Below are 57,671 nucleotides of genomic sequence, written 5' to 3'. Positions count from 1 at the left end.
AATATCGAGCTGGCTGTAGTCGCGCTGAATCTCGGTGGCTAGCTCCCGTACATTAGCGATGAGCGATAGATCGAAGAGCCGAACATCGAGCTGGGCTTCCGGTACGGCAAACTGAATGGCAGCGCGGGCGCGTTCGGCTTTTTCGGGGTTGCGGGCTACGAGCACCACGCGGGCGCCGCGGCGGGCCAACTCGCGGGCCGTAACTAGCCCAATGCCACTGCTGGCGCCGGTAACCAACGCGGTTTTACCCCGGAGAGAAGGAATAGAAGATGCGGCCATGCGCGGCAGAAACGGGAAAGCGGAGAGAGGGTAGAAGCTAAAAGAAGAGCTTCCGCTATAAACGGAAAACCACCGCCCGTAAGTTTTAGAAACTGTAATCTAATGGCTAGAAATCTAGCAGCTAATTAGCCTCCCAGTAAAAATGCCGCTTCCGTGATGGAAGCGGCATTTTAGAGCAGTGGCAAAACGAGCCCTTAGAAAGGCAGGTCGTTGTCGTCGTCCGAGGCAATCGGGGCGGCCGAAGCGCGCAGGTTCGGGTTCTGGTTTTGGGCCGGAGCGGCCGCGCGAGGAGCAGCCTGCTGCTGGTAGCCCCCGCCAGCCGGAGCCGCCGTGGCACCGGTAGCCGCTTCCAAACGCCAGGCCTCTAGGTTGGTGAAGTAGAGCATCTGGCCATTCTTGTTGAAGCCGCGGCCCCGTAGATTGAACGTCACCTTCACTTCGTCGCCTACTTTATACTGGTCGATGAGGGCGGTTTTATCCTGCACCAGTTGGAACTTGATATGCTCAGGGTACTGGCCATCTACAACTTCCAGCACGAACTCGCGCTTGCGGAATTTCTCGCTCACCTGCTGTTCATCGAAGATTTCGTGCAGGCGGCCGGTAGCATCGTAAGCCATAAGGAAAATATTTTGGAGGAGTGAAAACAGTAAACCAAACGTACGAAAAAAAACGGGTTTGGGCTGCCTGCATTGGCACGGTCCAGGTACAGCTGCCTGCGTACCTTTGCCTTACGTTTTCACTTTTCTTCTCTCCCCGCCACCCATGAGTTTACCCTTCGCGCTGGCCATTCACGGCGGTGCCGGCACTATTTCGCGCCAGCTGATGACGCCCGAAAAAGAACACGCCTACCAGGCGGCCCTGCGCCAGAGCCTGGAGGCAGGCCAGGCCGTACTGCGCCAGGGCGGCTCCGCCCTCGACGCCGTGGAAACCGCCGTCCGCAGCCTCGAAGACTGTCCTTTGTTTAATGCCGGCCGGGGCGCGGTCTTCACCCACGAAGGCCACCACGAAATGGACGCCGCCATCATGGACGGCCGCAACCGCGCCGCCGGTGCCGTAACCGGTGTTCGGGCGGTGCAGAATCCTATCCGGGCCGCCCGCCTCGTTATGGAGCGCACCGACCATGTACTGCTGGCCTTCCCCGGCGCCGATGAACTGGCCCGCGAGCATGGCTTGCCTATGCAGCCCGCCGAATACTTCTTCACCCAGCAGCGCTACGACCAACTCCAGGAAGCCTTGCTCGAAGGCCGCATGCGCCTCGACCATTCGGCCGCCATCCATCAGCCCGCCAGCCACCACCCAACCACCACCGCCCCAATCGACGAGCCGGCCGCTTTCCCCGCGGGCAGCGAAGACCCAAAAAAGAAGATGGGCACCGTGGGGGCCGTGGCGCGGGACCAGCACGGCAACCTGGCCGCCGCCACCAGCACCGGTGGGATGACCAACAAGCGCTACTCTCGCATCGGCGATTCGCCCATTATCGGCGCGGGCACTTTCGCCGACAACCGGACCTGCGCCATCAGCTGCACTGGGCACGGCGAGTTTTTCCTGCGCGCCGTAGTAGCCCACGACATCAGCTGCCTCATGGAGTACCGGGGCCTGAGCCTGGCCGAGGCCTGCCGCATTGTGGTGCACGATAAGCTGGCGCCCATCGGTGGGGAGGGTGGTTTGATAGCCGTGGACGGGGCCGGCAACCTTGCGTTGCCGTTCAACTCCGAAGGCATGTACCGGGGCAGTATCGCCTCCAATTCCGAGCTTTACATCGGGATTTATAAAGACTGACTAGAACCACCTTTTTTGCGCCTATATATATATAAGGAGTAGCCAGCCATTTTTTCACTGAACAAAAAACGCCGCGTATCTAACCAGATACGCGGCGTTTTCGTCTGAATATTAATAGGTTAAGCAGCTGGAGTAGGAGCTGGCGCGTTGGCGTCTTTGCCGGCCGTCATCAAGACGGACTCCGTGGCTTGCTGGCGTAGTTTTAGGTCGGGGTAGAATTCGCGTTGCGTCACGTCGTAGAGGTTGCCTTTGACCAACGCGTGCAGCAGCATGTTTTCGATGGAGATGGCCTCGCCTTTTTTGGCGGACGCCGCGTTGTTGTGCTCTAGCTTGTGGCCGTCCATGATGATAACCAGGTTGGAGCCGATGGCTTCCAACTGGCTACCTTCGGTGATGAGCACGCCCGTATCTTCGCCTAGCCCAATGCCGATGAGCTTGGGGTGCAGAGCCACGGCCTCGATGAGGCGCCCGAACCGGCCGCGCTTCACGAAGTGCGAGTCAATGACCACGTTGTTGAGCAGCCCCAGACCGTGGCCCATCTTCACGGCGCCCTTCATCAGAGCATCCGGCACGCTGCCGCCCTTGATCATGGTCTGCGACATGGCCATAGCTCCGGCCGAGGTGCCGGCAATGATGAAGTTGGGCTGCTCGTAGTAGCGCTGCTTGAGCACCTGCAAAAACTCCGAGCCGCCGAACATTTCCGTCAGCCGCGACTGGTTGCCGCCGCTCATCATCACTACATCGGCTTGGCGCAGACGCTCCAGGTACTCGGGCTGGCGGGCTTCCTCCGGCGTGCGGATGTCCATAATGTTCACGTTGTTGCAATTCAGCATCGTGAACGAGGAAATGTAGATGCGGCCCACTTCTTCGGGAATCATGGAGGCCGTCGTGATGACCTCGATGCGCGGGTCTTCCTTGCCGGATTCAAGAATGACCCGTTTCAGAATTCCTAGCTCGAAAAAGTTGAGGTAGTATTTCTTCTTGGTGCGAGGGTTCGGATAAGTACCCTTGTCTTCATTGCCGCCGATGGCAATGAGCTTACCTAGAGGTTTGGAAGTCTTCAACGCGAAAAATCAACTAAAGGAAAACGAAATGTAAAGTCACTACCGTTGAGATACAAGCTTCCGAGCCTGCCCAAGCAATTTTTTAAGCTCTGCCCACCAGCACATCAAAAGTGCTGGTCGCAACGGAGTGGTAATTGGGTCGGGCCTCGGCGTAGAGCAGCCGGGCCCGCGCCGGGCCGCCGGGCGTAGCCAGCAAAGCCTTGTAGAGCGGAGTTAGAAATTTGCGCCGGCCCACATGGGTCACAAACCGATGCAGAGCTTTGTCGGCGGGAGCGTAGCCAGCGGCTATAGTACGGGGAAACCACGCCGCCAGGATTTCGGCGTTGCCGGATTGGGTGAAGCTAAAGGCTGCGTCCAGCTCAGACAATTCTTCGGCCGATATAGTTTGGGGCAGGCCGTGCAGAAAGTGCACCCACTCGTGGCTGCTCCACTGCCCGGTGTTCAGTTCGCTGGCCGGCGTGCCCTGCCGCCAGCTGAGCAGCGCATCGTCCACGGCCTCGAAGAGGGCGGAGCTAACGGGTGGGGCCACGGCCGGGATGCCCGGCCCGTGTACCCAGGCATCGAGTTGCAACTTGTCTTCCAGCCCCGGGTGTTGGTCCAGAAGCTCGCGGCGCAGGTAGTCAACGAAGGTGGCCGTGTCCATGCTCTGAAAACTGTGCCGCGCGAAGTACTCCTTAATAAAGGTGTCCAGCGCTTCACGGCCTACCAGGTGCTCCAGCGTGAGCAGGAGGTAGTCGCCCTTTTCGTAAGCAATTTCAGTCAGGCCTTCGTCGGGGTCCCGGCCCGCGAGGTCGAGGTGCAGGTGGGTATCGGGGCTGCTGGTGCCAAGCTCCGTCAGGGTATGGAGTAGGGCTGAGTGTCCTAGCACCTGAAGCATGTCGGCGTAGGGGCGGCCGTAGAGCTTCTCCATGATGCGCCGCTCGAAGTACACCGTGAAGCCTTCGTTCAGCCAGAAGTCGTTCCAGGTGGCATTCGTGACGAGGTTGCCGCTCCAGGAGTGGGCCAGCTCGTGGGCGACCAAGCTGGTCAGGCTTTGGTCGCCGGTCAGAATGGTAGGTGTTACAAATGTTAAACGTGGATTTTCCATGCCACCAAACGGAAAGGAGGGAGGTAGCACCAGCAAATCATATCGGTCCCAGCGGTAAGGACCGTACAATTCCTCGGCCGCGGCCACCATGTTTTCCAAATCCTGAAACTCGCTCGTGGCCAGGGGCAGCGTAGCCGGCTCGGCATAAATGCCAGTGCGGCCGCTAAGCGGCGTAAACGCTAGGTCGCCGACGGCCAGCGCCATGAGGTAAGCTGGAATGGGCTGGCTCATATGGAAGTGATACTCGCCAGAGTCGCTCCGCTCTTGCGGGTTTTCGGCGCTCATCAAAGCCAGCAATTCCGACGGGGCCTGCACGCGGGCCTCGTACGTGAATCGGATGCCGGGCGAGTCTTGGCAGGGAATCCAGGTGCGCGCCAGAATTGCTTGCGACTGCGTAAAAAGGAAAGGCTGCTCCCGGCCGGCGGTTTGCTCCGGGTTCAGCCATTGGAGGGCCGCCGCACCGGGTGCAGTCTTATACAAAACAGTAACCGCCGTCGTGTCAGGTTGCAGCGCAATGCGGAGCGCCTGGCCCAGCACCGCGTCAGCCGCGCCCAGTTCGAAGTTGGTTGCTTCTCCGGTAGTGCCGCCGAGCAGCACCGCCTCAATGTGCAGGTCGCGGGTGTCGAGGTAAAGAGCCGGAGCCCCGCCGTGATTTTGCAGCTGCCAGGTAGCCGAGCCGTGCAGGGTGCGGGCCTCGAAATCAACGGTGAGGTCGAGGGTCAGGTGCTGCACGCGTACTTCGGCTGGTTGGGCGTAACTGTGCGGATCGGGGGTGAAGTGCGGGGTGGGAGCAGAAGCGGACATACGGATAAGCACAAGCGCAACAGCCAGCCGGCCGCGCGACGAAGACGAGGAAGAAGCGGCAAAGATAGCCAAAACTGCCCGCGTCACCGGAGCTCAACTACACCTTGAAGCTGAGCTGGCGCGGCCCAGGCAGCCATAAACGGGAGCCGTACAAAAGGGATTTTGATTGGCTGCGGATAACAAGTCTATCGGTAAAACTGCTAACTTGCCGGCTGTGGCAGAAGCTGTACCATCGACAACTAATAGTCCGGGAAAGCAGTAGAATGCGCAGTTGGTTGCCAGCCAGTTTTATTCTGGTTGTTGCCAGCTTCCTGTTCTTCCTCCCTACGCCACCTATCTGCATGAATTCGCCCTTTCGTCCGGCTTTTTTATCTACCCTGCTGTTTTGGCTGCTGAGCCTAACGATGTTGGCCTCTGCCTCCTCGTGCAGCCAGGAGCAGAAAGCCAAAATAAAGGAGGCTCTGCCAACGCTCAGCCTCAAAGGAACCGGTACTCAACCTAAGCTCGACAGCGTGTACGTTGTCCGTTACATGAGTGCCGAGCCCAAGTTCAAAGACCAAGTGGACTGGGCCAAAAAGTTCTATCGAGCCCGCGACTTCCGCCTCGGCTGGTTCCGCAATCATGAGCTGGTGCCCCAGGCTAAGACCATGCTTGGGGTCATCAACAAGGCCGCTGATGAAGGACTTGACCCAACTGACTACAAAACCAAGGACTTCGATAAGCTTTTTGCCGATCTGGAAGCCGCACAGGAAGACACTACAAAACGCAACACTCTAGAAAAGGAAATTGATGTAGCCCTGTCGGGTACCTACTTCAACTGGGCTTCCGATTTTTACCGGGGCACCGTCGACCCGCGGACTGTCAAGGCTATTGACTGGCAGGTGAAGCGCAACAAAATCAAGTTGCACAAAGCCTTAATGACCATTCTGCAGGAGCGAGAAAGCACCTATCCCTACTACGAGTTCGAGCCCCTGCACTCGGAATACGACCGACTAAAGAAGGCCCTGGCTGACTGCCGTGCCCTGCAACGCAACGGCGGCTGGCCCACTATTCCGGCCGCCACCAAACTCAAACCCGGACAAGCATCGCCGGCTGTAACTCTGTTGCGGCAGCGGCTGCTAGGCGCCCAAGCCCCGCCCACTGTTGATGCACCAGTGGCTGATGCTTCCACTACCACTCCCGCTCGTACGGTGGCCAATAACCCAACCGCTGCCGCCTCCACGGCCAAGGCTCCGGCCGAGAAATACGACGCGGAGTTGGTGCAGGCCGTGAAGGATTTTCAGACCCAGAATGGGTTGAAGCCGGATGGCATAGTGGCCGGTGAAACGTTGCGTTTGCTGAATGTCCCGTTGTCCCAGCGCATCGACCAGTTGATCCTGAACATGGAGCGTTGGCGCTGGATTCCGAAACGGTTCGAGCCCAATTACCTCCTCGTCAATATCCCCGACTACAAGCTGCACATGATTGAAGACAACAAGGAAGTCTTCGATATGCGCGTTATCGTGGGCAAGGCGATGAATGCCACGCCCGTCTTCAGCGACAAAATGGAGTACGTGGTGTTGGCTCCCTACTGGAACGTCCCCTACAGCATCATCGACAAAGAGCTGCGCTACAACTTAGCCGCCGACCCACAAGGCACCCTCGACCGCCTCGACATGGAAGTGGTGAAAGGCTCGGGGGCAAAAGCTACACCCGTCGACCCGAATTCCGTCGACTGGGCCAACCTAACTCCGAAGACGTGGAAGTACACCCTTCGCAAAAGGCCGGGCCCAAAGAATGACCTAGGAGATGTGAAGTTCATCTTCCCCAACTCCAACGATATCTACCTGCACGATACTCCAAACGATCAGCTGTTCGGCCAAACTAAACGTGGCTTCAGTCATGGTTGCGTACGGGTAGAAGAGCCAATGAAGCTAGCCGAATACCTGCTGCGCAGCAAGCCCGGCTGGGACATGGCTAAAATCGAAGAAACCATTGCGGGTGGGAAGGAGATGTACGTCAGTCTGCCTGAACATCTGCCGGTCTACCTAGTCTATTTCACGGCCTGGGTCGACGAAGCTGGCAACGTGAACTTCCGCGACGACATCTACGGCCACGATAAGTCACTCGCAAAAGAGTACTTCAACTAAAAGAGTACTTCAACTAACGTTACGCGGGCGAATTAGTCAGTCGTTCAAACAAAGCCAGAAGGCCCTGCCTGCTACTATAGCAAGGCAGGGCCTTCTGGCTTTATGGTGCAATCAGAATAATAAGATTTGTTGCTGGAGGATAAACGCAGGCGACACCGCCAATTTACAATTGTATTACATATGTAAACAAGCAGGATAGCATTTTGAATACTGGTTACATTATTAAACACAAAAACCTCCCTATGTTTACATTTGATACGCATGGGATTGTGATGGATTCTGCTTGTGATGAGTGTACATTTGTTATCTAATAGGGTTTTTGCAATGGTAGAACGGATTCGGGAGATCATACAACAGAATCAGCTTACGCCAACGCAGTTCGCGGACAGCATAGGCGTGGCACGGCCAATTGTTAGCCACATTTTGAGCGGGCGTAATAAGCCTAGCTTGGATGTAGTACAGAAAATCTCAGAGGCATTTCCGGCCATCTCGCTTTCGTGGTTGATAAAAGGCGAGGGCAGCATGGTTGCGGCGGCTATAGTTACTAATACTCCTGTAACCACCACCGGCAACCCTATTTCTGCTGCCTCATCTGCTGGCCCACCAGTCGCAACCCCTCAAGACAAACAAAAAGCTTCTAAAACGCCTCGTCCTGCCCTTCAGGATAACCAAGCGCTCGTCAGCACTGCCAGGCCCGCATCCGGTTCGTCAGCAGGCCTATTTGACGCGTTGGATAGCTCCGGCTCGCCAAACCCAGCTCTACCCCGCACCGAACCTGCGCAGCGGATTGAAAGTGCAAGCTTGAAACAACAGGGGCCTGCTCTCAAGCGGTTCGTTGTGGGGACTGTACCAGAGCCGGTACCCGCTCCGTCTCAGGAGAGTTCTGAAGCCCCTTCAGATACTGCCGTTTCCCGTCCAGAGGAAGCATCGTCAACTTCACTCGCGCGGGCTCTTGCTGAGCCTGGCAAAATCATTCGCCGCATCGTCATCTTTTACCAAGACGGAACGTTTACAGACTATCAGCCAGAAGAAAAAGCATAGTCCGATTGGTGTTGTTCATTGGTTTGAGAGGATGAGCAAATATAGCTCGGGGTGAGAGCAAGAAGTGCAATTTGTCAGTAGGGCGATGTGCTCTCTGATATCATCTTGATTGCAGCTCTAGGAGGGGCAGATAGGCAAGAGGCTTTGCCACGGTTTCGCATGAGATTAGTTTTAAAATGACTATAGATAATATTCCTTACTATATAAACGATTTTTAAGAAATAAAATGCTTTATATCATATAGTTGTAAATAAGATATATATTTTAAGTTTAAGCGATAAAGGGCATTTTAGGCAGGCCTTTCGAAATGAAATAATTCAATTTAATTCCTGCTCCACGCTGCTCATGCATCTGTAGGTGTATTGCTAAACTGTTTGCCATTCCGTTTTGCTTGGTATAGTCTCATTTACAGCAGCGCGACAGTGAGCTAACCTTCTTAGAGTTGCTAATCCGAGTAACACAGTATAATGGGGTTTTCTCGGCTGCACAAGCGCTTATGGTTTTTCTATAGCTGCTATCTGATGAACCGTTTTTCTGATGGATTCTGCAAGCAATTGAAGGAAATAATGGCAGTGAAAAACCTGGAGACCAACCATGGATAGCAAGACAATAGCCTCTGTTTACTTATGTAAGCAAACCAATTGGCTGCCCTGTTTTCCCTCGAAAAGAAACTAGCAACAAAAGAAAGCGTTGTAGAGACATGCCCTGCCGTTGGCTTGGCGATTTTCGGATGGGTGCTTACCTTTGAGTCATGAAAAAACTACGTCTGCTTTTCCTGCCTACCGCATGCGCGTTGCTGTTGCTCTCCTCTTGCTCGCAACCCCCAGACGCCGAGAAAGACCCCAACGCTGATGCTGAGTACAAGCGCAGTCACCGCACCGAAGGATACCGGGAGGCTCAGCGTAGCAATACGAACTACTAAGGCTCTGTATGATGGTCTCATGCTACTCTGGCTTCTGCGGATAGCATTGCTGCCAAAGGACTTCTACAAACAGAGAGTAATTAGCCTAATAAACGACGAAAGCCCCATCTGCTCGTGCAGATGGGGCTTTCGTCGTTTGATGAACTAGATGCTATACTAGAAAGGGGACACCAGCTACGCTGGCACGCTCACCCTAGCGGGCAGCAGGTGCGGCAACTGAATGTTTTCCAGCAACTGGTTTTCCAACAGGTCGGCCCAGGTGCGCAGGTAGAGCACCACGTCGTCGCGGTGGTTGTGGCGGAGGGCGTTGCGACGCTCGAACGGAATGGCCGCCCGAACAGTAGGATCGGAGAGGCGCTCTAAGTGCGTGAGGTCGGCGCGGGTGAAGCCGGCGGCTAGCATTTCATCAATGGTCTGGTCGATGGGCAGGCCGCTGGTAGGGCAGTAGTCAATGAGCTGCCGCTCCCAGTCGCCGTAGCGCTGCATGGCGCGGGTATGGATTTCGGCTTTGGAGAGACGAGTAATGGTTTGGGCCAAGTGCCCGCAGTTGCAACTGCCCATGTGGCCCCACTGGTAAGGAGCCTGCGTAACTAGCCGCTGAGCCGTGTCACGGAGCGCTTGAATGACGGCAAGAGTGCGTTGAGCCATGAGACGAAGATAGTTAGGATGCACAGCAGTGGCTATGATGCCACTCCCTATAAAATGCCTGATCAAGGTTTTTGTTTCAACTGAAGCCAGAAGACTTTGTCAGTTGCTATAAGCGCCAGGGCTAGCAACTCGTCGTAAAAATCTGTTTCGCTACGAGTCGCTAGCGAGTAGGTGATACCGCGCCACTTGCCTCAACGCATAGGAAACCGCTTCGCGCGTTGCGAAATAAGCTATTGCGCCAATGTGCCAATGAGCCCGATACCGCCAAAAAAACGGCCCTGACTATCGCCAAGGCCGTTTTAAAATCAAGTAGGATGCAGCTTACTGTGGGCGTCCGCCGCCACTGTTGCCGCCGCGGTACCGGCGCCGCTGGCCGGAACCTTGGCCGCCTGCCTGTCGCTCGCCCGCTGGCCGGGCCGTAGGAGCGGCTTGTCGTTGGTGGTTGCTGCGTTCTTGGCCGCCCCGAGGAGCGCCGGCTGCTTGGCCCTGACGCGGTGCGCGGGGAGTGTTGCCTTCGCGGCCGGGGCGGGGTGGGCGCCCAGCCGGGCCCTTGGGCCGCTTGATGGGTGCGCCGCCGTGCAACGGCACGGGCGCCACTAGGTGCGTGGTATACGGGTGGTCTTCCACCAGATCAATCTGGCGGCGGATGAGCTTCTGAATATCCTGGAGATAGGCTCGCTCTTCGTCTTCCACAAACGTGAAAGCCGTACCGAAGGCGCCCGCGCGGCCCGTGCGGCCAATGCGGTGCACGTAGGTTTCGGGCTCGTTGGGCACTTCGTAGTTGATAACGTGCGTCAGCTCATCCACGTCGATGCCGCGGGCCGCAATATCGGTAGCTACCAGTACGCGGGTGGTGCCGGCTTTGAAGCTGCTCAGCGCGCGCTGCCGGTGGTTCTGCGACTTGTTGCCGTGAATAGCTTCGGCCGGGATATTCGCCTTCTCCAGGGTCTTTACCACCTTATCGGCGCCGTGCTTGGTGCGCGTGAATACCAGCACTCGGCGGATGTCGCGGTCCTGCAGCACGTGTTCTAGCAGCGCCGGCTTATCGCCTTTATCGACCAGATACACGGCCTGCGTGACGGTATCGGCGGTGCTCGATACGGGCGTGACGGCCACTTTCACGGGGTTGGGACGCAGAATGCTGGCCGCCAACTCCTGAATCTGGCCGGGCATGGTGGCCGAGAAGAACAGCGTTTGGCGCGAAGCCGGCAGCTTGGGCAGAATCCGCTTGATATCGTGGATGAAGCCCATGTCGAGCATGCGGTCTGCTTCGTCGAGCACGAACACCTCAATGTGGCGCAGGTCGATGAAACCCTGGCCCATGAGGTCGAGGAGGCGGCCGGGAGTGGCAATGAGCACTTCTACGCCCCGCTTGAGGGCTTGTACCTGGCTGTGCTGGCTCACGCCTCCGAAAATGACGGTGGTGCGCAGCTTCGGCAGGTGCCGGCCGTAGGCATTGAAGCTTTCGCCGATCTGGATGGCGAGCTCGCGGGTGGGCGTGAGCACAAGGCAACGAATGCGGCCCGGCGCGTGGCGCTCTACCTGGGCGGTTTGATGCAGGATCTGTAGAATCGGGACAGTGAAAGCGGCGGTTTTGCCGGTACCCGTTTGCGCTACGCCTAGCAAGTCATGCCCTTCCAGCACGTGCGGAATGGCTTGTTGTTGAATAGGAGTGGGCGTGGTGTAGCCTTCCTCGTGCAGGGCACGCAGGATAGGATCAATAAGATTAAGGTCGTCGAAGGACATCAAGCAGAAAAGAAAAAACGAGGCTGCCCGCACGGGCAGCGGAAGTATCAGGGTACGGTTGAGCCCGTAAAGGTCGTTGGTTTTGCGGCGACTTAGCGGGGCGGGACAATTTTGCGAAGCCGTAGCGCTGGCCGATGCGCCAGAATAGCCTGAACCAGGAAGGGCAGAAAGTCCTGGCTTGAAGACTACTACCGCGGGTTAGGAAAGAAGAAAAGCAGGGGCAAGATTACGGTAAATATTTGACTATTAAGAAACGAGGCTGATGTCTGAACCTTATTGGTAAGATCATAATCTCTAGATAGCTATGGGTATAACTCTTATTGGGGCATTTTCCGTTTACTTTTCGAAAAATAACCTTGATTTCTGCTGCAGATTATGAAAGTAACCGACCGCAAGACCGCCTACGATGGCCATTTTAAGCTGCGCCTACTCACGCTACAGGACGGCGACGACCAACTGAAGCGGGAGCGTTTTGAGCCGGGCCGGGCCGTAGCGGCATTGGTTTGGGACACCAAGAAGGAGCAGTACGTGCTGGCTCGCCAGTTTCGAGTAGGACCGGAAGCCGAGCTTCTGGAACTAGCCGCCGGCATGATAGACGGCGACGAAGAACCAGAAACCGCCATTCGCCGCGAACTGCAAGAGGAACTGGGCTACGACGTGGACCGGTTGGAGCAAATTGCCCGCATCTATCCGTCGCCCGGTACTAGCTCAGAGATTATCACCGTCTTTTTCGCGGAGGTCAGCAATCAGTCGGGGCAGGGAGGCGGACTAGCCGAGGAAAGTGAGAAAATAGAAGCCGTGGCACTGTCGCGCGAGGAACTAGTGCGTCAGGAGTTCGAAGATGCCAAGACCATTATTGCCGTGCAGTGGGCCCAGCTGCATCACAAACAATAATCCTGCTGCTTAGGTGAAAGAGACCTGCTTTATACAAATGGTATAACAACAAAGAAGCCTCTGATCCAGAGGCTTCTTTGTTGTTATACTTCTGATAAACAGGCTACTGAGTTTTTACAATGTACTCGAAAGTCTGCTTGGTCTTGATGTCGTTGATGACCACCGTTACGTCTTGGGGAGTCTCAGTTTTAACAAATGGAATAGCGCGCTTGCTTACGTACAAGTCACGGTTCCAGAAGCGGCCTTGGCCTTCGGGTAGAGCCGGTACGTTGAATACTTCTTTGCCGTCCTTGTCTTTGGCTACTACGCTCAGGTAGGCTGGGTCGGCGTTGGCGCCACCCCGGCGGTACATCGTCACGACGAGCTGGCCGCCGGGAGGAATTTGGCTGAAACGGCGCTGGTAGGTGGTGTCGGCCCAGTTGTTCATCTTCTTCAAGGCGTCAATTTCCGTGAGCAATTCCGCGTAGGGACGGTAGGCTACGCGCGTAACGCAGGCATCTACCTCGGCATCCTCATCCGTGTTTTTCGTGACGTTGAGCACGTATTGGCATTCTTCGTCTTTCTTGGGGCGCAGGTATTTTTTGCGGGGCGTGCCGGGCATGTATTGCGCGGAAGCCACCAGCGTGAAAAGCAGGAGGGTGGCCAGGAGGGAAATCTTCTTCATAAGCAACTAAGCAAGGAATAGGACCGGGATTCAGTTTCCGATTCTTCAAAGGTACGCAAGCGCTGAAGCTGCACCACTGGCTTTCGACCAAAAACTCTGTCGGCCCGCTCAATGCCGTGTATGACCCTGCCGGTTTGCTGAGATAAGGGATATTTTGAAGTTGACATAACGATAATGCCCCCGTAACGCCCTGTTCATAGGACATGACGAACTTTGGGACGGGTCAAAACGGCTTCTCCTATGCACGCTTCCCTCTCTCTGCCCCTGTCGCGCCGCTTGGTGCGCGGGCTGGCTTACCTGGTGTTCCAGATGGCTTTGGTTGCAGCCTTCCTACTCCGCTCTCTAGGCGCGTTGCGGCTCCCCTTCTACTTCGGCAGCGCCGATGAAAGCTCGCAGGACGCGCGGCCCATCCGCCGCACGCTGCCGAGTGCCCGCCTCAAGCCCCGTCCCGCCCTCCGATGAGCAAACCCGCCAAGCGCCGCCGCGTGGAGGTGGCCGTTATCAGCGACGTGCACCTGGGCACCTACGGCTGCCACGCCACCGAGCTGCTGCGCTACCTGAAAAGCATCAAGCCCAAGGTGCTCGTGCTCAACGGCGACATCGTCGATATCTGGCAATTCAGCAAAAACTACTGGCCCGCCGCCCACATGCGAGTGGTGCGTCACTTGGCCGGCCTGGCCGCCAAGGGCACGCGCATTCACTATCTCACCGGCAACCACGACGAACTGCTGCGCAAGTTCGCGGGCACCCGGTTTGGAGCCTTCAGCATCGCCAACAAGCTGGTGCTCGACTTGCCCCACGGCAAAACCTGGCTGTTTCACGGCGATGTATTCGACGTGACCATGCGCCATTCGCGCTGGCTGGCCAAGCTGGGGGCCGAGGGCTATGACTTACTCATTCTACTCAACCGGCTCGTGAACTGGGCCTTGCAGAAGCTAGGCCGGCCCCGCGTGGCGCTGTCGAAAGCCGTGAAAGACCGCGTGAAAAGCGCCGTGAATCTGGTGAGCGACTTCGAGCAGACGGCCGCCACCATTGCCGCCGACCAAGGCTACAGCTACGTGGCCTGCGGGCACATTCACTACCCCGAAATTCGGCCCATAGTCACCGCGAAAGGCGAAGTCGTGTACCTCAACTCCGGCGACTGGGTGGAAAACCTGACCGCGCTGGAATACACGGCCGAAACCGGGTGGACCCTGTACCGCTACGCCGACGATGAACGGATGCAGCACCCCGCCACCGACGAAACCGAAGCCGACGAAGCAGACACCGCCGCCGATACCCCAGTTGACGCGCTACTCGCTGGCTTGCTAGCCGAGTTTCAGCTGCAAAAACCAGTAAATAATGAAGAATGAGGAAGGAAGAATGAGGAATTACTGAATGGCTACTAGAACCCCAACAGGGCACTACTGAAGGTCCAATTCCTCCTTCTCAATTCTTCATTCCTCATTCCCAATTCTTCATTAAACCAAATGCCGCGCATACTTTACGCTATTCAAGGTACCGGTAATGGCCACCTCAGCCGCGCCCTCGATATTGTTCCGCTCTTGCAGCAACGGGCCTCCCGGGTAGATGTGCTGGTGAGCGGCCCGCCGGCCGACATCACCCTGCCATTTCCGGTGCGCTACCGCTGCCACGGCATGGGCTTCATCTTCGGCAAAAAAGGCGGCGTCAACTTCGTCAAGACGTTCTGGCAGATGAATTCTGCGGCCTTTCTGCGCGAGGTACGCTTACTACCAGTGGAGAGCTACGATCTGGTGATCAGCGACTTCGAGCCGGTATCGGCGTGGGCTTGTCGGCGGCACGAGCGGCCGTGCATTGCGCTGAGCCACCAGAGCGCCGTGCTCAGTGAGTTCGCGCCCCGGCCCAAAAACGACGACCTCGTGGGGCGGGCCGTGCTGCGCCACTACGCGCCGGCTACGCAGCACTACGGGTTTCACTTCGAGGCCTACGAGCCTCACATCTATACGCCCGTTATCCGCCAGCAAGTGCGCGCCCTCACGCCCCAAAATGAAGGGCACTACACGGTCTATCTGCCGGCTTTCGACGAAGCAACGCTGGTGAGTCGGCTGCGCTACCTGAGCCGCTCGGTGCGCTGGGAGGTGTTCAGCAAGCACAGCCGGCAGGAGTCGGAGCACGGCAACGTGCTGGTGCGCCCGGTGAGCGGCGCGGCTTTCCTCGACAGCCTGGCTCGCAGTGCCGGCGTACTGTGCGGAGCCGGTTTCGAGACGCCCGCCGAGGCGCTGTACCTGGGCAAGAAGCTGCTGGTGATACCCATGAAGAATCAGTATGAGCAGGCTTGCAACGCCGCCGCGCTGGCTGCTATGGGCGTACCAGTAGTAAAAAGTCTTAAGGATAGGTTTCTCTCGACGATGGATGAGTGGTTGGTTAATGGCCAGCCAATTCCCGTCAACTACCCCGATAACACCGGGGCTATACTAGACAAGCTGTTAGCGGAAGTAGGCGTAGGAGCCGTGCATTAACCCACCCGCATCCTGGACCAAGCGAAGCGTTTTCCCACTGAACGTTCCTCAACGCAACGTTTTGTGGGAAAAATACTTCGTTCGGCCCGGGATGCCGTATTTATCACCTCATCACCTCATCACCTCATCACCTCATCACCTCATCACTTCGAATGCTGCCTGCTGCTTTCTTTCCCCCAACTACGCCCGAATTATTTTCTCGTCCGGACTTCGGGGCCGGTTTCCACTGGGGGGTATCGGCGGCAGCATACCAGATAGAGGGGGCGTGGAATCTGGATGGCAAGGGCCCGAGTATCTGGGACGAATTCGTGCGCCGGCCGAAACGCATTAAGCGCGGGGAAACTGCCGATGTGGCCACCGACTTCTACCACCGCTGGCCGCAGGATCTGGACTTGATGCACCAAATGGGTATTCCAAATTTCCGCTTCTCGTTGTCCTGGTCGAGGATTATGCCGGAAGGTAAAGGAGCAGTCAACCAAAAGGGCATAGACTTCTACGACCGGCTGGTGGATGGTTGTTTGGAACGCGGCATCACGCCCTGGCCCACGCTGTATCACTGGGATTTGCCGGCCGCTTTGCAACACCAAGGCGGCTGGACCAACCGGGCGGTAGTAGGCTGGTTCTGCGACTACTCCCAGCGCGTGGCCGCCCGCCTGGGCGACCGGGTGCAGCACTGGATGGTGCTCAACGAACCGATGGTGTTTACCGGCGCTGGGCATCTGTTGGGCATACATGCGCCGGGCCGCCGTAGTCTGGGCGCTTTTCTGGCTGCTACCCACCACGCCGCACTGGCGCAAGCCGAAGGCGGCCGGGCACTACGAGCCGTGCTGCCCGCTACGGCGCACATCGGCACCACGTTTTCCTGCTCCTACGTCACGCCCTGGCGCGAAAACCACATCCGCGACGCCCGTGCCACCCGCCGCGCCGATGCGTTGCTCAACCGCCTGTTCGTGGAGCCGGCACTGGGCTTAGGCTATCCGGTGGCCGATGCCCCCATATTAGGCTGGCTGGACCGCTACATGAAGCCCGGCGACGACGCACTGTTGCCATTCGACTTCGACTTCTTGGGCGTGCAGAACTACACGCGCGAGGTGGTGCGCCACGCGCCGTACGTGCCCCTGCTTTGGGCCGCGCTGGTTGGAGCCGCCCGCCGCGGTGTGCCGCACACCGATATGGGTTGGGAAGTGTACCCGGAAAGCCTGTATTATATGTTGAAGAAGTTTGGCGCCTACCCCAATGCGCCGCGGCTGCTGGTGACCGAAAACGGCTCGGCTTTTCCTGACCTGCGTCCCGCTGGCGGGCGCCTGCCCGACCACGGCCGCCGAGCATTTATGCAAGCCTGCATCGGACAAATGCTGCGCGCCCAGCGGGAAGGGGTGCCCGTGGATGGGTACTTCGCCTGGTCCTTTACGGACAATTTTGAGTGGGCCGAAGGCTACGGGCCGCGCTTCGGGCTGGTGCACGTGGAGTACGAAACCCAGCGCCGCACCGTGAAAGACTCCGGCCGCTGGTACAGCCGCCTACTAGCTGGCGAAAAAGTGGGGACGGCAGCTGAGCTTCATAATTCAGTAACCACCTCATAAAGTTGCCGTAACAGTGCTCGGGTAGCTTTGACGCATCTTTTTACCAAGCCTTTTTCGGATGCGTCAATCACTACTTTTGAAAGTTGGGGGGCCTGTGTTGCTGCTTGCCCTGAGCGTGGGCGCTGCTACGGCCCAAAATGTGCGCCAGGGTTTTGAAGGAGCCGCGACGGATACGTGGAGCTTCACGGCTACCCCGGCCACCTACAACGCTCCCGCCGACAACGACCAGTGGGCGGCCCTGCCCACGGTAGGTACTACCGGCTCGGCGGGCACCGCGGCTACGCCAGCAGCGGAAACGCAGCTTTGGGGCATGCGTGACCTAGAAGGTCCGCTCACCGGCAACGCCTCGGTATGGCATTTTCTGGATTTCGCGCCCGTTGCCATTCAGAGCGGCGCTACGGCCGCCAACACGGTATCGTTCCAGTATTTCAGTAATGCCTTCGACGCGGCCGATTCCCTAGCCTACGTGGTGGTGTTCGACAATGGCACCGCTTGGCCGGCCACCAAAACCTACACCCAGCTCAACAAGGATACCCGCGCCTACCAGACCGTGACGGTGCCCATTCCGGCCTCGGCTACGGCGGTGCGCCTGCGCCTGGCGGCCCGCCAGAACGGCAACGACGACTGGGCCGCCTGGGATGAGGTAATCCTAAGCCGCTCCAACACTCCCGTGGTGCCCACGCTCCGGCTGGTGGCGGCTACAGCCGTGGTGAATGAAAACGCGGGTACGGTCAGTATTCCCGTGAGCATCGTGAACCCCGGCGCGGCGGCTAGCACCGTGCAGGTGGCGCTGGTGGCTGGTCTTGGCACGGCTACAGCTGGGCAGGACTTCACGTACGCCGCCTCACAGACGCTGACTTTCCCGGCCGGCGTTACCACCGACCAAACGCTCACCTTCCCGCTGAGTGATGACGCGCTGGCCGAAGGGGCCGAGTACTTCACGCTTCGGCTGCAAAACCCCACCAATGCCACGTTGGAAAGCGGCAAAACCGAGGTGCTGGTCTACATCAAGGACAACGACAGCCAGGCCCCGGCGCAAGCGCGTAACCTCACGCTCAGCCGCCTCGGTTCCTACCAAAACGGTGCGGCCGGCACCAATTCGGCCGAAATTGTGGCGCATGACCCTACCACGCAGCGGCTGTACGTGGCTAACTCCGTGGGCCGCAAGCTCGACATCCTGAGCCTCGCTACCCCGGCTACCATCACGTCCGTGGCTTCCATTGACATTTCCAGTTACGGCAACATCAACTCGGTGGCGGTGCGCAATGGAGTGGTGGCCTGCGCCATCGAAAACACCGACCCGCAGCAGAACGGCAGCGTGGTGCTCTTCGACCAGAACGGCACCTTCCTGAAGCAGGTGACGGTAGGGGCCCTGCCCGATATGATTACCTTCTCGCCCAACGGTCAACTCATTCTCACGGCCAACGAGGGCGAGCCGAAGTCGGACTATAGCGTGGACCCCGAGGGCTCGGTTTCGGTAATTGACTTCAGCGGCGGCGTGGCCGGCCTCACCCAGGCCAGCGTAACCACCGTGGGCTTCACGAGCTATAACCCGCAGGCGGCGCAGCTGCGCGCGGCGGGCATTCGGATCTACGGTGGCACTGCTGCCGCGCCCAGCACCGTGGCCCAGGATCTGGAGCCGGAGTACGTGGCTGTATCGGCCGATTCGCGGCAGGCGTACATCACGTTGCAGGAAAACAATGCCATTGCGACGCTGGATCTGACTACCAAGCAGTTCACGGCCTTGCGGCCGGTGGGCTACCAAGACCACAGCCAGGCTGGTTTCTCGCTCGATGCTTCCGACCAAACCCCGGACGTGCTACTGGTCAACTGGCCTATCAAAGGCATGCGCCAGCCCGATGCCCTGGCTGCTTTTGAAGTGGCCGGCCAGCGCTACCTGATTACGGCCAACGAAGGCGACGCCCGCGAGTACAACGCGTTGGAAGAAGCCGTGCGCCTCGGCGACGCCGGCTATCGGCTCGATGCCACGGCCTTCCCCACGGCTTCGGTGCTGAAGAACGCCCAGGTGCTGGGCCGCCTCAACGTAACCAACAGACTCGGCGACACCGACGGCGACGGTGACTTCGACGAAATCTACGCCTTTGGGGGCCGCTCGTTCAGCATCTTCAATGCCAGCACCGGCGCCCTGGTTCACGACAGTGGCGACTTGCTGGAGCGCGTCACCAGCACCGACGCTACTTACGGCGCCATCTTCAACGCCAGCAACACCACCGGCAACCCCAGCCGCAAGAACCGCTCCGACGACAAAGGCCCCGAGCCCGAAGGCGTCACGACGGGCATGATCCGCGACACCACTTACGCCTTCGTTTCGCTGGAGCGCATTGGGGGCGTGGCCGTGTTCAACGTGAACAACCCCGCCCAGCCGCGCCTGGTGCAGTACGTCAACAACCGCTCCACCACCACTGGCACCGGCGACCAGGGCCCGGAAGGGGTGATATTCATCTCGGCCGCCAACAGCCCCACCAACCAGCCGCTACTGCTGCTAGCCAATGAAGTGAGCAGCTCGGTTTCTGTGTACGGCATCCAGACTCGCGGCGTGCTCAGCACCAAGGCGGGCCGCAATGCCGCGCCGCTGCACCTGTACCCCAACCCGAGCCAAGGCGGCCGCGTGCAGCTGAGCCGTGCTGTCAACGGCACCTTGCACGACGTGCTGGGCCGCCCCGTGCGGGAGCTGCGCAAAGCCAGCCAGCTGGAAACCGCCGGCCTCGCGCCGGGCGTGTACGTGCTGCGCGCCGACGATGGCGCCAGCTCGAAGCTGGTGGTGCGCTAAGCTACTGCCCCTTCGCTTCTTGAAATGCAAAAGTCCCGGCCGCTAAACGGCCGGGACTTTTCAGTAGCTAACCCAAGTTGCGGACTAGAGTTAGGAGCTAGTTCCCCTCCTTGGAAAGGAGGGGCTAGGGGTGGTTGATTTACGCTAGAACGGTTTTTAGAACTAGCTCTAGAACCTGTTCAAGGACGGTCAGCCACCCCTAGCCCCTCCTTAAAAAAGGAGGGGAACTAGCTCCTAGCTCTAGTTTTTAGTTGTCCGCAACTTGGGTTAGCTACTCCACGTTGCGGGCTAGCCGCGTAGCGGTGGAAGGCTTGTAGAACACCCGGCCTCGTAACGACCTCGCGCCGCGTAGCGGTGCCAGAGTGGCGGGCGTCTCTGGCACCGCTACGCGGCGCAATATTCCGAACCTACCGGGACTACAAACCTTTAGCCGCTACGCGGCTAGTCCGTAACGTGGGGTAGATAGCGGTTTCGCGGTTCTAGATCTATGAAAGCTGCCTTCAAAATAGGAATGACACTGGTAGAGCACTCCGTCATTCAGGCACCGGGGATGCTACGCGCCAATCCGCTCTAGTACGTGCAGCGTGCTGTCGGGCACGGAGTCTTGGTAGTCGCCTTCTTCGTTGAACGTGTCGGTGACGGATTGGAGAATCAGAAAGTCCTTTTCGAAAAACCAGTGCAGGCTTTGGACAGAATCCCGGTCGGTGTCAACTAAATCGAGGATGTCGCGTTGCGGATTAATCTCCCAATAGTCAATGCGAAAGGTAAATGTGTCGGCGGCTCCCAGGCCCCTGACGCGCAGGTTAGGCAGCAACTGCACCACCTGCTTGGTGGTGGTATCGCGGTAGGTGCCGGCTAGCAGATGTTGCGCGAAATAGCGCTGCAAGGCCGCTTCTGAAGTAGGGAAATCCGTTTTTCGGCGAAAGAAAAGGTAGGTGCGCGGATCGGCCCGCTCCTTCTCGTCGGCGGCGGAGTTCCAGCGTTCTTTCAGCTCCAGGCATTCCTGCTGATTTCGGCGCGTGCGCTTGATTTCCCAGTACTGCCCAAAAACGGCGGTGTCGGGGTCAGTGCCCGCACGGTAGGTGTTGGGTCCGGTAGCACGTACCGGCAGGCGGGCCGATTCGTGATACCCCACGAACGCGCAGGTGTCCGGGTGTTCGGGCGAGAAATCCAGCAGGTAAGCCATGCTGGCGCAGGTTCCGGCGTATTTGTAAATGGTTCTTTCCAAAACGGTGGAGTCGGTATAGGCAGTATAGTACCACTTGCCCCGCAAGCCCGTGGGCTGCTGGGCGGGCGTTTGGTTTTGGTCGGATGGCTGTTCTTGGTTGGACGAGCAGCCGCAGAGAAATAGGAGGAGGCCGAGTAGAAGGTGCTTCATTGAATAGGGAAGAGGGATGGCGAAGTAAGAGGCACGCCTGCCAAGCAAGGTAGGGCTGCGCCATAGCGGTAAATGTAGCGGAACGGGGCTCAGCAACCAGAGAAAACAGCGGCTATCAGCGCGGATACGCCCACGGACGCTTACATTGTTGCCTCAAGTATTTCGCGTCGATGCTGCTCACCATCTCCACCACCCACCAGCCCGCCACCGACCTGGGCTACCTGCTGCACAAGAATCCCGCGCGGCTGCAATCCATTGATATTGCCTACGGGCAGGCCCACGTTTTCTACCCCGAAGCCACTGCCGCGCGCTGCACCGTGGCCCTGCTGCTCGACATCGACCCGATTGGGCTGGTGCGCAACCACCGCGGCCCGGCCGGCGAAGGATTCGCGCTGGAACAGTACGTGAATGACAGGCCCTACGCGGCTTCTTCCTTTCTGAGCACCGCGCTGGTGAAGGCCTTCAACACGGCGCTGAACGGCACCTGTAAGGACCGCCCGGAGCTGCCCGACACGCTGCTGCCCCTCGAAGCCGCCGTGGCGGCCCTGCCGGCCGCCAATGCCGAGCAGCTCCGGCGCCTGTTTCTGCCCCTGGGCTACGAAGTCGAAACCGAGGCCCACCCGCTCGACCCTACCGTGCCGGAGTGGGGCGAGAGCCGCTACTTCACGCTGCGCCTGCGCCACCCGGCCCTGCGCCTGCGCGAGCTGCTTAGCCACCTCTACGTGCTCATTCCCGTGCTGGACCGCGGCGACAAACACTACTGGATCGGCGATGGCGAAGCCGACAAGCTGCTACGGCGCGGCAGCGAGTGGCTGCCCCGCCACCCCGACCGGGAATTCATCACCCGCCGCTACCTGCGCTTCGCCGAGTACGTGAACCCCACGCTGGAACGGCTGCTGGAAGGGGATGAGGGTACCGCCGGGCTGCCGGAACCGCTTACCGGTTGGCCGTCGGCAGCTACGGAAATGCCGAAATACCGTGTCGACAACTCAGCAGGCCCTACCGCAACTCCGGTAGCCCCTCCCGACAACTCAGCAGGCCCTTCACAAACTCCGGAAGCGCCCGCCAAGTACTCGGCGGGCGCTTCCGGGACGACAAATACGTCTGCCGAGTACGCGGCGAAGGCGACTGAAACGCCTTTCCTCGCCGCCGATACGCCGCAACGGGCGGCTCAGTCCCTCCACGATCTGCGCCTTGACCACGTGGCCGCGGAAATCCGGCGTTTGGGTGCCAAGCGGGTGCTGGACCTGGGCTGCGGTGAAGGCAAACTGCTGCGCCGGCTGCTGCAAATCCCGCACGTAGAGCACGTGTTGGGCATGGACGTTTCGCACCGGGAGCTACAGCGGGCCCACGAGCGGTTGCATGTGGCCGAGATGCCCCCGCGCCAGCGCGAGCGGCTCACGCTGCTGCAAGGCTCCTTGCTCTACCACGACCCGCGCCTGGCAGGCTACGACGCGGCGGCCGTAGTGGAGGTTATTGAGCACTTGGATGAGGGCCGGCTGGCGGCGTTTGAACAAGTGGTTTTTGCCCGCGCCCGGCCCGGTGCCGTGCTCGTCACCACCCCCAACGCCGACTACAACCAGCGCTACGAAACCCTCTCCGCCGGCGAGTTCCGCCACGCCGACCACCGCTTCGAGTGGACGCGGGCGCAGTTCGCGGAGTGGGCTGCGGGAGTGGCTGGGCGCCACGGCTACCGCGTGCGGGTGGAGCCGCTAGGGCCGGAGGCGGAAGGAGTAGGGGCTCCGTCGCAGCTGGCGGTGTTTGAAATGGGCGGGTAAACTACGTGCCGCGCCGGTTGCCGGGCAGGCGGCTTTCCGCCGCCCGCCCGGTCGTCGTTGAAACGAGGCTAGTACAACATCAACATCTTAATTGAAGAGAATGAAAAACGTTTTACTCGCCGTTTTCTGGCTGACTTCCTTATCCGCGTTTGGACAAGACGCCGGCATTTCTGGCGCGGGCTACTCGAACCGCAAACTATCTGTCGGGCTGTTCGGTACCTACAAAGCAGTGGGCCTGCAATCGGACTACCGCTTCACCGAGCGTTGGGGCGTTAAAGTGGCCGGCGCCCGGCAATTCGACTACGACCGGAAGTACGAATACGGCCTGGCGGGCATAGGGCTGCTCACGTATTATCTGCCCACCCGCTCGAAGCTGGTGGAGCCGCTTGTGGGCCTGGGCGCCGTCTGCTCCTCCTACCATTGGGCGCTGGCCGGCAACAGCGGCGTGCTTACCGACTGGAACGTGGGTGGCGGGTTTGGCGCCAACCTGCGCTTCAGTGAGCGTTTCCGAACGGGCGTGAACCTGCTGCTGGTTAACGGCTATCGGGCGGAGTATAAGTATGACGCTGCGGACATGGTGGTGACGGGCCGTCGACTGGTGGCTTTTCCCACTCTAACGCTGGACGTGCTGCTGTAAAGTGCCCGCTGTTAGCAGCTTATTCAAACTCGAATAAGCTTTCCGGGGAAACTTCCGCCGATACTAGGTCCAGCGTCCGGCCCCCGTGCAGCAGAACCTTGGTGCCGAAATAATCGGCCATGATTCGGCCTCGGTGCTGGTAAGCTTGTATTCTGTGCTCTAGTGCGCCCGTATCGGCGTTGATAACATATTCTTCTCCCCAGGCATTCTTTTCGGTGGCGCTGACTGGTAGGCACAGCAGGCGGTTGTCCTCGGAAACGAAAATGGAGGAGGCGGAAATTCGTCCGTCTTTTGGGCCGAGCGAATTAAAATCAACTTGCCATATACGCTCAAAATTTCTGTTGTAACAGCACAATTTATTATCAATGGTGATAAAGAATAGCCTCTGATAATCGCGCGAAAATTTAAGCTGTGTAATTCTGGAATTCACCGGGAAAGAATGAGTGGACGTGTTGCCCGTCGCGTAATCGAAACTATAGCAGACGTTATTTTGAATTTCACTAGGCGCATAAAACGAATTGGTAAGAATATCTAAGTCGCCCCGGAATAAACGGATATTCTTGGGCATTTCGGCCGTCTTGGCTTGTGCAGCCAGATCGAGGCAAAACGGCTTCTTGTTATTTACCACGAGCAACAGCTTCTGCGAAGTGTGGTCAAGTTTGGCATCGTACACGAAATAGTCTCGCGTGGAGAAGACAACTGCTTGTGTTGCTCGGTCTACAACGATAAGCTCCTTTTTATTGGTGCCACGGTACACGCAATCTTTCGTGAGTAAGAATAGCGTGCCATCGTTGGAAATATCCACGGCCGTGTAGTTCTGGTATTGCTCCCAGACTTCCTTATGCTGCGTGTTAAAATCGTAGAATAAAAAATGCTCGTGCGAGTATTTCTGATTTTCAAATAAACCAAGCTTGCTTAAGGTATTAAGGACCATCGGGTTGAGAAGTAGAAACTATCTTTGGTTGATTGTGCGTATTAATTCTTCCTCGTTAGGTCCGTTATCAACAACGGATTCGTGGCTTGTAGAGACGTGAGTAACTCCTGCACGGCGGCTTGGGTAGGATTCTTATAGAGCATCGCAAGATCGGCTTCCGTGATGCCGACCATTTGCAGAAAAGACACTTCCCCGTGCGGCGTTGCAATTCGGCCTAATTCGGGGTCGAGCACGAAAGCCAGGCCCACTATGTCGGTTTCGGTGTTGAGGCGTATGGGTCCCTTGGCCGGCACGAAATGGTATTCCTCGAACCACCGTCCGCTGCTAATGACGTAGCGCGCCAGATTATTCATCATTTGCGTGACCCACAGCGGATCGGCTTCATCCTCGGCAAAGGGCTTGAGCCGAAACGTGAATTCGAAGCCCCATTTGCTGAACTCATTCTCCACGGCATCTTCGTTGTAATACAGCTCCGACATGCCGTAGCTAACAATATGCCGATGCGCTGCCGAGCCTGCCGAGTCATAGATACTGACGCCATCGAGCGGGTCGTTGCCGCCCACTTGGTAATGCAGCGCAGGCGCGTAGTGCCGCGGTTCCTGGTCGGGATACAACTTCTCCAGAGCCTGGTCCATTGAGAGCCAGCCCACCGCGTCGTCCTCCGTAAACTGTTGTTTGTATTCGTCTAGCGTCATGTGCTGCGCTTGCAAGGAAATTGTAGGAAGAAATTACGTGTTGGCATGTGATGATTACTTGGCAGATGATTACAGAGCAAGTAAAAGCATAGCCTTAAGAAAAGATAAGGTCAATGTAGCTGGTTGCGGTGTAGCTAGGACCGATGTAACTAATTGCGGTATGGCATCATCCTGACCGCGTAGCGGTCCGTAGGTTTGTAGGAAAACAAGTCTGTAGATTGCCTGCGCCGCGTAGCGGTGCCAGAACCGTTGGGCCTTGAGCCAAGGAAGAAGTAGAGCCGAAACACCGCGGCATTCTAATTCTAATCAAGCCACTCAAACAAGTAACGCTCATTATACTCCACAGCAAATCGTTGTAACAAGCTCACGTATTCCTCTCGAAAAGTAAGGCGGGTGTGGTGCATGGGCTGACGCTGGATGTATTGAATCACAGTATCTAACTGCGATTGTGCGTATGAAAATGCCCCGTACCCCCGCTGCCATTCAAAGCGACTGGTCAGCAGATGATTGGCATTGAGCCAAGTGCTGGAGCTGCTTTTTACGTGGCGTACCAGCTCCGCAATAGATTGGTCTGGGTGCAGCCCAACCAGCAAATGGACATGATCAGGCATGCAATAGATGGCCAACGGCTTGTGCCGCTGCTCTCGGACAATACCACAGATATATTGCTGTACCCGCTCACGAATAGGCTCTTGAATCAGCCGGTCGCGGCCATGCACTGCGAACACTAAATGGATGTACAGTTGAGTGTAAGTGTTGGGCATAAATCACTATGCAATATTCTGGCACCGCTACGCGGCGCAAGATGCGAGAGAGACACGGTAAATCTACAAGCCTTCTACCGCTACGCGGTCCATCATTATAGCAGTTTCATGGGCAGCCTTGAGCCCGCTAGCCCAGGGGGCAACCGGTCAACACTGGGCTAGTGGGCTCAAGGCTGCGCAACGTAGCGGCCCGCGACGAAGCTTTGACCTCCTGGGCTATTGGGCTCAAGATGAGTATACTGTTCTCGAAACCGCTCTAAAGTATACACTTGGTAGATAGTATGCTGGCCAATGCTGTCAGGGAGTTTGATTGGTGGGCAAGCTTTATTTCCCACGACCATTTAAATGAAATAGTTTTGCTGGCACACTATTCTGCACGGAAGCTTCAGCGGGTAGCATAACCAGCTAGCCCTCATCTCACCTCTTTATTGTCTCGCCTCTATGCCTGCTACCACCCTGCGCGTCCCTGAACTCTCGCTTGTCCTGCTCATCGGCACGTCCGGCGCGGGCAAATCTACCTTCGCGCGGCGTCTGTTCCGGGCCACCGAAATCGTTTCTTCCGACCACTGCCGCGCCCTGGTTTCCGACGACGAGAATGACCAATCGGCCACGCCGGAGGCGTTTGCGCTGCTGCATTATATAGTGGGCCTGCGCCTCAAGCGCGGCCTGCTCACGGTGGTCGATGCGACCAACGTACAGCCCGAAGCCCGCAAAACCCTCGTGCAGCTGGCCCGCGACTACCACGTGCTGCCCACTGCCATTGTCCTCGACGTGCCCGACCGCGTGGCCGAGGACCGCAACCGCAACCGCGCCGAGCGGCAGCATATGGGCCGCCACGTGGTGCCCCAGCAGCGCCAGCAGCTGCGCCGCAGTCTCAAAAGCCTCAAGCAGGAAGGGTTCCGCCACATCTTCCACCTGCGCGGCCCCGAAGAAATAGACGCGGTGCAGCACATCAACCGCGACCCGCTCTACAGCAACCGCAAGCACGAAACCGGCCCCTTCGACATCATCGGCGACGTGCACGGCTGCTACGACGAACTGGTGCAGCTGCTTGCCAAGCTAGGCTACACGGTAGAGGAGGAGCCCATTGAGGATGCGCGAGATTTGGGCGTGCGCGTGTTTGCCTCCCCCCAACCAGACGGCGTTGCGGCGACGGAGGCCCGCCGCGTTATTTTCCTAGGCGACCTCGTGGACCGGGGACCGGCTTCGCCGCGGGTGCTGCGCCTCGTGATGCGCATGGTGCGGGATGGCTTGGCACTGTGCGTGCCCGGCAACCACGACATCAAGCTGCTGCGCCACCTCACCGGCAAAAAGGTGAATGAGCAGCACGGTTTCGCGGCCACGCTGGCGCAATTGACCCCGGAGTCGGATGGATTTAAGGGCCAAGTGCGCCAGTTCCTCGATGGACTGGTGAGCCACTACGTGCTCGATGGCGGGCGGCTGGTGGTGGCCCACGCCGGTATGCGCGAGGAAATGCAGGGCCGTGGCTCCGGCGCCGTGCGGGCCTTCGCGCTGTTCGGGGAAACCACCGGCGAGATTGACGAGTTCGGCCTGCCCGTGCGCTATAACTGGGCCGCCGAGTACCGGGGCCGCGCCACCGTAGTGTTCGGCCATACGCCCGTGCCCGACCCCGAATGGCTCAACAACACCATCGATATCGATACGGGCTGCGTGTTCGGTGGCCGCCTCACCGCCCTGCGCTACCCCGAGCGGGAACTAGTAGCCGTGCCCGCCGCCCAGGTCTACTGCGCGCCCGCACGCCCCCTGAATCGTTTTTCGTTGCCCGTTGATCGTTTTTCGCCCCTAGATTCATCGCCGGACTCATCAGACGACCCCACCACGAACCACGAAAAACAAACCACGAAAAACGACCTCACCGCCCAGCAGCAGCACGACGACCTGCTCGACATCCGCGACGTGCTGGGCAAGCAGATCATCAAGACGCGTTTGCTGCCTTCGGTCACGATTCGGGAGGAGAATGCCACGGCGGCGCTGGAGGTGATGAGCCGCTTTGCCCTCAACCCGAAGTGGCTGCTTTACCTGCCGCCCACCATGAGTCCGTCCGAAACCAGCGCCCTGCCCGACCAGCTGGAGCATCCGGCCGAAGCTTTCGAGTATTTCCGTCGGCAGGGTCTGGAGCGCGTGGTGTGCGAGGAAAAGCACATGGGCAGCCGCGTGGTAGTGGTGTTGGCCAAAGATGAAGACGCTGCCCGCCGCCGCTTCGGGGTGGTGGGCGAGGGGCCAGGCAAATGCTATACCCGCACCGGCCGCAACTTTTTCACCGACGCCACTCTCGAAGCCGCCTTCCTCGAACGGTTGCAGCAAGCCCTGACCACGGCCGGCTTCTGGGAGAAATTCCAAACCGACTGGCTTTGCCTCGACGCCGAACTGCTGCCGTGGTCGGCGAAGGCGCAGGAGCTGATTAAGAGCCAGTACGCCGCCGTGGCCGCGGCGGCTACCGCCGCACTGCCCCAAGCGGCGGCCGCCCTCAGCCAGGCCGCCACGCGCGGCCTCGATGGGGTGGAAGCCCTGCTGGCCCGCACGACGGCCCGCCAAACCGCCGCCGCGCACTACGCCCAGGCCTACCGCCGCTACTGCTGGCCCGTGCACAGCCTCGCCGATTTGCGCCTGGCGCCCTTCCACCTGCTCGCCACCGAGGGCCGCACCTACTTCGACAAGGACCACGCCTGGCACATGGAAACGCTACGCGGCCTCTGCCTCGCCGACCAAGCCTTGCTCCGCGCCACGCCCTACCGCGTAGTGCATCTTCAGGACATTGCCGACGTGGAAGCCGCCACCCAGTGGTGGACCGACCTCACCGCGGCCGGCGGCGAAGGCATGGTGGTCAAGCCCTACGACTTCATCCCGGCGGGCCAAAGAAACCTGGTGCAGCCGGCCCTCAAGTGCCGGGGCCGCGAGTACCTGCGCATCATCTACGGCCCCGACTACCTGCTGCCCGGCAACCTGGAACGTTTGCGCGAACGGTCCGTGAAAGCCAAGCGCAACCTGGCGCTGCGGGAGTTTGCGCTAGGAGTAGAGGGCCTGGAGCGTTTCGTGGCCGGTGCTCCGTTGCGGGAAGTGCACCAATGCGTATTTGGGGTGCTGGCGCTGGAAAGCGAAGCCGTGGACCCGCGCTTGTAGTTGGAGTGAGGCAAAAGACGGAAACGTAATGAGGAATCAACTAAAGACTAGTTGGAGGGGGCGGCTTTATGGGCCTGTTCTCGGAATGATGCTCACGGCGTGGGGTCATCCGCATGGTGCCGCAAGCCAAGGGTACCGCCAAGCAGCGGACATGCAGGTGCCACTGGCGCCGGAAGTGGTGACCATCAACCAAGTGCCCACGCTGTGCTACGAGGTAAGGGTTCTTAACTTTTCCAGTGATTCGCTGGCGCTGCAGCAGCTTGAAGTAGTGGATTCTGCTACCGTGTCCTCCCTTGTTACCTTCGACCAAGCGGCGTTGCGCAACCGAATACATGGGCCGGGTGCTGGGCGCGGCCCGCAGTCGACTACCCTGGCGCCGGGTGCTTTCGCGACGCTCTACGTGGAGTTGACTCTGCCGTCCGCTCATCGTTCTGAAGGAGCGAGGCTAGTGCACCGCCTTACCCTGGCCCCGAACCGGGAAAAGCCGTTTACGGTGGCCGGAGCCGTCACGCGAGTATCGGCTAAGCAGCCGCTGGTGCTGGGGCCGCCACTAACGGCGGGACCTTGGGCCGCAGTGTACGACCCGGCCTGGGCCCGGGGACATCGCCGGGTGCTGTACACAGTGAATGGCACGGCGCGTATTCCAGGCCGCTACGCCATCGATTTTATTAAGCTCGACCGCCAAGGGCATTATGCCAAGCAACCCGAGGATAAGGTGACTAACTGGTACGGCTACGGCTCTCGTGTGCTAGCAGTGCACGATGGTACTATCGTTGCCGTTAAAACCGATGCTATGGAAAGCCCTTCGATAGCACAGCACGTGCAATCAGATCCAAGCCAAGCAACCGGCAACTACATTGCCTTGGCAATAGGCGAGGGACGGGTAGTGTTCTACGAGCATCTGCAACCGGGCAGTATCGCCGTCGGGCTAGGCCAGCGCGTGCGAAAAGGCCAAGCCCTCGCCGCCCTGGGCTTCACTGGCCAAACCACGGGACCCCATCTGCATTTGCACGTAGCCGATCAAAATTCTCCGTTGGGCGCCGAAGGCATGCCGTTCGTGTTTGAGCAGTTCTCGGTGCTCGGCAACTACTCCGATTTCGGTCAGTTTGGCAAGGCGCCCTGGGTGCCCGCGGCTAAGCCCGCGCATTCCGTACGTACCAAGGAGCGCCCTGCTTCCAACACGGTAGTAAATTTTGGCAAGTAGCGTTTTCGCCTATGCCTTAGATTTGAAACCGAGCGACTTTTAGGTTGTATTCGCCCCATGCATAGCACCGCCTGTCTGCTCGTATTCGGCGCAATTCTGTTCCGCTGCCATCCGCATCCCGGCCGAAAACTTGCGCCATTTACAAGCTAGTAGCCCGCCTGCGCCCAGTGCTCGAACTCCGCGGTCAGGCCGGCGGGGTTTGCTTTTCTCGTCCAACTCAGCGGCTCTGCGTAGTATTCCAGCTCGTGAATGATGATGGGGAGTGACCGCCCAAATGTGCGCTGAATGATTCCTTCGGCGTGCAGGCGCTGGGCGAGCAGGATAATCATGTCCATGAACTCGGCCTGAATTCTTGCGTCCTGCTGCCGCATGGTGGCCAGGGCTGTTGCATCATCATTTTCCTCGGCCGCCTCATACTCTTCGTTGCTGTAGTAAGAAGGAGTGCTTTGGAGCCATTGGGTGAACTCCGGGTCTTCGGCGCCAATGGTTACTTCCTCATTCTGGAGCCAGAAGGCGAAATTCCATTTGGCCTCTTCCGGGCTCGAGGCCTCGGCAATAGTAGCCTGGTACTGCGTGAGCGTATTGTAGCCTGCTCGCACTACCGGCTGGCGCGGGTCGTCATCCAAATTGTCTTTCCAGAAAGAAATAGCATACACGTCCTGCACTACGGAAGCCTCAAGAGAGGCCAGCATAGTGCGGAATTCATCGAAAGCTCGGGCCGCAATGCGTATCATCGTTCTGTGCGTATCAGTTTATACATGAGCGGTATCAAGACAGGCTCTGTGCTTACTTGGCATCTTCCCTACGTAGCTGAAGCAGTTATAGGATCTTGGCTGTAAGTCTACTTGCACTAGATACCGTCAAGAAAATAATTTGATAAACTGGATTAAAATTAAGTTGGTACGATATTCGTCTACTGGCACCAGTATAAACCAACCTACTCTTAATAAAAGCATGAAAAACCTCCTTTCCCTTTTCGTTGCCTGTGCGCTTTCCACGGCAAGTTTCGCGCAAACCACGGCGGCTACCGTGCTTGGCAAGTATGAGCAAGAAAACTTCATCGGACCCGACAATGTCAAGGCTTCGGAGAAGGACGTGGTTATCACCAAAGACGCTAGCTCCTCGAAGGTGGTGTGGGTGGAAAACCTGCTGCCCGGCGGCCGGGTGAAGGCGCTGCTCCACACCAAAGCCGGCGACAACGTGATATACTCCATCCCGGCCCAGAGAGTCGGTGGCTATCAGATCCAGCAGGGCTGCGCCATGTACGATAAGGCCGAGGGCAAGGTGATGATATCGTTGAACAACAAGATCAACTGTTTCGGCATGAGCCAGAGCGACTACGACGCGGGCGTATCGGTGTCGAGCAATGGCAAGGTGAATGCCGGCGGCGTGCAGGTGAACGGCAACGGCCGAGGCGGCGTGAAGGCTCCCGGCGTGGGCGTGAGCGAAAAAGGCGTGAAAGTGGACAGCAAAGCGGTGATGGCCGGCGTGCAGTACACCGGCATCAAACAAGGCTTCAACAGCGACTCCGACGACGACTAGGCTCCCTCGTGCCGCCCTGTGTGGAGGGCACCGCGCAAAACAGTAAATAGCAAAACAGCCGCGCCTTCCTTCCGGAAGACGCGGCTGTTTTACGTTTGGCCAGGCTCGGTTAAGCGGTGGGCTTGGTGGAAGTGCGGGATTTGGCGGAGCGTTTGGCCCGCTCACTCTCACGCACGCCCCCGGCCTGTTCGTACTCAGTGCTGTCCTTGGTGTATTTCTGCCCCACGGCCGTCAGCACGCCCGACGAGAACTTGTCCAGCTTCTTCTCGGCCGCATCCACCTTGTTTTTCAGGCCGCTGAGCATTTTCAGGGCCTCGTTGTAGGCTGTTAACTGTTGCTGGGCCGCGGCTATTTCGGCCGTATAAGTTACAATGCCGTACCCGTTGCCCAGATCGAGCTGGCCGGTAGGGTCGATGGCTTGCAGGCCGGCCAGGCGCTGCTGGGCTTTGGTAATGGAGTCGGATTCACGCAGTTTGTACGCCATGATAAAAGAGAGAAAAGGGTGAAGTGATACAGCTTCTGTTTACTAGTATAGAAGCACAGAAATATAGTTGAGACAAAGTGGTTTTCCAAATAGTACGCCACCAGAATTTGGGGTTGCTTAGCTCTTCCCAAACCCTCGCTCACTCTTCCCCAACCCTCCGCCGTTCCTGGCGAGGGTTCGGACGTTCTTCCCAAACCCTCGCTGACCCTTCCCGAGGGTTTGGGAAGAGTGAGCGAGGGTTAGGAAAGAGTCAGTGAGGATGCGGGAAGGGTCAGCGAGGGTTCCGGAAGAGTCAGTGAGAGTGAGGAAGGAACGTGCGGAACACCAAAATCTCCGATGTTGCCTGCCAACACAGAAAAAGAAAACCCCTCCAGCTGCTGAAGGGGTTTTCTTTTTCTGTGTTGGCAGGCTCTCAATCGTTGTTGAAAACGTGGAAGGTTACGTGCGCATGTCCAAGGACCGTGTTGTATTGTCCCTTTACAATTCCCCGGTGACGAGAAAAGGGCAGTGGTAAGGTGATGCCGTATTCTGAACTAGCGAGCAGCTCAATGCTGCATGATATATCGAAGGGAATGGTTTTTTGGATGATAGTTTGCATGACCGAGCCATCCTCCTTTATCAAGCCTGGCATTCCCCATTCCTGTTCGTTGAGCGTAATTTTTACGTTCGATATGGCTCCCGTACTATCATCTTTTCTATAGAGAATCATCACCAAAAGGTTCCGGAACAAGGGACTGTTTATGTTGACCGGAATTAAGTCTCGGCGGTTGTACTTCTCTTCGTCTTCCAGAATCTCTGGCTTGGTGTTCTCAAATCTGTTGAATGAAAATGAATAGGATACGTTGGCAATTATGGTTGTTTAGTTTAAAGTGTTGATGGTGGATGAGTCGGGCAGACTACTAACTTCTGCCTTGCCTTTTGTGACGATTGATTTGCCCTCTATGTTATGGACCCACACCTGATCAAGTACTCCGGCTACTATTAATCCTACGATTAATAGAGCGACAATGCCCAGGGCAATACCTAATACGCCACGGAAGAGGGAAGCAACCATCTTTTTCATAGCCGCTTTTTAGAAAGAACGATGAAATTACCTGCTCCCGCAGAGCGGGCGAACGAGTTTCTTTTCATAAGAATAGTGTTGATGAACGGCCTCAACATAGATGTTTTTACGTTTGCTCTCTGAGAGAGGACAGAAAATTTCCTCAAATAAGTAAAATCCTTACTGTACGGTGGCGGTGGAATTGGCAGGATGCAAATAAGGTAGCGTGGGGCAATGCCAGCTTGTTTAAGCATCTGGCAAGCTAGGAGACAGAGCACTCTCAGGACCGCCGGCGCATCGGGAGGCACTATCAACCTTCCAACCCCACCACCTGGGCGTGGTACCACACCACGAATACCAGATCGAAGGCCTTGTTTACGGCTTGTACTTCGGCTAAAGCTTCTTCCTGTACGCCGTCCATGCCCAGCTGCGTGACGGTGCTGCCTTCCAGGATGCCGTAGTAGGTGGCGTTGGCGGTTTCGAGGGCGAAGCCGTTGCGGACGTAGCCGGGCTGGTCGTAGAATTTGAGGCTGCCGAAACGTTCCGCCCCGAGCACCACCCGCAGCTGCTCGAAATCGAGGCTAAGACCGGGGAGTCCGATGGCTGTGCGGACGTGCAGTTTGCGAAAAGTTTGGATGCCCGACGCATTGACGGGTGAGCTGTGCTGCTGCCAGATAGCCTCAATGGCGGCAACTTCCTCCGCAATGCGCGGCGCGGCATTGGCGGGCAGGAACTCGTTTTGCCGCCAGTCATCGGCCAGGATGCTTAATTCGAATTCGTGAAACCGGGCCGTTTCTTCCACGTCGGGAATCTCGTTCGAGATGGTGGGCAGGGTGAAAAGAATGTCTTCTGCCTTAACGTACTCAATTTTATGGAGCCGCAGGGTGAGGCGCTTGGTGCGCGTAAACTCGGCGGCGGTGGTTGGAATGGCTTCTACCACGCTCCACTGTTGCTCCTTGATGGTAAACGTTGTCTCCACGTCGAAGGCGGCGGGCAGTTGCTCCGGGGTCAGTTCCGTGGCCCCGATGCTTTGGCCGGTGGCGTTGTCGATAAAGTTGACTTGAATGCGGGCATCTTTGCCCATTAATTTGTTGAAAAGGCCCATTCGCTCGTGGTTTTTGGATGAAGAATATAGCAGTACCGTAGCGCGTAAATCCGTTCCGCGCACGAGCGGAGCGAGTAGCCGATACCGCGCCAGCTGAACACCGTAGCGCGAAGCTCCCGCTTCGCGCATCGTTGCTGAGGTTGAACGACCCGCAGGCAGCAGCAACGCGAGTCGTTCAACGATGCGCGAAGCGGGAGCTTCGCGCTACGGTGCTCAAACATACCAATAGTCCCTGACCCCGCCCCATGCAGACCCGCATCCAAGACGCCCTCTACCGACTCGAAGACACCCACGGCCTCCGCGTGCTCTACGCCTGCGAGTCGGGCAGCCGGGCCTGGGGCTTTCCCTCCCCGGATTCCGACTACGACGTGCGCTTCATCTACGTGCGACCCCTCAACTGGTACCTGACCCTGGACGAGGGCCCCGACACGCTCAACTTTCCCGTAGACGACGAACTGGACCTGGCCGGCTGGGACCTGCGCAAAACGCTGAAACTGCTGCGCGGCTCCAACGCGGCCTTGTTCGAGTGGTTACAGTCGCCGGTGGTGTACCACGAGAAGATGGTGATGTACGAAGAAGTGGTGAAGTTTCGGGAAGCCCTGGCGCCCTTGCTGCCGGCCTGCTGGAACCCCCGCGCCGGCCTGCACCACTACCTGGGCCTGGTGCGCCGCGGGGTAGAAGACGACCTAACAGGCGAAACCGTGCGTCTCAAGCGCCTCTTCTACGCCCTGCGCTCCGCCCTGGCGGCCCGCTGGATTCGGGAGCGCCCCACTGAAGTACCACCCATGACGTTTCAGGCGCTGCGGGAGATGCTGCCGTCGGCGCTCAGTGGCGAGGTGGAGGAGCTACTGACCCACAAAGCCACTGCCAACGAGAAAACCACCGTGCCTCGTTCAGCGGCGCTGACCGCTTTTCTGCAAGAAGAGTACGAAGCCAGCCTGACCGCCCGCGACACGCTCCCGGTACCCCAGCACCCCAATCCCACCACCGCCCTCAACGATTTATTCCTCGGCTGGCTGTAGCGCGAAGCTCCCGCTTCGCGCATCGTTGCTGACGTTGAACAACGCCTCCGGGGTTCCCAGGGCTGAAGCCCTGGGCTACGTAGCGTTTTCCTAGCTGTGCCATAACGTCTCCGCTACCTAGCCCAGGGCTTCAGCCCTGGGACGTTGGGCCAGCTCCTACGGACTCTCAGGGTTGAAGTCCAGAGCTATGAGAGTGGGGAAGAACAGCATCTCCAAACAAGAATGGTTTGCCGAACGGCGCCCATCGTCGTTTGGCTCCCCCTCTCCCCTAGGAGAGACGGCCGGGGGGTGAGGCACTAAAACGGCTACCGAGTTCACCCTACCTTGCGGCCATGACCATCTCCGATTTGCGCCAGCGCGGCCTCCTTCTTTTCGAGGCCATCAGCGGCAGCCGCGCCTACGGTACCGACTTGCCGCACTCCGACACCGACCTGAAAGGCGTCTTTATCCTGCCCGAAGCCGAGTTCTACGGCCTGACCTACGTGCCGCAAGTGGCCAATGACACCAACGATGAGGTCTTCTATGAGCTGCGCCGCTTCGTGGAGCTGCTGCTCAAAAACAACCCCACCGTGCTGGAACTGCTCGGCACCCCGCCCGACTGCGTAATCTACCGGCACCCGCTGTTCGAGGCATTTCGGGCCGAAGACTTCCTTTCCAAGCTCTGCCGCCAAAGTTTCGCGGAGTACGCCGTGGCGCAGATTCGCAAGGCCAAGGGGCTGAACAAGAAAATCAACCACCCCGAGCCGCCCGCCCGCAAATCGGTGCTGGACTTCTGCTACGTGACGGCCGGGGCGGGGGCGCAGCCGGTGGCTACCTGGCTGGAACGGCGGGGCCTGGCTGCCGCGCAGTGCGGCCTGGCCAACGTGCCGCACCTGCAAGACCTCTACGCCCTGTTCGTGGACGAGACGCCCGCCCGGCAGCACGGCTACCGCGGCCTCGTGCGCGACTCGGAAACGTCGCAGGATGTGCAGCTTTCGGCCGTGCCGAAAGGGGAGAAGCCGGTGGCCTACCTGAGCTTCAACCGCAACGGCTACAGCACCTACTGCCGCGCCTACCGCGAGTACCACGACTGGGTGCAGAAGCGCAACGCCGAGCGGTACCAAAACACCGTGCAGCACGGCAAAAACTACGACGCCAAGAACATGCTGCACGTATTTCGGCTGCTCCAGATGGCCGCGGAAATTGCCCGCACCGGCCAGCTGCACGTGCGCCGCCCCAACCGGGAATTCCTGCTGCAAATCCGCCGGGGCGAGTTCGGCTACGAGGAGCTGGTAACGCAAGCCGAAGAACTGGTGACGCAGGTAGAAGCGGCCTTCGCCGCCTCCGCGCTGCCCGAAGCCCCCGATAAAGAAGCCGCCGAGCAACTGCTGATTCGGACGCGGCGGGCGTGGTACGGGCGGTAAATTGAGTTGCCGTTGAGTTGAGAAACCTATATCTTGCCCTCCTTGAATATCCGGTTTGTCGGCCAGACAAAGGCCAGGTCAAGGGTTGCTTACTTCTTTTTCTCTAAAAAAATAGCAGCCCAATTACCTGGCTTCTTTGTGTGCTTTCGGCCAGAGAAGCAAGAAAATTAACGTATTGAAGCAGTAGCTCAGCTGGTAGAGCATAAGGCATTAGTTCTATAATTACCGGTTGTGGTCAAGTGGTGCTTACTTCTCTGGTAAGTTCCCCATGGGGGCTTTGGTTCAACTCCAATAAGCGCCACGATTACCGTCTGTCAGGCCAAATAGAGCTTACTTCTCAGGATCTTAGGGTCGTTGGTTCGAGTCCAACCTGCTTCACTTTTTTCGCCAGTCACCGGCTGGTTTCTTACTTCGCAACTTCCGCTGGATGGGGCGGAGTAACCCTTTTGAAACAGTGGTCTAGTGGTCTAGGACGTCGGAACTTTTGAGTTTTATCATTACCCGAACCGGGTCAAGTAAGGCTTACTTCAAATCCTCCATTCCGAAAACGTCGGTTCGAATCCGGCCTGTTTCACACCCTATATTTTCTCGAAACTCCCCAATTTCAACGATATGAGTCAGCCAAGTAGCGAGCCGCCAGTGCAGCCACCTGAACTTGCCAGTAAGCTCCTGACCAACATCTATCTGTCTCACTTCTCATGTCTTGCTCCTCATGTCTAATTTCTTAAAGGTCAGCTTGCGGCAGAAGGCGGTATACCTGGCGCAAGTGCCCGCGCCGCGCCCGAAAGAGACCCTCACGGGCACTACGGCCCTGTTGGTCGCCAATCTGGCGAAGCTGGGCTACGGCGTTTCCGAGCCGCTGCTGGCGGCGCTGCAAGCCAGCACCCCCGCGTTTCAGGCGCAGCTGCTCGACACATTTCGGGAGGTGATGGGCGTTAAGAAGAACTGGACGCCGCTCGTAAAAGCCTGGGACACGCCTACCGGCGAAAGGTGGGTGGACCATCTCATCACCTTCTTCGCCAATATTTTCGAAGCCGAAGGCACCCGCCTGCCCTGTGGCCACGTCATTCCGCCCAACACCTTCCCGCTGGAGCGCTACAACGGCTGCCCGTTCTGCGGCACGCCCTTCGAGTTCGGCCAGATTGAGTACACCGGCCAGGGCAGCAAGCTCAAAGTGCTGGACCTATGGACCGATGCTGAGCTGCGCAACTTCCTGCGCGACCTGCTGACCTCCAAAACCGCCCTCGACGCCACCCAGATCGACAGCCTGAAGCTGCTGCTCGCCGAGTTGCCCATTCCGGCCGACGTGCCCATCGCCATGAAGGAAACCCTCATGGCGGTGATTGACGCGTACGTGGAAGCCAACCAGCCCGAAAAAGCGCAGCCGCTTTTCACCTCGCCCACCGACGTGCTGCGGTATTTGTGGTACAAGAAAACCGGCTTCCTCCAGCTCATCGAGCCCAAAACCATTCGGCGGCGGCAACAGAAAAACAGCACCCACCTGCTGCCCCAGCTCAGCCAGAGCGCCCAGGCCCAAGCCCAGGCCACGGCCGACCTGAAACTCAAATACAGCCGGCGCGAAGCCGCTATGGTGGCCGGCTGGGTGAATGCCCTGCCCCAAAGCCCGGCGCAACTCTGCGAGATCATGCATCCCAAGCGCGGCATGTGGGTGCGGTTTATCCGGGCCCTGCGCCTAGCCGAGTACAGCAAGCGGCCTGCTTTGGGTAAGCTGAAAGAAACGCTGGACGTGTTCTACAACCAGACCTACGAGGTGTGGCAGGGGCGGGTCAATTACTTCCGGCTACGCACCGACGCGGAGCAGACCTTCGGCTTGCTCAAGCAGCGGCCGGGCCTGTTTGCGCGCTCTTTGTTTGCCAACATGCTCTGGTTCGGGCCCGAGCCCACCATTGCCGCCTTTGGGGAAGTGATAGACCGGGTTCCGGCCCGGCTGGTGTTCACGCTGAGCATGTACGCCGAAAACTACTTCAACCCGCAACACCAGCGGGCGGTGAAACCCCTGGGCGGCGTGGGCAAGTCCATTCCTGCCAATAAGCTGCTGAGCCTCTACGACGCCGACCAGCTGCAAGCCATGCAGGCCGCCGTGGCCGATTTGTGCCTGCTGGCCATGCAGAAGCGGTTTGCCGCCCAGCCCACCAGCCACCAAACCATGTACATAGCTCCCATGCTGTTCAAGCTGCCGGTGTCCATCGGCGACCGGAGCGAGACCGTACAGGACCTGCCCGCCGCCCTCATGGGCACCCGGTTCGCGGTAGAAGGCGACACGCTGCGGCTCTTCATGCAGTGGGGCACCGGCCTGCCCGCCCAGCACCTCGACATGGACTTGAGCTGCTACATTGCCTTCCCAACCAAAAACGAATACTGCTCCTTTAGCCAGCTAGTAGCTACCGGCTGCAAACACAGCGGCGACATCCGCAGCATTCCCGACCAAGTAGGCACCGCCGAATACATCGACATCAACGTTGAGACGCTGCACCAGGCCCAGGCCAAGTACGTGACCTTTACGTGCAATGCCTACAGCAACGGCTCGATTACGCCCAATCTGGTAATAGGCTGGATGAGCAGCGAGCATCCCATGCGCATTTCCAGCAGCGGCGTGGCCTACGACCCGTCGTGCGTGCAGCACCAGGTGCGGGTGACGCGCGGCCTCGCCAAAGGGCTGGTGTTTGGGGTGCTGGACGTGGGAAAGCGCGAAATAATCTGGCTTGAAATGCCCTTCGACGGCCAGTTGGTGCAAGGTCTGAATCTGCACGGCGTGCAAACTCTGCTACGCAAGCTCGAAAGCAAGCTCAACATCGGGCAGCTGCTCACCATCAAAGCACAGGCCCAGGGCTTGCGACTCGTGGAAGAACCCGAGGCTGATGAGGTCTACACCAGCGAATGGGCCCTCAACACGGCCGCCGTCACCCAGTTGTTGGTAGATTAAAGGTGCAGACTGAATCTTGATCTAAGCTTGTACTGCTCCAAAGCCTAGTCAGGATTCAACGCTTGCCACGAAAGGAACATTGGCCATCCTATTCCCAGCTGCCGCCGAGGGCGCGCACCAACTGCACGAGGTAGCGTAATTGCTCACCGCGGGTTTGCGTTACTAGCCGGGCGGCATCCAGGCTGATCCGGTTGGCATCCACCACCTCAAAGTAGGTGGTGAGGCCGGTGCGGTACCGTTCGTTGGTGAGTCGGACGGCCTGGCGGGATGCGCGCTGGGCCCGCTCGTGCGCCGCTAGCTGCTGCTGGTTGAATTGCACGTCGGCCAGCGCCGTCTCCACTTCCTGGAACGCCACCAATGCCCGCTGCTGGTATTCGGCGGCCAAGGCCTGGTAGCGGGCTTCGGCCACCTGCTGGGTGGCCCGGTTGCGCCCGCCGTTGAAGATGGGAATGGACACCATACTGCCCACGTAGTACGTGTAGTTGGTGCTGACTTTGGGTAAATCCGCCAACTCGGCGCTCTGCGGGCCAATGTAGCCGTTGAGCGAAACGGTAGGCAGGCGCGCCAGCCGGGCCACGTCCACGCGCGCATTGGCGGCAGCCAGCTGCCGTTCGGCCCGGAATAGGTCGGGGCGGCGCGTGAGCAGGGCCGCGGGCACCGTGCGCGGAATGGCGGGCGGAACCACTATTCCGGGCCGGGGCACCACGGTGAACGTACTGGCCGACTGCCCGACCACCGTGGCCAGAGCATTCTCCAGCCCGGCGCGCTGCCGCTGTACGTCGAGCAGGGCGGCCTCTACCAGGGCCAACTCGCTTTCGGCGCGGCGCACCGCTATTTCGTTGTCGACGCCGGCCTTGAAGCGGGCTTGCGTCAGGAGCAGGCTGCGCTGGCGGTCCTGGCGGGTGGTGTCGAGCACGGCCGCGTCGGCGTCCAGGGCGCGAAGGCCAAAGTAGTAGGTGGCGGCGTCGGTGGTGAGTGTGAGCTGCACGACGCGCAAATCGGCCTCCAGTGCCTGGGTTTCGGCCCGGGCGGCGCGCACATCGCCGCGCAGCCGGCCCCACACGTCCGCTTCGTAGCTCACGTTGAGCGGCACGTAGTACTGGGTCTGCACCACGCCGCGCCGGTTGTTGGCGCCATCGCCCAAAGCAAAGGGGATGGGCCGCAGCCCGGAGAGCCGGGTGCGGTAGGCCTGCGGGTCGAGGGTGATGTCGGGCAGGCGGTAAGAAGTGGCAATCCGAACGTTGGCGCGGGCTTCTTCCACGCGCGCTCTGGCCACCTGTAGAGTGGGGCTAGCGGCCAAAGCCCGCTCTTCCAAGGCCGTCAGCTCCGGGTCCGCAAATACTTCCCACCAAGCCGGTAAACTCGGCGGCTGGTCCAGCACGGGGCTTTTCGTGGCCGTTGGCGCCATCGTGGGGGCAGGGGCCGCGGCCGGCTCGTTTTTCCAGGTGGCTGGTACCGGCACATCGGGCGCGCGGTAGGCGGGGCCGCGGGCACAGCCACTAAGCAGGCCGAGTAGCCCAGCCACCGCCAGCAGCACGCACCCACGAAGCCAGGGCCGCCGCAACGGGAAAAGGAGAGAGGAGTAGGAGCGGAGCAGGTTCATGGCCGACGGGTTTCTTTTGGCTTCTCACCCTTGGCACTATTGGCAGCGGCTCCAGCTGGCTTTGGCTTGGAAGGCGCCTTTTCCGATCCTGACTGACCCTTTTTATCCACGGGCAGCGACACACGCGGCCGGTCCGGGTCGTAGAGTGGCTCGGGGCCTTTGGGCTTGTCCTTGTCTTTGCCTTTTTTCTCGTCTTTGCCTGGCTCCGCCCGGCGTACTTCCACGGCCAGGCCGTCGCGCAGCGCTTCACTGGGGTTAATTACGAGCAGCTCCCCGCCCTTCAGACCCTTGGTAACTTCAATTTCATCGCCAAAATCTCGGCCCGGCTCGATGGTTTGGTAGTACACCTTCTGGTTGCGCACCACCACGACCTTCGATTCCAGGCCGCTGGGCACCAGCGCGTTGGCCGAGATAACCACGCTCGGCGCCGTTCTGGGTAGTTTAAAGCGGGCCAGCGCGAAAATGCCCGGCTTGAGCTGCTCCTTGGGGTTGGGCACCTTCACTTCCGTCAGCAAAGTGCGGGTGTCGGCTGCCAGGGCGCCGGAGGTGCGGGAAACGCGGCCCGTGAAGGGCCGGTCCGGGAATTCTGGTACAATAAGGTCGGCCGACAAGCCGCGGCGGATGCTGGGCACGAAGTTCTGCGGCACGTTCACGAAGGCGCGCAGGGTGTCGGTTTGTTCTAGTTTGAAAAGCTGGCTGCCCGCCGCGTTGCTCGCGGAAACCAGGCCGCCAACCTCCACGTTGCGCTCAGTCACGAGGCCACTAAACGGGGCCGTTACGCGCCGGAAGTTGCGCTGGGCCAACAGCTGGTTGAGGATGGCTCGTTGGGCCTCGTACTGCGCCCGCCCTTGGTCAAGCTCCTGCTGCGAAATGGCTCCCGGCAGCTCAATGCTGCGCAGACGGTTGTAGCTGGTGCGGGCCAACTCCTGATTGGCACGGGCTTCGGTTACACGCTGGTCGAGTTCGGGCGTGGCAATGAGGGCCAGCAGCTGGCCGCGCCGCACCCGAGCGCCAATATCGGCGTACCAAGCCTCCACGTAGCCATCGGTGCGGGCGAAGAGGTAGGTTTCGCGGTTGGCGCGGGTGTTGGCCGGCAGCTCCACGCGGGTGGTGTCGGGCGCCTTCACTGCGGCCAGCACCCGCACTATTGGTTTGGCGATGAGCGTGGCCCCTGCCGCTTTCTTCCGTGCACGGTCCTTCTTGATGCGCGGGATGATGCCCACCAGTAACAGGACCACGAAAAAGCCGCCAATGCCGAGCAATATCAACCACAGCCGCCGCTTGCTGCGGGGCTTTTGGTGGTCGTCCGCCTTTGCGGCATCAGCCTTATCACCCTCTTCATTCCGGTCATTCGGTTTTTCCTCTCCAGGCGCCGCCTCGTCCCGCGCCGGCTCATCCCGACGTGGGTGTTCGTCTTTCTCGTCTTCTCCATCGGCCGGCTTTTTATGGTTCTCGCCAAAGCGCATATGATTCTTCACGCCCTGGTCGGGCGCGTTATGATTCACTCCGTCCGAGGAAGCAGCCTTCGTCCGAGCAGCCGCTTCTGGCGGCTGACCGGCATCCGTCGCGCCTTCCCCTTGGCCCGGCTGCGGCACGTCTTGGCGCTCATCACCAATCGACGACGCATCGTTTGCTTCAGCTTTTGGGTGAGGAGTGGTGGGCTTATCGGGCGAGTCGGGCATGGGACAACGGTAGGGATGGGTGGGCTAGCGGGCAGCGTCAATGGGTTATCATGCTGCCACCTGTTGCGCGGGCTGGGCCGCAGGGGTCTTTTTCTTGAGCAGGCTATACATCACGGGTACCAGCAGCAGGGTGGTGAACGTGGCCAGCAGCAGCCCGCCAATAACGGCGCGGGCCAGAGGCGCATTCTGCTCGCCGCCTTCGCCCAAACTCAGCGACATGGGCAGCAGGCCAATGATGGCCGCCAGAGCAGTCATCAGCACCGGCCGCAGGCGCGTGAAACCGGCGTCCAGGGCGGCATCTTGGGGGCTGAGGTCAGGCTCGGCGGCCATTCGCTCGTTGGCGAAGCTCACCACCAGAATACTGTTGGCGGTGGCGATGCCGATGCACATGATGGCACCCATCAGGGAAGGAACGCTAAACGTGGTTTGCGTGACAAACAGCATCCACAGCATGCCCGACAACGCCCCCGGCAGCGCCGTAATAATGATGAAGGGCGTCAACCAGGACTGAAAATTGATTACCATGAGCAGGTACAGCAGCACGATGGCGCCTACGAGCCCAAGTCCCAGTCCCAAAAACGAGGTGCGCATACTTTCCACCTGGCCGCGAATCTCGATCTGACTGCCCTCGGGCACCTCACTCCGCAGATTATCCACGATTTCGCGGATGTCGCGGCTCACGCCGCCCAAGTCGCGGCCTTCCGCGCTGGCGTAGATATCGAGCACGCGCTGAATGTCGTAGTCGCTCACTACGGCCGTGGCTTGCTCGCGCCGGGTGGTGGCGAAGTTGCCCAGCAGCTGGGCTTGTTCCTGCGTGGGACCGGTGATGCCGATGTTCTTCACGGCGTCGAGCGTGGCCAGGCGGTTGGGCGGGGTTTGCACTGCCACCGTGTAGTTCACGCCCGACTCGGGGTTGAGCCACTGGTTGGGGTCGGTTTGCGTGCTGGAACTCAGGTTCACCAGCACGTTGTCGGCCACGTCGGTTTGCGAAAGGCCGGCCTGCTGCGCACGCACGCGGTCCACGTCGAGGCGCAGCTGCGGAGTTTTGGTTTGGAACACGAAGGCGTCCACTACGCCGGGCACGGCGGCAATTTTCGCTTGCAGGCGGCGAGCCAGCTTTTCATTTTCTTCCACCGCGCGGCCACTGATTTGCACGTCGATGGGGGCGGGGAGCCCAAAGTTGAGGGTCTGGTTGACGATGTCGGCGGGCTGGAAGAAGATTTCCAGGTCGGGGTGCTCCTGCTTGATGCGGCGGCGGATTTCCGTGATGTAGTCCTGGCTCGGGCCGTGCTTTTCCTTGAGCGCCACCAGAATTTCGCCGTCGCCGGGGCCAATGACGGGGTTGTCGCTCAGCAGCAGGTTGATGGGAATGTTGGGCAGGCCAATATTGGACAAGACCAAGTCCAGCTCCTCGGCCGGCACCACGCCCCGAATAAGCTGCTCCACCTGCCGGAAGCGGCGCTCCGTTTCTTCGAGCCGGGTGCCGGTGGTGGTGCGCACGTGCAAGCGAATCTGCCCCGCATCGACCTTGGGGAAAAAGTCCTGCCCGATAAACGGGTACAGGCAGCCCGAAATTACGAACAGCCCCGCGAAGCAGCCCACCACCAGCTTGCGGTGCGCCAGCGACCAGCGCAACGTGTCGCCGTAGGTGTCGCGCAGCCGGTTGAAGCGCTTCTCGAACGCCACGTGCACGCGCCAAATCCAGCCCTTTTCAATGTCCTGGGCCGCTTGCTCTTCTTCCGGGCTTAGCGGCGGCTCCTGGGCTTCCTCGGCCGGGGTGTTGCGGGAAGCTTCCTTGTCCAGCTCGGCAGCGCGCAGCCGTTGCAAGCCTTTTTCGGCTTCACTCACCGGCTTCCCGTTGCGAATTTCCTCGCTCGGCACCCGCTCCGGCCCCTGCCGGTGGAAGATGGGCAACTCCTTGCGCATGAACTTCATGGCCATAGTCGGCAGCAAGGTGCGCGACAAGAAGTACGACACAAACAGCACGATAATCACCGTGAGGGCCAGCGGCGTGAAGATGTCGGCGGCCACGCCTTGCAGGAAGAAAACCGGCACGAACACAATGGCCAGCCCTAGCGTGGACACCAGCGCCGGCAAAGCCACTTCGCTGGCGCTGTCGAGAATGGACTTCTTGACGCCCTTGCCCATGGCCATGTTGCGGTGCAGGTTCTCCACTTCCACCGTCGCGTCGTCCACCAGGTTGCCTATGCTCATGGCTAGGCCGCTGAGGGTCATGATGTTGAGCGTTTGCCCGCAGATATTCAGGATGATGATGGTGAGCAGGGCCGCCAGCGGAATGGAAACCGTAATCATGCCCGTCGAGCGCCAGGAGCCCAGGAACAGCAGAATCATGAGGCCGGTGAGTGCGGCGGCGGTCAGGCCTTCCACCACGACCCCGGAAATAGCCGAGCGCACGAAAAACGACTGGTCGAAGAGCAGCTTCACGTCCAGGCCGGGCGGGGCCGTGTTAATCACCCGTGGCAATTCCTTTTTGATGCCCTCAATCACGTCCAAGGTACTAGCGATGCCGCTTTTGAGGATGGGAATGACGGCGGTACGCTTGCCATCCTGCCGCACCACGTTGCTTTGCACGGCCGAGCCCTCGTGCACGAAAGCCACGTCGCGGATATAGATGGGCACCCCGTTCACCGTCTTGATGGGCAAGTCGTTGAGGGTAGCAATCACCTCCGGGCTGCTGTTGAGGCGCACGTCGTATTCCCGGTCCCCGATTTTGGCTACCCCGGCGGGCAGAATCACGTTTTGGTTGACGAGGGTATTCACCACGTCGTTGCCGGAAAGGCCCTTGCCGGCCAGCGCCTCGGGGTCCAGATCCACCATGATTTGTTTGCGGCGGCCGCCGTTGGGCACCAGCAGCGAAGCGCCCTTCACCACGGCCAGCCCCGGCCGAATAAACGAGCTGCTCGCGTCGTACAAATCCGACTCGCCCAGGGACTCCGAGCTGAGACTGGCCTGGGCGATAGGCACGTTGGAAGCCGAATAGCGAATGATGAGCGGCGCCCCGATGCCCGGCGGCAAGCCGCGCAGGATAGTAGCCGTCACGGAAGTCAGCTCGGCCACCCCGGCGTCCGGGTCGGTGCCCGGTTGGAAAAACACCTTAATCAGCCCGACGCCCTTAATGGAGCGCGATTCCAGGTGCTCGATGTTGTTGACGGTGGTGGAGTAGATGCGCTGGTTGACGTTGAGCACGCGCTTGTTCATTTCCTCGGCGCTCATGCCCTCGTAGCGCCACACCACGCCCACCACCGGAATGTTCACCTCCGGGAAAATGTCCACCGCCATCCGCAGGATAGTCGTCACGCCCGCCGCGATAATGAGCAGGGCCATCACGATAAAAGTGTACGGGCGCGAAAGCGCAATTCGGACTATCCACATAGTTGCACAGGACCAAGCAGCGCTGAGTTTTCACTCAGTTTTTCAAGCCCATACGCATAACCAATGGTTTAGGTCGCATCAATTCCAATGATGGAGATGGTGCGTAGACCCGGAATGACGCTGGTTTATTTACGCCTACGTCCGCATAAACCAGCACGGAATCAAGCAGCTTACCATTGCCTGCTGAAGCTCTGAGCTGCCTGTTGCAGATAGGAGAGCAGCGAGCAAACACGCAAAAGCCCGCCGTGCAGCTTTGCATGGCGGGCTTTTGTGATAGGAGCAAAGGCGGTTTAGAGCCGACTGCTGCGTTTGTTGGAGTATTTGGCTTTGCTGCGGCCAGCTTTCCGGAACTTGAACAGACCCCGTTTTTTGTGGCCCTTGTAGATTTTGTAGCTGGGGCGGTGGGTGTACATGCGCGCTTTCATCTTGGCGCGAGCGTAAGCAGTGGGGCGGGCCGCCTCGGCGGTGGTAGGTTCCAGGCCGCTTACCAGCAGCAGGGCAAACATCAGCAACAGGGTCCGAAACATAGAAAAGAAGGTTGGTGTGCGGTTAAAACTGACTGAGCCGTTGAAAAATTGCGTGGGGTAGTGCTAAAAAGCATTTTTCTTGACCACGTAGTACCCTATTCTAAAAACAATGCCAAAAAAGTAGAAGCGGAGCCGCAACTCTGCGCAGGTAGTAGGTCTTAGGTAGTAAGATGTTGGAAAAGAGGAAGGTGTTAATGATCCATAATTGCCTGTCATGCCACTACTTACTACCAATTACCCATTGCCTACTACAATTAGATGACTGAACATGTGGAATCCGTAATGGCGCGGCATCGGATGGGAAACGTCTCATTTTCCCGTCACCTATGCTGCTACCGTTACGCTCCCTTGCTGTATTGCTGCTATTCTTGTTGCTGCCCGGGCATTTGCCGGCCCAGCAGCGTCTGGCCACGGCCCGCCAGCGCAGCTACCTCACCAAAGTATTCCGCCTCACCGATGCGCAAACCCGGCAACTCTACGAAAACGGCCTGAGCCGTGCCCGCCCGGAGTTCTTCACCCAGCCCGTCGACTCCTTCCCAACCGACGACAGCCCCTACATAGGGCTGAGCCGCCCGCTGCCACCGGGCTACTACTTGGTGGCCCACACCCAAGGCCCGCAGCTGGTGTACTGGCTGCGCGCCGTCACGGACCGCCAACTCACCGTGCTCGACAACCAAGTAGACCTCACCCTAGTTGTGCGCGACTCGCTCGGCCGCCTGCTCGACGATGCCCGCGTGACGCTGCCCGGCAACCGCCCCGTCCCCTACGATGCCGCTACGCGCACTTACCGCCTGCCCGGCAAAGCGGGCCGACCGGGCTTGTTGGCGGTGGAGCAGGGCGGGCGCACCACGTTTCACGCGCTGGAGCAGAAGTTTCCGTACCGGCAATCGGCGGCCTCGCGCCCGGCCCTGACGTGGCGGCGGGTGCTGAGCCGGGTGCTGTACGGCTTTCCGCTGGGCTACCTCACGCGGCCCGTGCGCCGGCTGGTTGGCGACCTGCGGCACGCGTCGGACGTGACTACCGGCTTGGTCGGCCTACTTCGTTCCCCGTTCAATGAGGACGTGCGCGAGGAGCGGCAGTACCGCCGTGGAGATAGCCGTGGCAACAGCTGGGAGGAGCGGAAAGAACCCTGGGCCAGCTACCTCGCGCTGAGCAAGCCCCGCTACCGCCCCGTCGCCGATACGTTGCGCCTCAAAGCCCGCATCCTGCGCCAGCGCGACGGCCGACCCTACCGCCAGCCGCTGGAGCTGCGCCTAGTGGGTGGGTATGAGGTGAAAAGCCGCACCATTGCCGTGCTCAAGCCCGTGCGGCCCGGTTCCTACGAGTACGTGCTGCCGCTGCTCGATACGCTGGGTCTGCGTCCTGACCAAACCGTGTACGTGCGCTTGGTGCGGCCCGGCTCCAGCCAGCAAGTGCTGGCCAGCGGCAGCTTTCAGCTGGAAGACTACGAGCTGAAAAACACCCGCTACACCTTGCGCGCCGCCGAAACGCCCCACCGGCGCGGTACGCCACAAGCCTTGTTCCTGCGGGGCCAGGATGCCAACGAGCTGAACCTGCTCGATGCCCGGCTGCGCCTGAGCGTGACGCCTAGCGGGGTGGGGCGTTTCCCCGGCCGCCAGGTGTTCGTACCCGATACACTCTGGACCCGCGCCCAGCCGCTCGATGCCACCGGTGAAACCCGCCTCAACCTGCCCGAAACGGCCCTGCCCGCCGCCAACTTCACCTACCTCGTGCAGGCCACCTTCCTCAACGCCGACAACGAGCGGCGCACCGAAACTACCTCCGTCGCCTACACCCTCGACCCCGGTGAGCTGAAGCTGGAGCTGCGCCACGATTCCGTGCTAGCCCGCTACGAGGTGCGCGGTCCGGCGCGGCCCCACGCGGCCACGCTCGAAACGACGACCCGCCTCTACAACGGCACCACCGACCGGATCAGCCGTGCCGTGACGCTGCCCTTGATCTTGCCGCTCGATTCCCGCGCTACCTCATACCGCCTCTTCGATGCCGACGGGCACGAAGCCTCGCTGGCCCTGCACGCCGGCAATTCCGGCCTGCTGCTACGCTCCGACCGTAGCCACGACTCTATCTCGCTGGCGGCCGAAAACCCGCAGCGGCTGCCGTTCTGGTACTATCTCTACCGCGGCAACCAGCTCGTGCGGCGTGGCTACGGCCCCGACCTTTTGCTGGCACTTCCGGCGCCGGGCGCGGAAACCTGGTACGTTTCGCTGCACTATTTCTGGGCCGGGGAGCTGCAAACCGCCGAGTACAACGTGCCGCTGCCCCAGCATCAGCTACTGGTGCGCGCCGAGCAGCCCGATGTGGTGTATCCGGGGCAGCGCGTGCAGCTGCACTACACCGTCACGGATGGCGGCGGCCGGCCCGTGCCCCACGCCGACCTTACGGCCTATGCCTACACCAGCAAGTTCGAGGAGCCTACCGCCCCCGAGGTGCCGAATTTCGAGCCCGAAGTGGCCGGGCGCTTGTCGTTGCGGCGGTTTGCGCTGGGGGCGGGTTTCGAGAACGACGAGAATCGGACTGGGCAGCGCCTGTTGGACTGGGGCGCGTGGCGGCGGCAGCTGGGGCTGGATTCGTTGCGCTTCTACCAGTTCCTGTACCCCGACTTCGGCACTTTCCATGAATACCGGCCCGCGCCGGGCGGCATCACGCAGCTGGCTCCGTTCGTCGTGGATTCGGGGCGGGTGCAGCCGGCGGTGGTGGTGTACGTGGATGGCGTGCCCGTGTACGTGGCGGCCGTAAACGGCCAGGAACCCTTCGCACTGGTAGCCGACAGCGGCCTGCACACCGTCGCCGTTCGTACGCCCGACCGCCTCGTAACGCTGCGCGGCGTGTACCTGCGCCACCTGCACAAGCTCACGCTCAGCATCGACCCCAACCGCCCCTGCCACGAGCTGACGGTGGAAAAGCGCAGCTGGCTTAGCAGCGCGGAGCAGGAAGAGCTGCAACGGTTTCTGATTTTGGTGGACAAGCACGAGGCGGATGAGCGGGTGTTGCTACGCCAGGGCAACCGCCTGCAACCGCTCGGCACCGGCCGCCCCGTTCCCAAGCCGGGCCGCCCCGGCCAGCCGCGCTACCACTACACCACCTCCGACCGCTACGACCGCACCCTGTTCTACATTGGCGGCCCCTTCCGGCCCGATTCCGTGCTGCTGCGCCGCTCCGACGGACTGCGGCGCAAGTTTCTGCGCGAACCCGGCTACCGCTACACCTTCGAGGCGGGCCTGCTGAAAATGCGCTGCACGCAGGGCAATGAATTTGGCTCTCTGACGGCGGCTAATTCCTTCACCTGGTTGCCTTTCGATGATTTCGCCTACACCGAGGCCGACATGAAGCCGCAGCCGGCTACCAACTACTACCAGGGGCCAAGCCCGGAGCCTATTCTTGTCAATCCAACCAGTACGCCCGCCGGGCAGGGCCGCCTGGAGGTGCGCCTGCCCATTACCGACCAGACCACGGCGGGGTTGCCCACCGTGCCGCCTGTGCTTTATACGCTCGTCACGCAGCCGGGCAATGCCAAGTTTGTTCGGCTGGAGCGTTATCTGCCCCAGGCTGTTCACGCCCTACCTCCGGGTCGTTACCGCCTGGCCCTGCTGCTGGCCGATAGTTCCGTTTTGGCCCCCAATGCCGATATCCGCGTGCAGCCCAACGGCACCACCTACGTGCAGCTGGAACGGGCCGATGTACTGCCCGACAGTCGCGCTACGCAGACCTGGCGGCGTCGTTTTGCCCGGCTGGTGCGGGAGCGGCTGCCCAAGCTTGCTTCGACTAATGAGTTGGATGGCAACTACGCCCGCCGCGAAATCAACGTGGCCACGCCCGTGGTGCCGCAGCCCGGCTGGCGGGTGCAGCGGGGCCGGGTCGAAGACAAGCAAACCGGCGAGGGCCTGCCGGGTGTCACGGTGCTGCTCAAAGGCACGACCATTGGCATTTCAACCAATGCCGATGGCAGCTTTACGCTGTCCGTGCCACCGCGGGGCGGCGTGCTGCAATTCTCCTTCATCGGCTATGTCTCGCAGGAACATCCGCTCGACGGCCGGGATATGGTGATAGGCATGGACACCGATTCCAAGGAGTTGAACGAAGTGGTAGTTACCGGCTTCGGTGTAGAAAGCCGACGGGAGTATCTTACAGCCTCTGTTTCGACGATAACGAGCGACGCCTTGTCCGGCCGCGCACCGCGCGTTGTTATTCGCGGCAATAGTAGCGTCGCTGGTAGCCTCGCGGGCTCTTCGCCGTTGCTCATAGTGGATGGATTGCCATTTACGGGCCAGCAGGCCGATATTGACCCCGATAATATTGCCAGCATCAAAATACTGAAGGGCGCGGAAGCCGCGGCCACGTTTGGGTCGCGGGTGGCGAATGGCGTCATCATCATCCAAACCAAAAACGGCATCCGTGGCCAAACCGCCGCAGGCCTCAATCCGGGAGATGCCATTGGGCCCGATGGCCTGCCCGCCGGCGGGCGCGACCCGCACCGGGCCTTGCGCCGCCGCTTCTCTGATTCCGGCTGGTGGCGCCCCACGCTCGTCACCGACCAGCAGGGCCGCGCCAGCACCGAAGTGGTAGTGCCCGACGACATCACCGGCTGGGACACCTTCGTGCTGGCCTCCGACGACCACGCCCGCACCGGCTCGTTTAGCGCCCTCATGCGCTCCTTCAAGGCCGTTTTGGGAGAGCTGGCTACCCCGCGCTTCCTCATCCAGGGCGACCGGGCGCAGCTCATCGGCAAATCTCTTAACTACCTTCCCGACACCACGCAAATCACGACCAGCTTCCGGGTGGGCGAGGGGCCGGCCCGCACCCAGCGGCACCAGCTAGCCACTTCCGTGGTCGATACGTTGACCATCACCGCCCCCTCGGATGCCGATTCGGTGCAAGTCAGCTTTGCCCTGACGCAGGCCAATGGCTACCAGGATGGCGAGTTGCGCTACATTCCGGTGCTGCCCGCCGGCACCCGGGAGCGAGTGGGCACCTTCGCCGTACTCACGGCCCGTGACACGACGCTTACGTTACCCGTGCAGCCGGCGCTAGGGGAGGTGACGGTGCGGCTGGAAAGTGACCCACTGCCCACGCTGCTCGACGAAATCCGCCACGTGCAGCGCTACGCCTACCTCTGCAACGAGCAGGCGGCGTCCAAGCTCAAAACGCTCTTGCTGAAACAGCGCATCCGGCAGCACCTCAAGCAGCCTTTCAGCGGGGAGAAAGACGTGAACCGCCTCGTGCGCCACCTGCTGCGGGGTCGCCATCAGCCCGAAGGCTTGTGGGGTACCTGGCCCGCTTCGCCAATTAGCCCCTGGGCCACGGTGCACGTGCTGGAAGCCCTGCTCGAAGCCGAAAAGCAAGGCTACAAAGTGCCCCTCGACCGGTCCGCGTTGCGCCTCTACCTGCTCAAGCAGCTCGATTACGCCTTCGCCGATGCCAAAGCCCGCGCCGCCCTCTCGGCCACGCCCGTCGGCCAGCGTATCGACCAGCTGTACTTCCGCTCCGACGACGACCGAATCCGCCTGCTGCACGTGCTGCATCACCTCGGCGCCCAGCCCGATTTCCGCACCTACGTAACGCGCTTGGAGCGCGAGCAGACCGGCCGCCAGCCCCTGGACCGGTACCTGGCCCTAGCGGCCTTACGTCAGCAGCTGGGCCTCCCGTTTCAGCTCGATACGCTGCGCCGCTACCGCCTGCGCACGGAACTGGGCGGCGTGTTTTATGCCGATACGCTGCGCATGGGCTCTTTTTATCGCTACCTGCTGCCCGACCGAATTGGGAATACGCTGCTGGCTTACCGCCTGCTGCGGGCCAAGGGCGGGCAAGAAGCGGAGCTGACGCGCATTCGTACCTTCCTGCTCCAAGCGCGCCGCACGGCCAGCCACTGGAGCAGCACCTACGAAGCCGCCCAGATTCTCGAAACCATCGTGCCCGACCTGCTGGTAGCGGGTGCCGGCGGTCTTATGGCCCGCGCCCAACTCAGCGGCGCACTGAACCAGGAAGTGCGCGCGTTTCCGTTTGAAGTGAAGCTGCCAGCCGCGGCGGGTTCGCTCACGTTGCGCAAGGAAGGCGGGCTGCCGGTGTATGCCACCGCGTATCAGTCGTTTTGGAATGCCGCACCCGAAGCCAAAGCCGCGCCGTTTGGGGTGCGTACCACGCTGGCCGGGCAGGAGGGAGGCCGCGTGAAGCTGCGCGCCGGCCAGCCCACCGAGCTGCTCGTAACCGTGGACGTGAAGGCCGAAGCCCGCTACGTGCTGCTGGAAGTGCCCATCCTGGCCGGCTGCTCCTACGGCGACAAACTGCCCGGCAACTACTTCGAAGTGCACCGTGAATACCTGCGTCACCAGGTGGGCATCTTCATGGATGTGCTGCCCGTCGGCCGCCACACGTTTCGCATAGCCCTACAGCCGCGCTACCGGGGCCGCTACACCATCAACCCCGCCAAAGCCGAGCTGATGTACTTCCCCACCAAGTTCGGCCGCTCCGCCAGCAAGCAGGCGGTGGTGGAGTAGAGGTAGGAATGAGCAAACTGTTCTCGTGAGGAGACCCAAGTGTCATTGCGAGGAGGCACGACGAAGCAATCCTTCCTCTCTGTGAGACGACCCTCCTGAAGAGACAAATCTTCGGCATTAGTATGCCAACCTAATGGCAGGGGCTAGTCTTACAAGTGAAGTTCTTCGCAGAGTGAGGAAGGATTGCCACGGCTGCGCCTCGCAATGACAGCCGGAGCTTCCAACTTCCTCCTCGTACTTTCGCTCCTGATGTCTTACTCCCTGTTTCTATTCGATTACGATGGTACGCTCTGCGATACCCGCCGGGCCATAATCTACAGTCTGCGGCGGGCGTTTGAGGAATTGAACCAGCCCGAACCGCCGGCCGCCGCGCTGGAAGCCGTAGTGCAGCGGGGGCTGCCACTAGCCGAAACCTTTCAGGAGCTACTACCGCCCGGCACGCCGTCCGCGCCCGATACGTGGGTGGCGACGTACCGCGCCATCTACCGGGCCGAGGCAGAAGAGTTTGTCACAGTCTTTCCCGGCGCCCGCGAAACGCTGGCGGCTATTGTTGCGGATGGCGCGCAAGTCGTCATCATCAGCAACAAGGGCCTGGAAATCCTGAAAAACTCACTACGCCGCCTCGACCTCGCCGATTATGCCACGCTCGTGCTCGGCGACGAACCTGCCACCTCCGGGTCCGCGCGCCCGCTCAAACCCGACCCACACTTGTATCAACACCTCATTCAGCCCCAGTTTCCGACGGTCAGCGCCGCGCACACGCTCATGGTCGGCGACACGGCCACCGACTTGCAGTTTGCCCGCAACTGCGGCCTCGCGGCGGCCTGGGTTACGTTCGGGTTCGGTTCCGCGGCCGAGTGCCTGGCCCTCGAACCAACCTACCAAATCAACCGGCTGAAAGAAATTAGAAAGCTACTATAGCGCCTTTCTGTACACTCCATTATTGCTTCGGGCTGCCTCCAGCCGCCGCGAGACAAGCACCTTTCCTCTTATGTCTTCCACTACCCCTTCTACCGAATCTCAGCTCCGTGCTGCGCTGCTCGGCCTTGCCGTTGGCGATGCCCTCGGCGTGCCCGTGGAGTTCCAAAGCCGCGATGCGCGCCGCTCCGACCCCGTCGTGGACATGCGGGCCTACGGCACCCACCACCAGCCGGCTGGCACCTGGTCCGACGATGCTTCACTCACGTTCTGCCTCGCCGAAACCATTGCGGAGGGCTTTACGCTGCGCCGACTGGCCGATAAGTGCTGCTGCTGGTACTACGAAAACCTCTGGACGCCGCGCGGCTCCGTGTTTGATATCGGCATCACCACCCGCGAGGCGCTGTATAAGCTAAAAACCAACCCCGAAGGCTCCCCGCTGGCGGGTGGCACCGATGAATGGAGTAACGGCAACGGCGCACTGATGCGAATTCTGCCGCTGGCTTTCTACAAGACCGAGGCGCCATTAAGCAGTCGATTTTTGCTGATTTCCGACGTTTCCGCCGTTACGCACGGGCACGTACGTTCTGCCGTGGCCTGCTTTCTGTACCTGGAAATGGCCCGGCACCTGCACGCCGGCCTGACACCCGCTGCCGCGTACACCCAGTTGTGCGCCGAAGCCCCGGCTCTGCTTCAAGAGTTGAACGTACCCGCCGCTGAAATCAAGCAGTTCGACTATCTGCTCACTGGCCGCTTGGCCGACTTTCCCGAGCAGATCATCCGCAGCGGGGGCTACGTCCTGCACACGCTCGAAGCCAGCCTCTGGTGTCTGATGCGCCACCACACCTACGCCGAAACCGTGCTGGCCGCCGTCAACCTCGGCGAAGACACCGATACCACCGGTGCTGTAACGGGCGGCTTGGCTGGCTTATACTACGGTGAAGCCGCTATTCCGCCGAAGTGGCTGGCCGTGCTGGCCCGCCGAGCGGATATCGAAGACTTAGCGCGGCGCATGACTAGAGCTGTCAATATCATTCCGCAGAAATAAAGCTGGCTAGCAAGGCCTAGAAAAAGCAAAAGGCCCTTCAGCGCGTTGCTGAAGGGCCTTTTTTCGCATTGCTGCGGTCCGGACGGGACTCGAACCCGCGACCTCCGCCGTGACAGGGCGGCATTCTAACCGACTGAACTACCGAACCAGTTCTTCTCAGAAAGCCAACTGCTTTCCGCTAAGGTGTGCAAAGGTAAGAGGGGTTTTGGTATTTGCAACCAGAAAAGAAGCGTTAATCAACAAAACAAGACCCTTTTTATAGTGTCGCGCAGGTTTGGCAGGAGCCATTGGTCTAATAATCAAGGACGAGCAACGAACTGTATATAGCCGCGGACGGAACACTATTTAATGTTCCTTCGTGAGCTTCTGCGCCAATTGCTGGCACTCCGCGTGCCGAGGGCACTCCACGGCGTCAATCCTGCCGTTTGCATCAGCCCGTAGCACGAGGCCGGCCCTAGCAACGTGAACCCATAGCGCTTCAATGCCTGGCTGAGCGCCTCGGCCTGTGGCGTGCTCAGCGGCGGCGCTTGCCCGTCGGGTCGTTGCGCATCGATGGGCTGGCCATCTACGAAACTGTAGAAAAAAGCCAGCACGCCGGCATCGCCGCCTACCGCCTCTTTTAGCTTCAGCCAGGCGCGGGCGTTCTGCACAGTGGCCTCCAGCTTGCGCCGGTTGCGAATAATGCGCGGGTCAGTCAGCAGTTCTTCTATCTCGTAGGGCGAAAAGTTGGCTAGCCGCGTGGGTTCGAAGCCGGCCAGCAATTCTCGAAAATGCTCCCGCTTGGGCAGCACCACCCGCAAGCCAATACCCACCTGAAATGTGAAGAGCACCACGTATTCAAATAGGATATCAGCGTCCGTGATGGGCTCGCCCCATTCGTGGTCGTGGAAATCGCGGAGTTGCGTAGTTTGCTCAAACCAGGTGCAACGAGCTAGGGTCATGGTTTTGGGCGACTTAGCCGCGTTCAGTGTGATAGTGGTTGAGGCGTAGCAGCAAGTGTTCGAGCAACTCCAAATCGGCTTGCGTCAGGAGTTGGAATAGATCGTCGCTGATGTGGTCCATTTGGTCGCTGGCTTCCTCGAACACCTGCCGGCCAGTTGGCGTCAGCCCTACGCGCTTTTGCCGCCGGTCGGTGGCGTCTGGTCGTTCTTGCATGAGGCCCTGGCGCATGAGGCGGGCCAGCATCTGAATACCGGTGGTAGTTTCCAGCAAGTCGTACTGAAACAGCTGCGTCTTGGTGGGCTCCTGCAAATAATGCGCGCCTGCCAGTAGCGAATACTCGTCGATGCTTTGCAAGGGCGACTCCGTGAACTGCCGTTTGAAAGACAAGCGCATAAAGCGCGATAGCCGCCACAGGAGCATTGCTACTTTGTCGGATAGTCGCACCTGCTGGTAATGGGCTTCTTGGGGTAGCTCGGTAGCTTCTGGGCTAGGGGTGGGAGAGGTACGGCGGAGCAGCCAGCCCCCAAATGGAGCCAGAGCAGGCGTTTCGCCCGCTGCCATACACTCGGCGCTATAAGTTTCCCACTGCTGAATCAGCGGAACGATGCTAGGCGAAAGGGTTTGCATAAAGCAAAGATAGTGCAGATGTGAAAAAAATATTTCAGAAGTGGACAAACATTAGAGGAGCTACCTCGTTGATAAAGTATGCTCACTTATGAGGTATATAACTTCATAAAGGAGGTAAATCTTGATCATTTGACGATTCGCTTCTTCTCACCTCACTTTGCGACTTATGCACCCCAAAAAGTCACTCGGCATTCTTTTCTTCACCATCTTTCTAGACCTGATGGGCTACGGCCTCATCATTCCGCTGCTGCCTGGCTATACTCGTTCGCTCGGCGCATCGGCCCTGCTGGTTGGGGTAGTGGCGGCCGCTTATAGCGTTACGCAATTCCTATTCGGCCCCGTGCTTGGTAGCTGGTCCGACCGTATTGGTCGCCGGCCAGTGCTGCTCGGTACCATCGCCCTGAACATAGCGGCTTACCTCGTCTTTGGTCTAGC

The 57,671-nt window shown here is 59.7% G+C and carries 43 protein-coding genes and 2 tRNA genes (2 of these 45 only partly in view); 23 read left to right on the top strand and 22 right to left on the bottom strand.

Annotated features, from left to right (window positions below):
* A protein-coding gene (locus tag ACYSMN_RS08005; RefSeq protein ID WP_488923336.1) for an SDR family oxidoreductase crosses the window boundary here: on the bottom strand, window positions 1-279 show its start. 594 nt of this gene lie to the left of the window's left edge; the window shows 279 of its 873 coding nt (coding positions 1-279); the start codon lies at window positions 277-279; its stop codon lies beyond the left edge, outside the window.
* A 194-nt stretch (window positions 280-473) separates the two neighbouring features.
* Window positions 474-896 (bottom strand): DUF3127 domain-containing protein, encoded by a 423-nt coding sequence (locus ACYSMN_RS08000; protein ID WP_488923335.1) that lies wholly within the window; start codon window positions 894-896, stop codon window positions 474-476.
* 145 nt (window positions 897-1,041) lie between these two features.
* On the opposite strand from ACYSMN_RS08000, the gene ACYSMN_RS07995 reads away from it, so the two are divergent.
* Window positions 1,042-2,058 (top strand): isoaspartyl peptidase/L-asparaginase family protein, encoded by a 1,017-nt coding sequence (locus ACYSMN_RS07995; RefSeq protein WP_488923334.1) that lies wholly within the window; start codon window positions 1,042-1,044, stop codon window positions 2,056-2,058.
* 119 nt (window positions 2,059-2,177) lie between these two features.
* Here ACYSMN_RS07995 and ACYSMN_RS07990 read toward each other — a convergent pair whose 3' ends face one another.
* Both ACYSMN_RS07990 and ACYSMN_RS07985 read right to left on the bottom strand, forming a co-directional pair.
* Window positions 2,178-3,122 carry a cyanophycinase gene (locus ACYSMN_RS07990; RefSeq protein WP_488923333.1) on the bottom strand — a complete coding sequence of 315 codons (945 nt, stop codon included), beginning with the start codon at window positions 3,120-3,122 and terminating at the stop codon, window positions 2,178-2,180.
* 82 nt (window positions 3,123-3,204) lie between these two features.
* Window positions 3,205-5,013, bottom strand: coding sequence for a M1 family metallopeptidase (locus ACYSMN_RS07985; protein WP_488923332.1), 1,809 nt, complete (start codon window positions 5,011-5,013; stop codon window positions 3,205-3,207).
* A 341-nt stretch (window positions 5,014-5,354) separates the two neighbouring features.
* Between ACYSMN_RS07985 and ACYSMN_RS07980 the strand changes: the two genes are divergently transcribed.
* From ACYSMN_RS07980 to ACYSMN_RS07970, 3 genes are all read left to right on the top strand, one after another.
* Entirely contained in the window at window positions 5,355-7,142 is a 1,788-nt protein-coding gene (locus ACYSMN_RS07980) for a L,D-transpeptidase family protein (RefSeq protein WP_488923331.1), read from the top strand.
* 288 nt (window positions 7,143-7,430) lie between these two features.
* The gene (locus ACYSMN_RS07975; protein ID WP_488923330.1) at window positions 7,431-8,183 is read left to right on the top strand and encodes a helix-turn-helix domain-containing protein; all 753 of its coding nucleotides are present in this window, start codon (window positions 7,431-7,433) and stop codon (window positions 8,181-8,183) included.
* A gap of 751 nt (window positions 8,184-8,934) precedes the next feature.
* Complete coding sequence (locus ACYSMN_RS07970) at window positions 8,935-9,105, top strand: hypothetical protein (RefSeq protein WP_488923329.1); 171 nt, start codon at window positions 8,935-8,937, stop codon at window positions 9,103-9,105.
* 174 nt (window positions 9,106-9,279) lie between these two features.
* Here ACYSMN_RS07970 and ACYSMN_RS07965 read toward each other — a convergent pair whose 3' ends face one another.
* Entirely contained in the window at window positions 9,280-9,753 is a 474-nt protein-coding gene (locus ACYSMN_RS07965; protein WP_488923328.1) for a hypothetical protein, read from the bottom strand.
* Window positions 9,754-10,074: 321 nt separating this feature from the next.
* Entirely contained in the window at window positions 10,075-11,499 is a 1,425-nt protein-coding gene (locus ACYSMN_RS07960) for a DEAD/DEAH box helicase (RefSeq protein ID WP_488923327.1), read from the bottom strand.
* Window positions 11,500-11,874: 375 nt separating this feature from the next.
* On the opposite strand from ACYSMN_RS07960, the gene ACYSMN_RS07955 reads away from it, so the two are divergent.
* Window positions 11,875-12,393, top strand: a complete 519-nt coding sequence (locus ACYSMN_RS07955; RefSeq protein WP_488923326.1) for an NUDIX domain-containing protein — start codon at window positions 11,875-11,877, stop codon at window positions 12,391-12,393.
* 103 nt (window positions 12,394-12,496) lie between these two features.
* On the opposite strand, the gene ACYSMN_RS07950 is transcribed toward ACYSMN_RS07955, so the two are convergent.
* A complete protein-coding gene (locus ACYSMN_RS07950; RefSeq protein WP_488923325.1) occupies window positions 12,497-13,057 on the bottom strand; it encodes a hypothetical protein in 561 nt (186 codons plus the stop codon).
* A gap of 240 nt (window positions 13,058-13,297) precedes the next feature.
* On the opposite strand from ACYSMN_RS07950, the gene ACYSMN_RS07945 reads away from it, so the two are divergent.
* The 5 genes from ACYSMN_RS07945 to ACYSMN_RS07925 all read left to right on the top strand — a co-directional run bounded on the left by ACYSMN_RS07945 (window position 13,298) and on the right by ACYSMN_RS07925 (window position 19,911).
* Entirely contained in the window at window positions 13,298-13,519 is a 222-nt protein-coding gene (locus ACYSMN_RS07945; protein ID WP_488923324.1) for a hypothetical protein, read from the top strand.
* On the top strand, window positions 13,516-14,409 hold the full coding sequence (locus ACYSMN_RS07940) for a UDP-2,3-diacylglucosamine diphosphatase (RefSeq protein ID WP_488923323.1): 894 nt from the start codon (window positions 13,516-13,518) through the stop codon (window positions 14,407-14,409). The genes ACYSMN_RS07945 and ACYSMN_RS07940 overlap by 4 nt, the downstream gene beginning before the upstream one ends.
* Before the next feature lie 117 nt (window positions 14,410-14,526).
* Entirely contained in the window at window positions 14,527-15,537 is a 1,011-nt protein-coding gene (locus ACYSMN_RS07935; protein ID WP_488923322.1) for a glycosyltransferase family protein, read from the top strand.
* Window positions 15,538-15,689: 152 nt separating this feature from the next.
* Window positions 15,690-17,120: a GH1 family beta-glucosidase gene (locus ACYSMN_RS07930; protein WP_488923321.1), complete on the top strand. Its 1,431-nt coding sequence runs from the start codon at window positions 15,690-15,692 to the stop codon at window positions 17,118-17,120.
* A 94-nt stretch (window positions 17,121-17,214) separates the two neighbouring features.
* Window positions 17,215-19,911 (top strand): choice-of-anchor I family protein, encoded by a 2,697-nt coding sequence (locus tag ACYSMN_RS07925; RefSeq protein WP_488923320.1) that lies wholly within the window; start codon window positions 17,215-17,217, stop codon window positions 19,909-19,911.
* Between the two features lie 553 nt (window positions 19,912-20,464).
* On the opposite strand, the gene ACYSMN_RS07920 is transcribed toward ACYSMN_RS07925, so the two are convergent.
* Complete coding sequence (locus ACYSMN_RS07920) at window positions 20,465-21,289, bottom strand: hypothetical protein (protein ID WP_488923319.1); 825 nt, start codon at window positions 21,287-21,289, stop codon at window positions 20,465-20,467.
* Between the two features lie 170 nt (window positions 21,290-21,459).
* Between ACYSMN_RS07920 and ACYSMN_RS07915 the strand changes: the two genes are divergently transcribed.
* The gene (locus ACYSMN_RS07915; RefSeq protein WP_488923318.1) at window positions 21,460-23,067 is read left to right on the top strand and encodes a 3' terminal RNA ribose 2'-O-methyltransferase Hen1; all 1,608 of its coding nucleotides are present in this window, start codon (window positions 21,460-21,462) and stop codon (window positions 23,065-23,067) included.
* 100 nt (window positions 23,068-23,167) lie between these two features.
* On the top strand, window positions 23,168-23,704 hold the full coding sequence (locus ACYSMN_RS07910) for a hypothetical protein (protein ID WP_488923317.1): 537 nt from the start codon (window positions 23,168-23,170) through the stop codon (window positions 23,702-23,704).
* 19 nt (window positions 23,705-23,723) lie between these two features.
* Here ACYSMN_RS07910 and ACYSMN_RS07905 read toward each other — a convergent pair whose 3' ends face one another.
* The 3 genes from ACYSMN_RS07905 to tnpA form a co-directional block, all read right to left on the bottom strand.
* The gene (locus ACYSMN_RS07905) at window positions 23,724-24,638 is read right to left on the bottom strand and encodes a hypothetical protein (protein ID WP_488923316.1); all 915 of its coding nucleotides are present in this window, start codon (window positions 24,636-24,638) and stop codon (window positions 23,724-23,726) included.
* A gap of 41 nt (window positions 24,639-24,679) precedes the next feature.
* Complete coding sequence (locus ACYSMN_RS07900; RefSeq protein WP_488923315.1) at window positions 24,680-25,333, bottom strand: suppressor of fused domain protein; 654 nt, start codon at window positions 25,331-25,333, stop codon at window positions 24,680-24,682.
* A gap of 302 nt (window positions 25,334-25,635) precedes the next feature.
* Window positions 25,636-26,097: an IS200/IS605 family transposase gene (tnpA, locus tag ACYSMN_RS07895; protein WP_488923314.1), complete on the bottom strand. Its 462-nt coding sequence runs from the start codon at window positions 26,095-26,097 to the stop codon at window positions 25,636-25,638.
* Window positions 26,098-26,538: 441 nt separating this feature from the next.
* Here tnpA and ACYSMN_RS07890 point away from each other — a divergent pair, with 441 nt between their 5' ends.
* Together ACYSMN_RS07890 and ACYSMN_RS07885 are read left to right on the top strand one after the other, a co-directional pair.
* Window positions 26,539-29,238 carry a polynucleotide kinase-phosphatase gene (locus ACYSMN_RS07890; RefSeq protein ID WP_488923313.1) on the top strand — a complete coding sequence of 900 codons (2,700 nt, stop codon included), beginning with the start codon at window positions 26,539-26,541 and terminating at the stop codon, window positions 29,236-29,238.
* Between the two features lie 151 nt (window positions 29,239-29,389).
* Window positions 29,390-30,442, top strand: coding sequence for a M23 family metallopeptidase (locus tag ACYSMN_RS07885; protein ID WP_488923312.1), 1,053 nt, complete (start codon window positions 29,390-29,392; stop codon window positions 30,440-30,442).
* 146 nt (window positions 30,443-30,588) lie between these two features.
* Here the strand turns inward: ACYSMN_RS07885 and ACYSMN_RS07880 are convergent, their stop codons facing one another.
* The gene (locus ACYSMN_RS07880; protein WP_488923311.1) at window positions 30,589-31,176 is read right to left on the bottom strand and encodes a hypothetical protein; all 588 of its coding nucleotides are present in this window, start codon (window positions 31,174-31,176) and stop codon (window positions 30,589-30,591) included.
* Between the two features lie 220 nt (window positions 31,177-31,396).
* On the opposite strand from ACYSMN_RS07880, the gene ACYSMN_RS07875 reads away from it, so the two are divergent.
* A complete protein-coding gene (locus ACYSMN_RS07875) occupies window positions 31,397-31,984 on the top strand; it encodes a hypothetical protein (protein ID WP_488923310.1) in 588 nt (195 codons plus the stop codon).
* 109 nt (window positions 31,985-32,093) lie between these two features.
* Here ACYSMN_RS07875 and ACYSMN_RS07870 read toward each other — a convergent pair whose 3' ends face one another.
* From ACYSMN_RS07870 to ACYSMN_RS07860, 3 genes are all read right to left on the bottom strand, one after another.
* On the bottom strand, window positions 32,094-32,468 hold the full coding sequence (locus ACYSMN_RS07870) for a hypothetical protein (protein WP_488923309.1): 375 nt from the start codon (window positions 32,466-32,468) through the stop codon (window positions 32,094-32,096).
* Between the two features lie 859 nt (window positions 32,469-33,327).
* Window positions 33,328-33,531, bottom strand: a complete 204-nt coding sequence (locus ACYSMN_RS07865; protein ID WP_488923308.1) for a hypothetical protein — start codon at window positions 33,529-33,531, stop codon at window positions 33,328-33,330.
* Window positions 33,532-33,820: 289 nt separating this feature from the next.
* Window positions 33,821-34,744: a hypothetical protein gene (locus ACYSMN_RS07860; RefSeq protein WP_488923307.1), complete on the bottom strand. Its 924-nt coding sequence runs from the start codon at window positions 34,742-34,744 to the stop codon at window positions 33,821-33,823.
* A 116-nt stretch (window positions 34,745-34,860) separates the two neighbouring features.
* Between ACYSMN_RS07860 and ACYSMN_RS07855 the strand changes: the two genes are divergently transcribed.
* The 4 genes from ACYSMN_RS07855 (at window position 34,861) to ACYSMN_RS07840 (ending at window position 39,984) form a co-directional block, all read left to right on the top strand.
* A complete protein-coding gene (locus ACYSMN_RS07855) occupies window positions 34,861-35,637 on the top strand; it encodes a nucleotidyltransferase domain-containing protein (protein WP_488923306.1) in 777 nt (258 codons plus the stop codon).
* 332 nt (window positions 35,638-35,969) lie between these two features.
* Window positions 35,970-37,040, top strand: a complete 1,071-nt coding sequence (locus ACYSMN_RS07850; protein ID WP_488923305.1) for a DNA polymerase beta superfamily protein — start codon at window positions 35,970-35,972, stop codon at window positions 37,038-37,040.
* A gap of 448 nt (window positions 37,041-37,488) precedes the next feature.
* Window positions 37,489-37,614 (top strand) — tRNA-OTHER (locus ACYSMN_RS07845).
* A 138-nt stretch (window positions 37,615-37,752) separates the two neighbouring features.
* A complete protein-coding gene (locus tag ACYSMN_RS07840) occupies window positions 37,753-39,984 on the top strand; it encodes a hypothetical protein (protein WP_488923304.1) in 2,232 nt (743 codons plus the stop codon).
* An 88-nt stretch (window positions 39,985-40,072) separates the two neighbouring features.
* Here ACYSMN_RS07840 and ACYSMN_RS07835 read toward each other — a convergent pair whose 3' ends face one another.
* From ACYSMN_RS07835 to ACYSMN_RS07820, 4 genes are all read right to left on the bottom strand, one after another.
* Entirely contained in the window at window positions 40,073-41,587 is a 1,515-nt protein-coding gene (locus tag ACYSMN_RS07835; RefSeq protein ID WP_488923303.1) for an efflux transporter outer membrane subunit, read from the bottom strand.
* Entirely contained in the window at window positions 41,584-43,269 is a 1,686-nt protein-coding gene (locus ACYSMN_RS07830) for an efflux RND transporter periplasmic adaptor subunit (protein WP_488923302.1), read from the bottom strand. Before ACYSMN_RS07830 ends, ACYSMN_RS07835 begins: the two co-directional genes overlap by 4 nt.
* A gap of 48 nt (window positions 43,270-43,317) precedes the next feature.
* Window positions 43,318-46,662: an efflux RND transporter permease subunit gene (locus ACYSMN_RS07825; RefSeq protein ID WP_488923301.1), complete on the bottom strand. Its 3,345-nt coding sequence runs from the start codon at window positions 46,660-46,662 to the stop codon at window positions 43,318-43,320.
* 290 nt (window positions 46,663-46,952) lie between these two features.
* Entirely contained in the window at window positions 46,953-47,189 is a 237-nt protein-coding gene (locus ACYSMN_RS07820) for a hypothetical protein (protein ID WP_488923300.1), read from the bottom strand.
* Window positions 47,190-47,515: 326 nt separating this feature from the next.
* On the opposite strand from ACYSMN_RS07820, the gene ACYSMN_RS07815 reads away from it, so the two are divergent.
* From ACYSMN_RS07815 to ACYSMN_RS07805, 3 genes are all read left to right on the top strand, one after another.
* Window positions 47,516-53,701 carry a carboxypeptidase-like regulatory domain-containing protein gene (locus ACYSMN_RS07815; protein ID WP_488923299.1) on the top strand — a complete coding sequence of 2,062 codons (6,186 nt, stop codon included), beginning with the start codon at window positions 47,516-47,518 and terminating at the stop codon, window positions 53,699-53,701.
* Window positions 53,702-53,950: 249 nt separating this feature from the next.
* Window positions 53,951-54,622 (top strand): HAD family hydrolase, encoded by a 672-nt coding sequence (locus ACYSMN_RS07810; RefSeq protein ID WP_488923298.1) that lies wholly within the window; start codon window positions 53,951-53,953, stop codon window positions 54,620-54,622.
* 70 nt (window positions 54,623-54,692) lie between these two features.
* Window positions 54,693-55,667, top strand: a complete 975-nt coding sequence (locus tag ACYSMN_RS07805; protein WP_488923297.1) for an ADP-ribosylglycohydrolase family protein — start codon at window positions 54,693-54,695, stop codon at window positions 55,665-55,667.
* A 74-nt stretch (window positions 55,668-55,741) separates the two neighbouring features.
* Here ACYSMN_RS07805 and ACYSMN_RS07800 read toward each other — a convergent pair.
* The 3 genes from ACYSMN_RS07800 to ACYSMN_RS07790 form a co-directional block, all read right to left on the bottom strand.
* Window positions 55,742-55,815 (bottom strand) — tRNA-Asp (locus ACYSMN_RS07800).
* 193 nt (window positions 55,816-56,008) lie between these two features.
* Window positions 56,009-56,608, bottom strand: coding sequence for a DNA-3-methyladenine glycosylase I (locus tag ACYSMN_RS07795; protein WP_488923296.1), 600 nt, complete (start codon window positions 56,606-56,608; stop codon window positions 56,009-56,011).
* Between the two features lie 13 nt (window positions 56,609-56,621).
* Window positions 56,622-57,236, bottom strand: coding sequence for a MarR family winged helix-turn-helix transcriptional regulator (locus ACYSMN_RS07790; RefSeq protein ID WP_488923295.1), 615 nt, complete (start codon window positions 57,234-57,236; stop codon window positions 56,622-56,624).
* Between the two features lie 166 nt (window positions 57,237-57,402).
* Between ACYSMN_RS07790 and ACYSMN_RS07785 the strand changes: the two genes are divergently transcribed.
* On the top strand, window positions 57,403-57,671 hold the beginning of the coding sequence (locus ACYSMN_RS07785) for an MFS transporter (RefSeq protein WP_488923294.1). The gene runs 937 nt beyond the window's last position; 269 of the gene's 1,206 nt are visible here — the first part of the coding sequence; its start codon is at window positions 57,403-57,405; its stop codon lies beyond the right edge, outside the window.

It is taken from the genome of Hymenobacter sp. M1-2 (assembly GCF_057808495.1).
Note: the sequence above shows the minus strand (reverse complement) of the source record. Positions and strands in the feature narration are given on the sequence as shown.

What these genes read in the sequence shown, in the direction of transcription:
- ACYSMN_RS08000 (WP_488923335.1), bottom strand. Translation starts at nt 896, where the DNA reads ATGGCTTACGATGCTACCGGCCGCCTGCACGAAATCTTCGATGAACAG.
- ACYSMN_RS07995 (WP_488923334.1), top strand. Translation starts at nt 1,042, where the DNA reads ATGAGTTTACCCTTCGCGCTGGCCATTCACGGCGGTGCCGGCACTATT.
- ACYSMN_RS07985 (WP_488923332.1), bottom strand. Translation starts at nt 5,013, where the DNA reads ATGTCCGCTTCTGCTCCCACCCCGCACTTCACCCCCGATCCGCACAGT.
- ACYSMN_RS07980 (WP_488923331.1), top strand. Translation starts at nt 5,355, where the DNA reads ATGAATTCGCCCTTTCGTCCGGCTTTTTTATCTACCCTGCTGTTTTGG.
- ACYSMN_RS07975 (WP_488923330.1), top strand. Translation starts at nt 7,431, where the DNA reads ATGAGTGTACATTTGTTATCTAATAGGGTTTTTGCAATGGTAGAACGG.
- ACYSMN_RS07970 (WP_488923329.1), top strand. Translation starts at nt 8,935, where the DNA reads ATGAAAAAACTACGTCTGCTTTTCCTGCCTACCGCATGCGCGTTGCTG.
- ACYSMN_RS07965 (WP_488923328.1), bottom strand. Translation starts at nt 9,753, where the DNA reads ATGGCTCAACGCACTCTTGCCGTCATTCAAGCGCTCCGTGACACGGCT.
- ACYSMN_RS07960 (WP_488923327.1), bottom strand. Translation starts at nt 11,499, where the DNA reads ATGTCCTTCGACGACCTTAATCTTATTGATCCTATCCTGCGTGCCCTG.
- ACYSMN_RS07955 (WP_488923326.1), top strand. Translation starts at nt 11,875, where the DNA reads ATGAAAGTAACCGACCGCAAGACCGCCTACGATGGCCATTTTAAGCTG.
- ACYSMN_RS07950 (WP_488923325.1), bottom strand. Translation starts at nt 13,057, where the DNA reads ATGAAGAAGATTTCCCTCCTGGCCACCCTCCTGCTTTTCACGCTGGTG.
- ACYSMN_RS07945 (WP_488923324.1), top strand. Translation starts at nt 13,298, where the DNA reads ATGCACGCTTCCCTCTCTCTGCCCCTGTCGCGCCGCTTGGTGCGCGGG.
- ACYSMN_RS07940 (WP_488923323.1), top strand. Translation starts at nt 13,516, where the DNA reads ATGAGCAAACCCGCCAAGCGCCGCCGCGTGGAGGTGGCCGTTATCAGC.
- ACYSMN_RS07935 (WP_488923322.1), top strand. Translation starts at nt 14,527, where the DNA reads ATGCCGCGCATACTTTACGCTATTCAAGGTACCGGTAATGGCCACCTC.
- ACYSMN_RS07930 (WP_488923321.1), top strand. Translation starts at nt 15,690, where the DNA reads ATGCTGCCTGCTGCTTTCTTTCCCCCAACTACGCCCGAATTATTTTCT.
- ACYSMN_RS07920 (WP_488923319.1), bottom strand. Translation starts at nt 21,289, where the DNA reads ATGAAGCACCTTCTACTCGGCCTCCTCCTATTTCTCTGCGGCTGCTCG.
- ACYSMN_RS07915 (WP_488923318.1), top strand. Translation starts at nt 21,460, where the DNA reads ATGCTGCTCACCATCTCCACCACCCACCAGCCCGCCACCGACCTGGGC.
- ACYSMN_RS07910 (WP_488923317.1), top strand. Translation starts at nt 23,168, where the DNA reads ATGAAAAACGTTTTACTCGCCGTTTTCTGGCTGACTTCCTTATCCGCG.
- ACYSMN_RS07905 (WP_488923316.1), bottom strand. Translation starts at nt 24,638, where the DNA reads ATGGTCCTTAATACCTTAAGCAAGCTTGGTTTATTTGAAAATCAGAAA.
- ACYSMN_RS07900 (WP_488923315.1), bottom strand. Translation starts at nt 25,333, where the DNA reads ATGACGCTAGACGAATACAAACAACAGTTTACGGAGGACGACGCGGTG.
- tnpA (WP_488923314.1), bottom strand. Translation starts at nt 26,097, where the DNA reads ATGCCCAACACTTACACTCAACTGTACATCCATTTAGTGTTCGCAGTG.
- ACYSMN_RS07890 (WP_488923313.1), top strand. Translation starts at nt 26,539, where the DNA reads ATGCCTGCTACCACCCTGCGCGTCCCTGAACTCTCGCTTGTCCTGCTC.
- ACYSMN_RS07885 (WP_488923312.1), top strand. Translation starts at nt 29,390, where the DNA reads ATGCAGGTGCCACTGGCGCCGGAAGTGGTGACCATCAACCAAGTGCCC.
- ACYSMN_RS07880 (WP_488923311.1), bottom strand. Translation starts at nt 31,176, where the DNA reads ATGATACGCATTGCGGCCCGAGCTTTCGATGAATTCCGCACTATGCTG.
- ACYSMN_RS07875 (WP_488923310.1), top strand. Translation starts at nt 31,397, where the DNA reads ATGAAAAACCTCCTTTCCCTTTTCGTTGCCTGTGCGCTTTCCACGGCA.
- ACYSMN_RS07870 (WP_488923309.1), bottom strand. Translation starts at nt 32,468, where the DNA reads ATGGCGTACAAACTGCGTGAATCCGACTCCATTACCAAAGCCCAGCAG.
- ACYSMN_RS07865 (WP_488923308.1), bottom strand. Translation starts at nt 33,531, where the DNA reads ATGAAAAAGATGGTTGCTTCCCTCTTCCGTGGCGTATTAGGTATTGCC.
- ACYSMN_RS07860 (WP_488923307.1), bottom strand. Translation starts at nt 34,744, where the DNA reads ATGCGCGAAGCGGGAGCTTCGCGCTACGGTGTTCAGCTGGCGCGGTAT.
- ACYSMN_RS07855 (WP_488923306.1), top strand. Translation starts at nt 34,861, where the DNA reads ATGCAGACCCGCATCCAAGACGCCCTCTACCGACTCGAAGACACCCAC.
- ACYSMN_RS07850 (WP_488923305.1), top strand. Translation starts at nt 35,970, where the DNA reads ATGACCATCTCCGATTTGCGCCAGCGCGGCCTCCTTCTTTTCGAGGCC.
- ACYSMN_RS07840 (WP_488923304.1), top strand. Translation starts at nt 37,753, where the DNA reads ATGTCTAATTTCTTAAAGGTCAGCTTGCGGCAGAAGGCGGTATACCTG.
- ACYSMN_RS07835 (WP_488923303.1), bottom strand. Translation starts at nt 41,587, where the DNA reads ATGAACCTGCTCCGCTCCTACTCCTCTCTCCTTTTCCCGTTGCGGCGG.
- ACYSMN_RS07830 (WP_488923302.1), bottom strand. Translation starts at nt 43,269, where the DNA reads ATGCCCGACTCGCCCGATAAGCCCACCACTCCTCACCCAAAAGCTGAA.
- ACYSMN_RS07825 (WP_488923301.1), bottom strand. Translation starts at nt 46,662, where the DNA reads ATGTGGATAGTCCGAATTGCGCTTTCGCGCCCGTACACTTTTATCGTG.
- ACYSMN_RS07820 (WP_488923300.1), bottom strand. Translation starts at nt 47,189, where the DNA reads ATGTTTCGGACCCTGTTGCTGATGTTTGCCCTGCTGCTGGTAAGCGGC.
- ACYSMN_RS07815 (WP_488923299.1), top strand. Translation starts at nt 47,516, where the DNA reads ATGCTGCTACCGTTACGCTCCCTTGCTGTATTGCTGCTATTCTTGTTG.
- ACYSMN_RS07810 (WP_488923298.1), top strand. Translation starts at nt 53,951, where the DNA reads ATGTCTTACTCCCTGTTTCTATTCGATTACGATGGTACGCTCTGCGAT.
- ACYSMN_RS07805 (WP_488923297.1), top strand. Translation starts at nt 54,693, where the DNA reads ATGTCTTCCACTACCCCTTCTACCGAATCTCAGCTCCGTGCTGCGCTG.
- ACYSMN_RS07795 (WP_488923296.1), bottom strand. Translation starts at nt 56,608, where the DNA reads ATGACCCTAGCTCGTTGCACCTGGTTTGAGCAAACTACGCAACTCCGC.
- ACYSMN_RS07790 (WP_488923295.1), bottom strand. Translation starts at nt 57,236, where the DNA reads ATGCAAACCCTTTCGCCTAGCATCGTTCCGCTGATTCAGCAGTGGGAA.